Source organism: Streptomyces lucensis JCM 4490 (genome assembly GCF_014650035.1).
GTDB lineage: Bacteria > Actinomycetota > Actinomycetes > Streptomycetales > Streptomycetaceae > Streptomyces > Streptomyces lucensis.
Window position 1 is genome coordinate 115,344 of record NZ_BMUE01000004.1, and the last position, 54,433, is coordinate 169,776.

Below are 54,433 nucleotides of genomic sequence, written 5' to 3' on the forward strand. Positions count from 1 at the left end.
TCGGCTCCTCACTGGACCGGGTCACCCAACGGGCCGGCGCCCGGATCGTGATCGACCTGCGGCCGGTGGAGTTCTTCGACTGCTCGGGGCTGCGGCTGCTCCACCGGGCCCGTACCCGTGTCCTGGAGCGCGGCGGCCGGCTGCACCTGGTGTGCACCCACCCCCTGACCCTGCGCGTCTTCCGCCTGACCGGCCTGACCCGGCTGCTGCCGCCGTACCCGACACCGGACGCGGCCCTGGCCGGTGCCGGGGCCCCGTCCGGCTCGCTGTGACGCCGCCTTCCTGACGGTCCCGTGGCCCGGCCCGGGCCGGCCCCCTGCCCACCCGGGTCAACTCATCTGTCTGCCGAAGCGGTTGGCGGGAATCCGGACAGCAGGAAGGAGGACCGTCGCGATGACGACTTCCCCGAGACAGCTGCCCGGCTGGGCCAAGGCCGTGGGCGCGTTCGTGCTGGTGCTCGCCGTGCTGTTCGCCGGCATCCGGCTGGCCGTACTGCCGGGCATCAAGGACCTGTTCGGCACCGAGACGCATGACCGCTCCGGACCTGCGCTGCTGAAGTCCATCCAGGACATGAGCCGTTACGACGCCGCGTCGGGCAACTTCCAGGTCGTGGTGGACCTGGACAAGGACGCGAAGTTCCTGCCCGACGCGATCCGCGGCACCCGCACCCTGTACGTCGGCTCGGGCACCGTGGACGCGTACGTCGACCTGGGCCGGGTCGGCGAGAAGGACGTACGGGTGAACGGCGGCCGCACGTCCGCCACCATCCGGCTGCCGCACGCGCGGCTCGGCAGGCCGGCCCTCGACCCCGACCACTCCTACGCCGTGTCCAAGCAGCGCGGTCTGCTGGACCGGCTCGGCGATCTGTTCTCCGACAACCCGGGCAGTGAGCAGGCCGTGCAGAAGCTCGCCGTCCGGCACATCGGGACCGCGGCCAGGAGCAGCGGGCTGACCGCCCGGGCCGAGAGCAACACCACGAGCATGCTCCAGGGCCTGCTGCGCTCCCTCGGGTTCACGGAGGTGCACATCCGTTACGGCGCCTGATCAGCCGCCGAGCACTCCCGGCAGGGCCAGTGCCCCGAGCACCGTGACGCCCATCAGCAGCCAGGCCACGTAGTCGCCGACGTGCCCCGACTGCAGGCGCCTGAGGGGCACGGCCCAGCCTGGCGCTGCCACCCAGCGCGGGCGGGTCACGGCCAGGGCGGCCAGCGCGGCGGCCAGCGCGGTGGAGGCCAGGCCCAGCAGGATCCCGTGCGCCGTCCAGCGCACCGAGGCGTGGGCGCCGCCCGATCCCGCCTCGTTGACGGAGCGGGCGACCAGGCCGCCGAAAGCGGGGACCACGCCGACGGCGAAGGCAGCGGCGAGCAGCACGGCGGGCACCGTCCGCATGGTGTCCGGGATCCGGCGCAGCGGGCCGGAGGTCTCGGGCCGCTCACCCGTACCGCTGGTCTCCAGGTCGGACCGGGCGTCCCGCGGGCGGGGTCCCAGGCCCAGGAACACCCGGGCGGTGATCCGCAGGACGGCGCCCGCGGTGATCGCGGAGGCGGCCACGTACACCACGGTGAGGGGGCCGCCGACCGCCTCCTCGGCGACCCCCTTGCCGAGCGCGGTGCCGAACGGCGGCAGGCCGGCCAGGCCCACCGCGCCGACGGCGAACATGACCGCGACACCGGGCAGTTCGCGCGCCCTGCCGTGCAGCTCGTGCTCGTCGACGCTGCCGTACCGGTCCAGCAGGATGCCCGCGCAGGCGAACAGCGCGGCCTTCACCCCGGCGTGCCCCACCACGTACAGGGCGATCCCGTCGTCGCCCTCGGGGGTGAGGACGCCGAGCGCGACGAGGAACAGACCGGTGTGGGCGACAGTGGAGTAGGCGAGCAGCCGTTTGATGTGCCGCTGGTACCAGCACATGACGGCGCCGACGGCGGCCGTCACGGTGCCGAGCGTGACCAGCGCCCTGGTCAGGTCGGCGGCGGGGATGCCGCCGGGGCCGGCGAACACGGTGCCGTACACCCGCCAGACGCCGTAGACGCCGAGCTCCACCATCACTCCGGACAGCAGCATGCACACGGGGGTGGGCGCGACGGCGTGCGCGTCCGGGAGCCAGAAGTGGAAGGGAACGGCGGCCGCCTTCACCAGCAGTCCGGTCAGGACCAGCACGAAGGAGGCGAGCACCAGCCCGTCCGGTCCGCCGTGCCCGGCCGCGGCCGTGTCGAGACCCCGCCCGATCTTCGTCATGGCCAGCTCACCGGTACGGGCGTACAGCAGGCCGATGCCCATCAGCATGGCGTACGCGCCCAGTGAGTTGACCACGCCGAAGGTCAGGGCGCCCTGGACGGCCCTGGCCTCGTCGATGCGGTAGCCGGTCAGCGCGTAGGCCACCACGCTCATCAGCTCGAAGAACACGAACGCGTTGAACAGGTCGCCGGCGAGCGCGAACCCGCACATGGCGCCCTGGAAGACCAGCATCAGCGCGGTGAACGCGCCGGGATGACCGGGCGGGGGCTCGGCGAAGTAGCGCCAGGAGTAGGCGAGGGCCGCGACGGTCAGCAGCGACACCAGCGCGGCCATGCCGAGCGCGGGGCCGTCCCCCACCACGACGATGCCGACACTCTCGCCGTCGACGGGCAGCCAGCCGCCGACCCACTCGACCATGGGGGGCGAGGAGTTCAGCGTGAGTACGAGGGCCAGGGCTGCCGTGCCACCGGAGAAGACCAGCCCGGTGGTCTCGGCGGCGGCCCTGGGCAGATGCCGCCCGGTGACCACCAGCAGGGCGGCCCCGAGCAGCGGGAGGGCGGCGAGGAGCGGAAGCAGGTGGTGCATCAGCCCCGCAGCTCCCTGAGTTCGTCGGGGTCGACGGTGCCGTGCCGTTTGGCGACCTGCAGGACCAGGGCGAGCAGCAGCGCGGTCACGGTCGCGCCGACGACGACGTCGGTGAGGGTGAGGGCCTGCACCACCGGATCCACCACCGGCCGGGATCCCGGCTCGACGTCGGAGAAGACGGGGGCGGTCGCGCCGTCGCGGTAGCCGACGGCCAGCAGCAGCACGTAGGTGGCCGCCTGGCAGACGGACAGGCAGCCGACGGTGTGGATCAGATTGCGGCTGGTGGCGAGGCCGTAGCAGCCCACCAGGAAGACGTAGGCGGCGACCAGGTACGGAAGGATCTGCATCACGGTGTCGTCAGCTCCCCTGCTTCTCCTCGATCTCGACGGCCTGGTCGAGGAAGGTGGCGAGGAGGACCACGACCGCGCTCGCCACCTCCATGCCGATGGCCGCGTTCAGCAGCGGGACGGCGCCGCCGGAGGACAGCGTGTTGAAGGTGCCGTACGGCAGCAGCGTGTTGGCCAGGAAAGCGGTGCCGGCCAGGACTCCGGCGAGGCCCAGCACCAGGTAGGCGCAGACGGCCAGCGCGTCGGAGGTCTCGTAGACGGCCAGTGGACGGACGCGTTCGAGCGCGCCGTAGTCGGCGCCGAGGTAGAGCAGGTGCAGGGCGGTCGCGGCGACGACCCCGCCCTGGAAGCCGCCGCCCGGGCTGAGCTGGCCGTGGGCGACGACGTACAGGCCGGTGACCAGGGCGACGGGCAGCACGATCAGCGCGTAGCGGCGGACCGGCCGGGCCACGGCGGCCGGTTCGGGGCGCGCCCGGTGCTCGTCCCGGGCCTGGCGCAGCAGCACCACGCAGCCGAGGACGGCGGCGAACAGGATGCTCATCTCGCCGAGGGTGTCGTAGGCGCGCTGGTCGAAGTTGACGGAGGCGACGGTGTTGGCGGTGTGCCGGTCGAGCGAGGCGCGCACGGCCCGCTCGCCGTACGGATGCGACCGGCCGCCGAAGCGCGGCAGGCCCGGGCAGGCGGCGACCAGCAGGGCGGTCAGGCCGGCGCCGCCGACGGCCAGCAGCCACAGCCGCAGCCGGTTCACTCCGGACCCTCCTTCGTCCGGCCGCGGCGCCGGGTCCTGCGGACCGACAGCATGATCAGCAGCGGTGTCAGCGCGGACCCGACGGCGAGCTGGGACAGGCCGACGTCCGGTGCCTGCAGGACGGTGAAGAGCACGGCGAGGAAGAGCCCGAGCACGGACAGCACGAGTGCCTGGCGGGCGGGGTCGCGCTGGGCGACGGCAGCGGTGGCGCAGGCGGCCACCAGCAGCAGGGCCACGACGATCACCGCGTCGGACACGGCGCACCTCCCCGGTCAGCCACCGCGCACCCCCTGGAAGCCGCCCGACAGCGCCCGTGACGCGATGACGTTGCCGCCGATCAGCAGGGCGCCGACGACCAGCAGCTTCACCGTGGCCCGGCCGGGCGCGGTCGCGGCGCACACCGCGGCCACGACCACCGCGCCGAGGCCGGCAGCCGCCCAGGTCAGCGCCCAGGCGCTGGGCCGTTCGCGCTCCAGTTCCGCGGCGAGCAGCCGCGCGAAGACGAGGGTGCCGACCGGGCCCAGCAGGGCCAGCAGCAGGGCGAGGTCGACGTAGGAGGGGCGGCCGTAGCCCTGGGAGAGGAGCAGCAGCGCCGGGCAGAGTGCGGAGGTGGCCAGGTTCTGCGCGATCACCCGCCGCCCGGTCGGGCCGGTGGTCACGCCCCACAGGGCGGCCGCCCCTCCCCCGGCCAGCTCGACGGTCGCCGCGAGGATCCAGCCGTTCACCGCCAGGTCACCGCCCGCCGGCCGGCCCGGGCCAGCAGCGCGCCCACGGCGGCGCAGCTCGCGCCGACGATCCGCTCCAGGGTGTCGACCGTCGTGATGAGCACCAGCCACAGCATCGCCAGACCGGCCCACCAGGCCAGGAGTTCCCCGGCGGCGAGGAGGACCGTGCGCGGGGCGGTGTGCCGGGTCATGCGCCACCTCCTCGGCCCGTTCCATGACGTGTGCGGTGTTCTGTTCCGTTTCGCCGCTCGGGGCATCCAAGCACCGCCGGGCCCGTGGCAGGGCGGCGGCACGCGGGGCCGCCACCGGAGTGCCCCGGGAGCGTGAACGGAAACCGGCGGCGCTCCCCGGCGCCGTCCGGCCGGCGGCATCCGGCGGCGCATGCCGGGTAACCGCTGCACGACAGCCGGAAGTTGAGGTCTGGAGGACCGATGAGCCGTACCGCCCTGCGCCTGCCCGCCGTGTTGCGCGCCCCCAGGAAGCGGGAGCCGGCCGGGGAGGAGGGCGTGCCGGCCGGCCGGCACGCACTGCCGCTCCCCGTCCGGCTGCTCGCGATGCTGGTCGCCTTCGCCTTCATGGTGGCCTTCGCGGTGATCCTGGCACGGCTCACCCTGCAGCCGTCCCCGGCCTCGGCGTCGCTGACCCACAGCAACCTGCACCCGGGCCGCTCCCTGCGGGCCTACCTGGAGCAGGCGCCGTTCCGGGACGCCGTGAAGCAGCTCGGCGGGAACGTGCTGCTCGGCGTGCCGTTCGGGGTGCTGGTGCCGGTGCTCGCCCCGCGCGCCCGCGGACTGCTCCGGGTGCTGGCCCTGACGGCGCTGGTGATGCTGATGGTGGAGCTGGCGCAGGGCGCGCTGGTCACCGGACGGGCCTTCGACATCGACGACGTCATCCTCAACACCACCGGTGCGCTCGTCGGCTGGCTCCTCCTGGGACGCCGGCTGGGGCGCGGGGTCCACCGGCGCACCGGCGAGCCGGTGACTGAGTGAACGTCAGCAACGGATCTGTACCGGAGTATTGACGCGCCCTTACCTCACTCCTTAAATCAAGAGGCGTCTCATCCCCCCACGCCGAACGGAGAGCCATGGCCTCCCCACGCCTGCTGCGCAGATGTCTGCTCGCCGCCCTGTCCGCCGCGCTGATCGGCTCCGCGGCCGTCGGCCCGGCGCGGGCGCAGGGCGCCGCCCCGGCCGCCGCGGCCGTCACCACCTTCTCCGACACCTTCGACGGGCCCGCGGGCTCGGGCGCCGACCCCTCGAAGTGGACGCTGGAGACGGGCGACAACGTCAACAACCACGAGCGGCAGTACTACACCTCGGGCACGAGGAACGCGGCACTGGACGGCCAGGGGCACCTGGTGATCACGGCCCGCAAGGAGAACCCGGCCGGCTACCAGTGCTGGTACGGCAGCTGCCAGTACACCTCGGCCCGGCTGAACACGGCCGGGAAGTTCCACGCGCAGTACGGCCATGTCGAGGCCCGGATGAAGATCCCGCGCGGGCAGGGCATGTGGCCGGCGTTCTGGATGCTCGGCACCCCGGTCAACTGGCCGGACTCCGGCGAGATCGACGTGATGGAGAACGTCGGCTTCGAGCCCTCGGCCGTGCACGGCACCATCCACGGCCCCGGCTACTCCGGCTCGGGCGGCATCGGCGCGGGTTACTCGCTGCCGAACGGGCAGGCGTTCGCCGACGCCTTCCACACCTTCGCCGTCGACTGGGCGCCCGACTCGATCACCTGGTCGGTGGACGGGAACGTCTACCAGCGGCGCACGCCCGCCGACCTGGGCGGCCGGACCTGGGTGTTCAACAAGCCGTTCTTCCTCATCCTGAACCTGGCCGTCGGCGGCTACTGGCCCGGCGACCCGGACGGCTCCACGCGGTTCCCGCAGCAGCTGGTGGTCGACTCGGTGTCGGTGACCACGGGCACCGGAGCGGCCGGGGCCCCGATCCGGGGCCTCGCGGGCAAGTGCGTGGACGTGGCCGGCGCGAACCCCGCGAACGGCACCCCCGTCCAGCTCTACGACTGCAACGGCACCGGCGCGCAGGCGTGGACGGCCGGCCCGGACGGCACGCTGAGGGCGCTCGGCAAGTGCCTGGACGTGACGGGCAACGGCACGGCGGACGGTTCGGCCGTCCAGCTGTGGGACTGCACCGGGGGCCCCAACCAGAAGTGGACCGTCACCGGGGCGCACGACATCGTCAACCCGCAGGCGGACAAGTGTCTCGACGTGACGGGGAACAGCTCGGCCAACGGGACGCGGCTGCAGATCTGGACCTGCACGGGCGGCGCCAACCAGAAGTGGACCGTCGGCTGAGAAGTCGGCTCAGCGCACCCTCCAGGTGTACTTGTCGCCGCCCACGAAGCGGACGACGTCCGGGTCGTCCAGGTCGTGGATGGTGATGCCGTGGGAGGCCGCGGCCTCCAGCACGTCGGTGACGCTCCTGGCCTCGCCGACCACCTGACCGTCGATCTCCATGATCCTGAAGGGCGGCTCGCCGGTCCTGCCCGGGCACACGCCGAGCACCAGCACACGCGGATGGGAGATGTGGGGAGCTGCTTGTTCGGTCATGCAACTCAGCGTAGAACGCCACGCGAGCCGACGGCTCATCCACGGGAGCCGTCCAGGAGATCGAGGACGGCCGCCTCGACGGCCCCCTGGGTGGCGGGCCGCCCGAAGTCCCCGTGCTCGCCCAGCCGCGTGAGCACGGGGGCGATGGTCACGTCCCGTTCGAACAGCTCGAAGACCGTGGGATCGATGTAGGAGGCCCGGCACACCGCCGGGGTGTTGCCGAGGTAGTGGCTCACCTCGCGGACGGCGCGGGTGATCTGCCGGCGCCGGGACGTCTCGGTCGAGCGGGCGGCGTCGGCGGCCACGGCGACCGCCACCGCGGCGAGCACGGTGGCGTGCCAGGTGCGGAAGTCCTTGGCCGTGACGTCGGTGCCGGACAGCCGGCGCAGCGCCTCGTTGAGGTCGTCGCCGTGCAGATCGTGCCAGTCGCCGCCCTCGTGGAAGGCGAGGAAGCGGTCGCCGCCGCGGGCGCGGCGCAGCAGGGCGCGGGTGACGGCCTGCGCCTCGTCGTCGACGAGGGCGCGCACCATGTCGACACCGCCCTTGGCCGGGAAGCTGAAGGTGATCGCGTCCCGGCCGCAGGTGACGTGCTCGCGGAGCATGGTCGTCAGGCCGTAGGTCTCGCTGTTGCGGGTGTGCCGGTCGCTGCCGATGCGGAAGAAGCCGAGGTCGAGCAGGCGGACCGCGCAGGCGGTGACCCGGGCCCGGCTCAGCCCGCGTCCGGCCAGGTCGGCGGCCACCTTGGCACGCAGTTCCGGCAGGGCGCGCGCGACCTGCCGCACGTGCTCGTGCTTGGCCTTCTCCTGCTCGGCCCGGAACTGCTCGTGGTACAGGTACTGACGGCGTCCGGCGTCGTCCGTGCCGACGGCCTGGAGGTGGCCGTTGGGCCAGGGGCAGATCCACACGTCGCGCCACGCGGGCGGGATGGTCAGCGCGCGGACGCGGGCGACCTCCCCGGGGTCGGTGAGGGGTTCGCCGTCGACGTCGGTGTAGCGGAAGCCCCGGCCGCAGCGGACGCGCCGGTAGCCGGGCCCGTCGCAGGAACTCGTACGCAGCCGCACGGTCTCAGGGACGGCGCCAGTCGTGGCTGGTCAGGTGGGAGCCGGCCTGCGGGCCCATGCGGAGCATGCCGCCGTCGACGCTCCACGAGGCGCCGGTGACGTAGGAGGCGTCCGGGCCCGCCAGGAAGGCGATCACCGCGGCCACCTCCCGCGCGTCGCCGGGCCGTCCGAGCGGTACGCCGGGACGCTCCTCGGCGTGCACGTCGGTGTCCTCCTGGCCGGTCATCGGGGTGGCGATCTCGCCGGGCGCGACCGCGTTCACGGTGATGCCGTACTCGGCAAGCTCCAGGGCCATCACCTGGGTGAGCAGGCCGAGCCCGCCCTTGGCCGCGCAGTACGGGGCCGCGCCGACCCGGGGCTGGTGCTCGTGCACGGAGGTGACGTTGACGATCCTGCCGCCGTCTCCCTGCCGGATCATGTGCCGGGCCGCCCGCTGCCCGCACAGGAACGGGCCGACGAGGTCGACGTCGAGGACCCGGCGCACGTCCTCCAGGGTCAGGTCCAGGTAGGGGGTCATGGTGCCCGTACCGGCGTTGTTGACCAGGACGTCGACGCGGCCGAGCTCGCCGCACAGCTCGTCGACGGTGTCGGCGGCCTCCGGCAGCCGGGTGAGGTCGAGCCGCGCGACGGCGGCCCGGCGCCCCTTCTCCCGGATCTCCCGCGCGGTCTCCTCGGCACCCTTCTCGTCGGAGTGCCAGGTGATCCCCACGTCCAGGCCCGCCTCGGCCAGCCGCACGGCGGTGGCCCGGCCGATCCCGGAATCGGCACCGGTGACGATGGCCGCACGGCGGCGGCCGCCATCGGACACGGACACGAAACCCCTCCTCAGAAACACCCGCCGGAACGACTCCCCGCAGTACCCCGGCCACCCCCCGACAAACCACCCCCTCCAGAAACGCGGCGAACCACACGACCGACCACCACCTCCAGAGCCACACCGAACCGCGCGACCAGCCCCCTCCAGGGGCGCGGGAATCTGCGCGACCAACCACTCCCTCCAGGGGCGCGGGGAACTGCGCGACCAGCCACCCACCCGCACCGGACCACCACCCCAACCACCCCCCTCAGGGGCGCGGGGAACTGCGCGACCAGCCACCCCCCACCCGTACCGGACCACCACCCCAGCCCGCCCCCACAGACGCCCGCACCACCCGCCACCATGCAGGCAGCACCCCGCTGGGAAACCCTGTACCCATGGACCCCGTAGCCGCCCTGAACCGCATCGCCTTCCTGCTGGAGCGCGCCCTGGCGCCCACCTACCGGGTCCGGGCCTTCCGTACCGCCGCCCGCACACTCGCCGCGCTGCCCGAGGGCGAGACCGCCGAGCGGGCGGCAGCCGGCACGCTGGAGTCGCTGAAGGGGGTCGGCCCCAAGACCGCCCAGGTGGTGCACGAGGCCCTGGCCGGCGAGACGCCCGGATACCTGCGCAAGCTGGAGGAGGAGGCGGAGAAGACCCGCACCGCCCCCGGCCCGGGAACCGGATCCGAGCTGCGCGCGCTGATCCGCGGGGACTGCCACACCCACTCGGACTGGTCCGACGGAGGCAGCCCGATCGAGGAGATGGGACGGGCCGCGGCCGGCCTCGGCCACGAGTGGGCCGTCCTCACCGACCACTCCCCCCGGCTGACGGTCGCCCGCGGCCTGTCCCCGCAGCGGCTGCGCGAACAGCTGGCGGTGGTGGCGGAGCTGAACGAGCGGTGGGCGCCGTTCCGGCTGCTCACCGGCATCGAGTGCGACATCCTCGACGACGGCTCGCTGGACCAGGAGCCGGAACTGCTGGAGCGGCTGGACGTGGTCGTGGTGTCGGTGCACTCCAAGCTGCGGATGGACGCCCGGTCCATGACCCGCCGGATGGTGGCCGCCGTCCGCGACCCGCACGCCGACGTCCTCGGGCACTGCACCGGCCGCCTGGTCACGGGCCGGGGGCGGCCGGAGTCGCAGTTCGACGCGGACGAGGTGTTCGCCGCGTGCGCCGAGTCCGGTACGGCCGTGGAGATCAACAGCCGCCCGGAGCGGCTCGACCCGCCCCGGCGCCTGCTCCGCAAGGCGGTGGCGGCGGGTGTGCTGTTCTCGGTCGACACCGACGCGCACGCGCCCGGCCAGCTGGACTGGCAGCTCCTCGGCTGCGCGCGCGCCGAGGAGTGCGGGGTGCCGGCCGAGCGGGTGGTGACCACGTGGTCCGCGGACGAGCTGCTGGGCTGGACGCGTGAGGGCCGCACACCGGAACGCGTGGCGGGCGCCGGGCGTGGTACCCGGTCGGCGGAGTGAGAGAGAAGGGATCCCGGATGGACCGTGCCGCCGTCTTCGATGTCGACGGAACCCTCGTCGACACCAATCACCTGCATGTCGTCACCTGGTGGGAGGCGTTCCGGCAGGCCGGCCACGACGTGCCCATGCACGCCGTGCACCGGGCCGTCGGCCTCAGTTCCGGCGACCTGGTCGCGCACCTGCTCGGGGACGACCGGGACGAGGAGCGGGACGCGGAGCTGAGCGCGGCGCACAAGGCGCTCTACGGCCAGTACTTCGACCGGCTCCCCGCTCTGCCGCAGGCCGGGGAGCTGCTGCGGCGGCTGCACCGGAACGGCTGGACGGTCGTCCTCGCGACCTCGGCGAGCGGCGCCGAGCTGGGCGCGCTGCGCCGGGCGATCGACGCGGACGACGCCATCGCGGCGACCGCGAGCGCGGAGGACGTCGAGCGGGGCAAACCCGCGCCGGAGCCCGTGGAGCACGCTCTGGAGCTGGCCGGGGTGCCGGCGTCGCGGGCGGTGTTCGTCGGGGACACGGTGTGGGACATGCGGGCCGGCGGCAAGGCCGGGGTCCGCTGTGCGGGCGTGCTCTGCGGCGGGATCCCCCGTGCCGACCTCGAGGAGGCGGGGGCGGAGGCGGTGTACGCCGACCCCGCCGACCTGCTGGCCCGGCTGGACGGCAGCCCGCTGGGCTGAGTGGCCCCGGAAGTGGCACCCTGGGTGATACAGGTCACGCGACGGCGTGGAACACCACAAGGTGGTTGCCCGTTAAACCAACCGTGGGTGCGGACGGGACAGTGTCCCCGGGCCTCACCATTCGCCCACAGGGACGATCGTCCGGCTGAAGCCCTGTGGAGCCCCTCGCCGAGAGGCGACCGCCGTCCGCGCCCACCCACTGGCCGCCCCGGCCGTGATTCCCCCGTCACGGCCGGGGCTTTCCACATGCCCGCCCCTCCTCACCGGCCCGCCACGGCGGCCTGGCGGGCGGCGGTGTCCGACGCCCGTCCGGACTCGAGGAACTCCCGCAGATCGGCCGTGAGCAGGCCGGCGTGCGTGGCGAACAGGCCGTGCCCGCCGTTCTCGTACACCTTGAGGACCGCGTCGGGCACGAGCAGTGCCGCACGCTCGCCGGTCAGGGCGAGGGGCGCGAAGACGTCGTGGCTGCCGTGCACGACGAGCACCGGGACGTCCAGCGCAGGCAGCTCCTCGGTGAGGTCCAGGGCCGCGACGACGGCCCGGATGCCGTCCGAGGCGCGGGGGGTGGCGACCAGGCAGCGGTCGATCAGGTGGTGGACGTAGGCCGGGGAGACGTCGTTGCCGGGGCGCTGGACGGCGAAGAAGTCGTCCGCGGTCGCGTTGAACCAGGCGGGCCGGTCACGCCGGAACAGCTCGTCGTCGGCGCGCACGGCCGCCGGGTCGATGCCCTCGGGGAGGTTCGGCGATCGGACGACACCGGGGCTGACCCCGGCGACGAGGGCGACGCGGTCCACGCGGGCGCTGCCGTGGCGGGTGAGGGAGCGCACCACCTCGGCGGTGCCGACGGAGTGCCCGATGAGGGTGGCCCCGCGCAGGTCGAGGTGGTCGAGCAGGCCGTTGAGGTCGTCGGCGAGGGTGTCGAGGTCGTAGCCGGACCAGACGTCGTCGGAGCGTCCGTGGCCCCGCCGGTCCACGGCGACGCAGCGGTACCCGGCCTCCGCGAGCGGCAGCGTCTGGTACTCCCACATCTCGTGGCCCAGGTAGGAGCTGGCGACGAAGACCGCGACGGGCCCGTCGGCGGGGCCGTGGTCGGCGTAGTACAGGCGGGTTCCGTCTACGGGGCTCTCGAAGTACGGCATGGGGAAGGCCTCCTCGGTCGGGTTCGGCCGGACGGTCGTCCGTCGTTCTCGGCACCCCCGATGTTTCCCCGCCGCGCCCGGCCGGTCGATTACCGCTGACGTCATGCCGCGTGTGCCCGTGGTGGCGCCCGGGTACCCGGCCGGTCGTCGCAGCCTCCCGCGAGGACGGAAGGAGCCGAAGTGAGCAGCTCAGCTGGCAGCAGGGTGGTGGTGACAGGCGCCACCGGCAATGTCGGAACGAGCGTGGTGCGCCTGCTCTCGGAGGATCCCGGGATCAAGTCCGTGCGCGGTCTGGCCCGGCGTACGCCCGAGTGGGCGCCGCCGAGGACCGAGTGGTCCGCGGTCGACCTGGGCTCGGACCGGGCGAACCTCGCCGAGCGGTTCGAGGGCGCCGACGCGGTGATCCACCTGGCGTGGGCGTTCCAGCCGACCCACGACCCGGCGACCACCTGGCGCACCAACGTGCTCGGCGGCATCCGGGTGTTCGAGGCGGTCGCCGCGGCCCGGGTGCCGGTGCTGGTGCACGCCTCCTCCGTGGGCGCTTACTCACCGGGTCCCAAGAACCGCGAGGTGGACGAGTCCTGGCCGACGCACGGCTGGCCGGACGCCGCGTACTGCCGGGAGAAGGCCTATCTGGAGCGCACGCTGGACGTGTTCGAACGCGACCACCCCGAGGTGCGGGTGGTGCGCATGCGCCCGGGCTTCCTGTTCAAGCGGGAGTCGGCCAGCGAGCAGCGGCGGATCTTCGGCGGGCGCTTCCTGCCCGGGCCGCTGGCCCGGCCGGAGCTGCTGCCGTTCCTGCCGGACGTCCCCGGCCTGCGCGTGCAGGCCCTGCACACGGACGACGCCGCCGAGGCCTACCGGCTGGCGGTGCGGACGGACACCGCCCGCGGCGCCTTCAACCTGGCCGCCGACCCGCCGCTCGACGCCGGTGTGCTCGCCGGACTGCTCGGGGTGCGCCCGGTGCGGCTGCCGCGCGTGGCGGCCCGGTCGGCGATCGCCGCCGCCTGGGGGCTGCACCTGCTCCCGGCCTCGCCGCACCTGTTCGACGCGGTGCTGCGCCTGCCCCTGATGGACTGCACCAGGGCGCGCACGGAGCTGGGGTGGCGGCCGACGCGGTCGGCGACCGAGGTGCTGCAGGAGTTCCTGGACGGCCTGCAGCAGGGCGCCGGGGCGGAGACCGAGCCGATGCGGGGACGGAAGGTCGGCTGAGCGGCGAGCCGCGGGCCGGGAAGCGAGGGAGGACACCATGGCCGTACGACGGCAGGGAGAACCGGGGCACGGGTCCGGCGCGCACGGGCGGCCGGTGCCCAGGGACATGCCCGATCAGCAGGCGCAGTCCGGCACGGACCCGTGGGACGTCGCCACGGGCCGGCCGCCCGTCGGGAGCGAGGGCGGGGACGAGGACGTGCCCGACACCGACGAGGCCGGCACCGGCCCCTCCGGCGCGCCGCGTTCCGGCACGGTGCACCCGGAGCATCCGGCGCCGGACGAGCCGCCGGAGTGAGCCTCAGCGCGGGGCCCGCTCCCGCAGGGCCGTCCGCCAGGCCGGGAGCCGGTCCTCGCCGGACGGTTCCGGGCGGCGGCCGCCGCCCGCGAAGAAGTCGGCCAGCGGCAGGATCGCGGCGCCGACGGTGACGGCGTCGGGGCCCAGCCGGCCGAGGTCGATGGCCACCTTGTCGGCCGGATGGCGCAGGGCGTACGTGGTGGCGTGCCGGCGTACGGCGGGCAGGAAGCGGGCGCCGAGCTGGAGTCCGGCCCAGCCGCCGATGAGGATGCGCTCGGGCTGGAAGAGGTTGATCAGGTCGGACAGTCCGGCGCCGAGGTACTCTGCGGTCTCCTCCAGGACCGCCAGCGCGACCGGGTCCGGCGCGGTGCCCTCGGGCGGGTAGGCCGCGGCCAGCATCGCGGTGAGCGCGGTCTCCTCGTCCGCGCCCTCGGGCGGACGTCCGCCCTCCTCGCGCCAGCGGGCGAGGAGCGACTCGGCGCCCGCGTAGGCCTCCAGGCAGCCGGGCGCGCCGCAGCGGCAGCGGCGGCCGCGCACCCGGACCGTCAGATGGCCCCATTCGACGGCCCGTCCGTGCTCCACCTCGGGGGTGACGAGGCAGGCGCCGACGCCCGAGCCGAAGAGCACGACGACGGCGTTGCGGGCGCCGCGGCCGGCGCCGAACCACATCTCCGCCTGCCCGAGCGTCTTGGCGCCGTTGTCGATGAAGTACGGCACCGTGTCGGGCAGCGGGGAGGTCGCGCGCAGCAGCCGCTCCAGCGGGACCGCGCTCCAGCCGATGGTCTGCCCGTGCACGACGGCGCCCCGGTCCGGGGTGTGCTCGACGATGCCGGGCACACCGACGCCGACGCCCAGCAGCCGGCCGGGCACGGCCTGCTCGGCGCCGAGGACCTCGGCGATGCCGTCGCGGATGTGGCCGACGATGACGTCGACGTCGTAGCCCTGGGGAGTCAAGGGACGTTCGGTGCGGGCGAGTTCCGTGAGCGCGAGGTCGAACAGCTCCACCCGGACCCGGGTCTCGCCCACGTCGACACCGATCATCTGGCCGCTGTGCGGGGCGACGCGCAGCAGGGTGCGGGGCCGGCCGCCGTCGGAGTCGACGCTGCCGGCCTCCTCGACCAGTCCGTCGCCGACCAGGTCCGCGACCACGTTGCTCACCGAGCCGGAACTCAGTCCGGTGGCCGGTCCCAGTTCGAAGCGGCTGAGCGGGCCGTCGAAGTAGAGCCGCTGCAGCACCGCGGTGCGGTTGCCCCGCCTCAGGTCGCGTACCGTGCGTCCGTTGCGCCCCGCCATGCGGCTCCCTTCACGAACCGTGCCCGACCTGCAACATACCCCTTCAAGCAGGCGGTAAGCGAGATTCCACCACCCCTTAGTTCATGCTATGAGCTAAGCAGGGACCCCGCGTGCCCCCGGAAATGCGCTGGCCCCTCCCCCGCTTGGCTACCTACGCTAGCCAGGAACCTAGGGCCTTTAGGTTCACGGCACCGCTCCGGGAAGGACCCCACCCATGAGACCGCTCACCGAGCACGACATCCGCGACTCCTTCGTCAACTGCTCCAAGGGGGAGGCCAAGCGGCTGGCGGTGCCCCGCGACCTCGCCGAACGCCCGTGGGACGATCTGGACTTCCTCGGCTGGCGCGATCCGGGGGCGCCCGACCGCAGCTATCTGGTCGTCGAACGCGGCGACGGGCTCGCCGGTGTCGCCCTGCGCTTCCCGTCCTCGCAGCGGGGCTTCCTGCACCGCAGCATGTGCTCGGTGTGCCTGACCACCCATCCGGGCGGCGGGGTGTCGCTGATGACCGCGCGCAAGGCGGGGGCGGCGGGCCGCGAGGGCAACTCGGTCGGCGTGTACATGTGCACGGACCTGGCGTGTTCGCTGTACGTGCGCGGCAAGAAGCTGCCGGACTCCGGCGCCCGGTTCGAGGAGAGCCTGACCCTGGAGGAGCAGATCGCCCGCACGACGGGGAATCTCACCGCGTTCATCGACAAGCTCTACGCCTAGACCGTTTCCGGACGAGGAGAACAGCACCTCACCCTCCTCCCGCGATCCCTTGCGGTCGGAAACCGTCCTCGATCGGCCACGTTCGTCCCGGCCGAGGAACGGGAACAGGCCAAGGGATGCACGACGTACAGAAGCATGTTTCGGGACTGCGGCGCCTGGTGAAGCGAGGCCGGGAGCCGGTGGTCGTCCAGACGCTGCGGTCGGCCACGGCGGCGACGATCGCCTATGTCATCGCACTGCGCCTGAGTCCAGAACCGGCCCCGCTGACCGCGCCCCTGACCGCCCTGCTGGTCGTCCAGGTCACCTTCTACGCCACGCTCACCAACGGCATCCGCCGGGTGAACTCGGTGGTGGCCGGGGTGCTGGTCGCGATCGCCTTCAGCGTGCTCGTCGGACTGACCTGGTGGAGCCTCGCGCTGCTGATCGTGGCCGCGCTGGGCGTGGGACACCTGGTGCGGGTCGACGAGTACGTGGCCGAGGTGGCGATCAGCGCCATGCTGGTGCTCGGCGTGACCACCGTCGGGTTCACCGCGTGGGCCCGGATCGTGGAGACGCTGATCGGCGCGGTCGTCGGGACGGCCTGCAACCTGCTGCTCCCACCGCCGGTGTGGGTGGACAAGGCGGGCGAGTCGATCGAGGACCTGGCCCGCCGGGTACGGCAGCTGATGCTGCGCATGGGAGAGGAGGCCGCCGGCCGCATCCCCTGGGAGCTGGCGGCCGAGCGCCTGCACGAGGCGCGCCGGCTGGACCAGCACATCGCCCAGGTGGACGCGTCGCTGCGGCAGGCCGAGGACAGTCTGCGGCTCAACCCGCGGGTCAGGGAGGGCCTGCTGCACCGGGTGGTGCTGCGCACCGGACTGGACACGCTGGAGATCTGCACGGTGGTGCTGCGGGTGCTGGCCCGTTCCTTCACGGACCTGGCCAAGGCCCGTGCGTCGCGGGAGTTGTTCCCGCCGAGGGTCGGGGCCGTCGTGGAGGAGCTGCTCTCCGAGATCGCGGACGCGATCGTCAGCTTCGCGGTGCTGGTCACCACCCATCTGAGCGAGAACGCCGAGTCGGCGGAGGCGCGGCTCACCGCCGAGCTGCACACCGCGGCCGCCACCCGCGACCGGCTCGCCGAACTGCTCCGGGAGGAGGTCGGCGAGGACTGGGAGAACTGGCAGCTGCTGGGCGCCGTGCTGACCGAGGTGAACCGGATGATCGCCGAGCTCGACACCGAGCACCGCACCAGCCGCCTGCTGGAGGAACTGGACCGGGTGTCCCGCGAGCAGCGGGAGAAGCTACCGCGGATGACCCGGCTCCGCGACCGCCTCGGCGTCCAGGAGGAGCTGTGGAACCGCGCCGGGTTCGGTGAGCGTTCTCGGTGAGGGAGGTGCCGGGACGGTCCGGCACGGAAAGCGAGGGGGTGGTCGGATGACCGGCAGCGCCGTACGGATCGACGGGAACACGCTGCGGCTGCCGGGCGGGGTGGCGGTGCGGTTCGTGCGCACGCTGCGGCTGCCCGAGACGGGCACGCATCCGCTGCCGCCGGGGCTGGGCGAGTTCCCGGTCCGCCGGGTCGCCGACTACGCCGGCACGGTGCCCGCGGAGTGGCTGGCCCGGGGTGGCGTGATGCTGCCGGTGTATCTCCGCGAGGCGATGTGGCTGAGTTTCACCGGCACGACGGAGCCGGCCGCGCTCCAGGTCGGGGTGGGCAAGGTGTGCGCGGTGTCCGGCAAGCCGTGGAGCGGCCGGCTCGCCCGGCGCCCGCAGAACTACGTGGTGCTGCCCCGGCAGCCCTGGCTGGACGGCATCAACTCGGGGAAGGGGACGGTCCGTCAGTTCGTCGCCGTGCCCCTCGGGCTGGGCGCGACCGTGGAGGGCCAGGTCACCGGCGAGGAGGTGTGGGGCGGCGTCCAGCTCCAGTCGTTCCCCCTGCGCGAGGACCTGCTCGCCGAGTGGCGGCGCCAGGAGCGGGAGCGCCTGGAGCGGGAGCGCCTGGCACGGCAACGGCAGGCCCAGAGCTGGGCCGCCGGGTCCGCCGGCGGCTACGGTGCGGCCCCGCCGATGATGGCCGCGCCCGGCGCGGCGATGCCGATGGCGGCCGCCCCCGGCTCGCCCCCGCCGGCGCCCGGCGCGGCGCCCCGGCGGCGCGCCGCTGCCATGGGCCTGGGCGTCGGCGGCTCGATGCGGCAGGAGGTCTACCGGGACGACCGGCCGCTGAAGGACTGGTCGAAGGAGCCCGCGGGGCGGGTCTTCGTGCATCTGGTGACGCCGCCGGAGTGGCGCCGCATCACGGGCGAGGCTCCCCCGCCCTCCCCGGTGGACCGGGCGGCGTACACGCGGGCCGGACTGCCCTGGTACGACTACTACGACGCGGACGCCGAGGACCTCTCCCCCACGGACACCCTGCGAACGGTCAAGCCGGTCGGCGACTGGCTCGGGGACGACGTCGACCCGTGGCAGGCGCCGGCTCCCGGTCAGGTGGCCCCGCTCAAGGACGCGCCGGGCAAGCCGGTCGAGGACGGGGAGTGGTAGACCGCTCCCCGGTCGCGGCCCGCACGACGGGCTCCGCCCGGCTTGCCCCGGACGGTGGCCCCGGGCCAAGGTGACTGGCACGGACGGGGCGAGCGACGACCTGGGGTGCGGCATGGACACGGAGGCGCGAGGCGGCTGGACCAGGCGCCGGTTCGTGGGGGCCGCCGCCGGCGCGGCGGCCGTGGTGGCGGTGCCGTCCCCGGCGGCACCGCCGGCGGGCACGCCCCCGGTGCGGGCTCCGCGCGCCTCCCTGCCGCCCCGTGGGCCGTCCGGTCCGCGTCCGCTCTACCTCGGCACCTACACCTCCGCCGACGGTGGCGGCGCCGGCATCGGCCTGGCGGCGTACGATCCGCGGACGGGCGGGATCACCGGCTCCGGCACGCTGCTCGGGGTGCCCGACCCGTCGTACCTGGCCGTGCATCCGGACGGCCGGACGCTGTACGCGGTGGACGAACGCGAGGACGGTGGCGTGACCGCCGTACGCCTCGCCGACCGGCGGGTCCTCGGCACCCGGAGCACGGGCGGCTCGGGGCCCTGCCACCTGTCGGTGCACCCCGGCGGGCGCTGGCTGCTGAGCGCGAACTACGGGTCGGGGAGCGTCGCCGTGCACCCGATCGGCCCCACCGGCGCCCTCGGGGACCGCACGGACCTGGTCGTACACCGCTCCCCGCGCCCCGGGCCGGGCCAACAGGGGCCGCACGCCCACCAGTTCGTCACCAGCCCCGACGGCGGTCACGTCCTCGCCGTCGACCTGGGCACCGACACCGTGTACACCTACCGCCTCGATCCGGGCCGGGGCACGTTCACCGAGGTGGCGCGGGCGCACACCCGGCCCGGCGCGGGACCGCGGCACCTCTCCTTCCATCCGGACGGCCGGTACGCGTACCTGGCCAACGAGGTGGACGACTCGGTCGCCGTCTGCGCCTACGACCCCGGATCCGGCCGGCTGACAGTCGGGGAGCCGCAGCCGACGGGTTCGGACGGCGGCACCAACTACCCGGCGCAGTTGCTGGTGACGGCGAACGGGGCGTACGCCTTCCTGGCCAACCGGGGCCACAACAGCCTGGCGCGGTACGCGGTCGAGGAGGGCGGCTCCCGGCTGCGGCTGCTCGGCACCGTGCCGGTGGGCGGGGACTTCCCGCGGCAGATCGCGTTCTCGCCCGACGGCGGGCTGCTGTTCGCGGCCAACCAGCGCTCGGGGACGGTCAGCGTCTTCCACGTCGATCCCGGACGTGGCGAACTGCACCCGGCCGGCGAGGCGTTCGCGTCACCGGTCGCCGTCTGCGCGCTGCCGCTGTAGGGCGCGGGGGCAGGCGGCCCCGGCCTGGGTCAGCAGGACGTGCACGCGCTCGGTCAGCTGCGCGACGTCGTCGGCGGGCGCGTGGAAGGGCAGCCGCACGTCACCGTGGGCGCGGGCGCGTTCGACACGCAGGGTCAGTCCGTGCCGGTCGACGGCGAGGGGCGCCACCCGGGTGGCGGCGTGCAGGCTCTCCGGCCGTACCAGGCGGGTCAGCCGTTCGACGGCGTCCGGGTGGGCGTCGGCGAGGTGGGTGAGCAGCCGGGGCTCGGCCTCGGCGAGCGGGTCGGGCCGGGCGGCGGTGAACTCGTCGAGGTCGACGACCACGGACCCGGAGGACTGCCGGAGCACCACCCGGGCGGGCCGCAGGAGCAGAGCGTCCCCGCACCTCAGAAGCGGGCCGGAGAGCCAGAGCCGGGCGCGGATGCGGCTGCGCACCGGGACGGGGGCCACGTCGGCGAACTCAAGCAGGGCCGGTGGCTCCTGGCGCGGGGCGCGCAGGGCCGCGGCGAACAGGGCGCTGTCCTCGGGCACCGTCAGCCGTACCTCGCCGGCGCCGGTCACGGTGTGCGCGCCGGCGTACTCCTCGCGGGCGCCGTCGGCGGTCACCGCGCACGACCACGCGGTGGCCAGTACGGACCGGGCCCGCTGCGCCGCGCCGGGTGCGGCCGTCCATTCCTGCGTGTCACCCATCCGGAGACCTCCTCTTTAGGTAAGGCTTGCCTAACCTATAGGAGTTCCGGGCGCACGCCAACCACGCCCCGGGCACGGGGTGGGGGGCTCGGTCACCCGGAGGTCAGGCGAGGACGCCCAGCAGCGCCCGGGCGCACAGGTCCCGCACCTGCTCGCGCGTCAGGTCGTCCCCGCGCAGCCACTCCAGGCAGACGGCCGTCGTGAACGCGAGCCAGCCGCGCACGGCCAGCCGCACCTGCGGGGCGCCCTGGAAGGCCGGCCCGAACTCGGGGTCCGCCGCGAGCGCGGCCAGGATCTGCTGTTCCTGGGCGGCCAGCGCCCGCTGGTAGACGCGCCGTACGGCCTGGTCGCCGGCCGCGTCCGCCCGGTGGAAGGCGCGGAAGCCGTGGGCGTGCGCCTGCACGTAGCCGAGGTAGGTGTCGAGTCCGGCGGTGAGCTGCTCGCGGACCGGCACCCCGGGCACGGCCGCCGTCATGCGCAGCATCCGCTCGCTCTCCCGCTCCACGACCGCGGCGAAGAAGTCCCGCTTGGTCGGGAAGTAGTGGTAGAGCAGCCCGCGCGAGACTCCGGCGATCTCCGCGACCCGCTCGATGCGCACCTCGTCGTAGGGGCTCTCCGAGAAGAGCTTCGCGCCGACCGACAGCAGCTGCTCACGGCGCTCCCCGGTGCTCAGTCTGCGCCGGGCGCGCTCCCCCTGGTTCGCGGGCATGCGGTCACTTTACTTGACGCCGGTTCAACAACCGGACCACACTGGAAGCCGTTATTGAACGCACGTACAACACGCGCTCGTCACAGGTTCAACGGTCCGCTGGATCAAGGGAGATCGCGTCATGGATCGCGTCATGGCGGAGGCGACGGAGACCGGACTGCCGAAGGGCTTCCGCGGCGCCGAGCAGGGCTGGCCCGAGCTGCACCGCATCCCGCACCCTCCGCGCCGGGTCCCCCTGCTCGGTGATGTGCTCGGCGCCGACCGGCACCGGCCGCTGCAGGACTCGATGCGCTTCGCGCGCGAGCTGGGCCCCGTCTTCCGGCGCCGGGCCTTCGGCAAGGAGTTCGTCTTCGTGTGGGGGGCGGGACTCGTCGCCGACCTCGCCGACGAGTCGCGGTTCGCCAAGCACGTGGGGCTGGGCGTCGCCAACCTGCGCCCCGTCGCCGGGGACGGCCTGTTCACCGCCTACAACCACGAGCCCAACTGGCAGCTGGCCCACGACGTCCTGGCGCCCGGGTTCAGCCGGGAGGCCATGGAGGGCTACCACACGATGATGCTGGCGGTCGCCGACCGGCTGACCGGCCACTGGGACCGGGAGGCCGCGGCCGGACGCACCGTGGACGTGCCCGGGGACATGACCAAACTGACCCTGGAGACCATCGCCCGCACCGGTTTCGGGCACGACTTCGGCTCCTTCGAGCGGGACCGGCCGCACCCCTTCGTCACCGCGATGGTCGGCACGCTGACCTACGCCCAGCGGCTCAACAGCGTGCCGGGGCCGCTGGCTCCGCTGCTCCTGCGGACCGCCGCCCGGCGAAACGCCGCCGACATCGCGTACCTGAACCGCACGGTCGACGACCTGGTCGCGCTCCGGCGCCGCTCCGGCGGCGGCGACGGCGACCTGCTGGACCGGATGCTGGAGACGGCCCACCCGGTGACCGGCGAGCGGCTGTCGGCGGCCAACGTCCGCAAGCAGGTGATCACCTTCCTGGTGGCGGGCCACGAGACCACCTCTGGCGCGCTCTCCTTCGCCCTGTACTACCTCGCCCGGCACCCCGAGATCGCCGCCCGGGCCCGCGCCGAGGTGGACCGCGTCTGGGGCGACACCCCGCGGCCCGGCTACGACCAGGTCGCCAAGCTGCGCTACGTCCGCCGGGTGCTGGACGAGTCGCTGCGGCTCTGGCCGACCGCACCCGCCTTCGCCCGCGAGGCCCGGCACGACACGGTGCTCGCGGGCGAACATCCGATGCGCCGGGGCGCATGGGCCCTGGTGCTGACGCCGATGCTGCACCGGGATCCGGAGGTGTGGGGCGAGGACGCCGAGCGGTTCGACCCCGGCCGGTTCGAGGCCGGGGCGGTGCGGGCGCGGCCCCCGCACATCTTCAAGCCGTTCGGGACCGGCGCGCGGGCCTGCATCGGCCGCCAGTTCGCGCTGCACGAGGCGACCCTGGTCCTCGGGCTGCTGCTGCGGCGCTACGACCTGCGGGCCGACCCCGCCTACCGGCTGACCGTCACCGAACGGCTGACGGTGATGCCGGAGGGACTGAGGCTGGGCCTGGACCGGCGCCCCGCACCGGCCACCGGAGCGGCGGGGCGGGACCTCGCGGAACCGGCGGGGTCCGGCCGGGCACCGGCCGCCGGCTCCGAGCCGGAACGCGGCGCAGGCCCGGGAGGCCGCTGCCCGGCCGGCGCCCGGACCGCGCCGGCGCCGCTCCCGGACGACGCCGCCGAACCGCCCGCCCGGTGTCCAGCGCACCGGTCGGGCGACTGACCGACGCGGCCGGGCGCCCGCGCCGCCACCCGGACCGCACCGGAGCCCGACTCAAGACCGAACGCGGCTGGGGCTCGGCTGGGCGGCTGCCCTGGTGGTGTGCGCCGTGGCCGTCGCGGACGGCGATCCCGGGGGCAGGCGCCGCCTGCCCAGTGCGCCGGGCGGACGACCGACCCCGGCGGCCGGCGCCGAATCTGCCCCTGGCCGCACCGGAGCCCGGCTCGGGACCGAAGTCCGACGCGCGGCCGGAACACGGCCCGGAGCCGTAGCCCGGCCGGCGGCAGGCACTCGGCTCGGGCTCGGGAGGAAGGCTGCCCGGCCGGTGCGCGCCGTGGTCGTCGCGGACGCCGATCTCGGGGTCAGGCGGCCCCTGTCCAGTGGGCCGGGCGGGCGACCGACCCCGGCAGCCGGGTGCCAGCGCTGCCCCTGGCCGCGTTCACCTGCGGCTGGGTGAGGAAGAAGGCGCCGGTCAGGTCGGCGCCGGTCAGGTCGGCGTCCCTCAGGTCCGCACCGATCATGTCCGCGCCGCGCAGGTCGGCCCCGGTGAGATCGGCGGCGATGAGGCAGGCGCCGCGCAGGCTCGCCCCGCGCAGGTCGGCGCCCCTGAGCCGGGCTCCCACCAGATCGGCGCCCCGGCGCTCTTTCCCCTTGCCCTTCTTCCCGACGCCGGCCCGGGCCAGCTCGCTGGTGCGCAGCAGGAGCACGTTGACCTCCTGCCGGTGCGCCGCCACGTCCAGCGCGGCCAGCTCCTCGGGGGTCTGCCGGGTGAGCCGCTCGGTCTCCTCCAGTGCCCGCCGCAGATCGGCGTGGACCGGCCGGGCGGCGGGCAGGCCCAGCGCCTCCGTCAGGTACCGCAGCAGCTCGTGCAGTTGCCGTACCACCGGGAACACGTCGAACATCCGCCGGGCCCGCTCCTCGGAACCGCCGCGCCAGTCCTGGCCGCCGAAGGTGACCTGCGAGACCTTCTGGCCGGCGCCGAAGCAGTCGTAGACCGTGCAGCCGGCGTAGCCCTTGTCGCGCAGGCGGGCGTGGATGCCGCAGCGGTGGTCGCCCTGGAGGTTCGGGCACGGCCTGCCCGCGGGCTTGTCCGCCGCGAAGTCGGCGGAGCGCGCGAAGGGCAGGGCGACACAGCACAGGCCGAAGCACTGGGCGCAGTCGCCGCGCAGGTCGGAGAGGTCGGGGGTGTGGTCCGGCATGGGGTCCAGCCTACTGACGTGCGAGACCGCCGGGTTCGCCGCTGCCCTGGGCCACGCGTTCCACCGCCTCGAGCACCCGGCCCGGGCCGTCCTCGCCGCGCATGTGCCGTGCGGCCCGCGCGGCGGCCCGGGTGTACTCCTGCCGCCTCACCACGAGGTCGAGCGCGGCGGTGAGCCGGTCGGTGGTGAGGGCGCGCAGCGGGATCGGGTCGGGAGCGGCTCCGAGCGAGGCGAGCCGGGTCGCCCAGAACGGCTGGTCGGCGGTGACGGGCACGGTGACCGCGGGCACCCCCGCACGCAGCGCGGCGGCCGTGGTGCCGGCTCCGGCATGGTGGACGACGGCGGCCACCCGGGGCAGCAGCAGGGTGTGCGGCACCTCGCCGATCGTGAGCACGTCGTCCCCGTCGGCGGCCAGCCCGGCGGCTCCCGACTGCAGGATGCCCCTCAGCCCGGCGCGCCGCAGGGCCGCCGCGGCGATCTCGCTCAGGCGCTCCCCCTGCCCGGCCGCCATGCTGCCGAAGCCGACGAGAACGGGCCGGGGACCGGCCGCGAGGAAGTCCTCGACAGCGGCGGGCAGGCGCTCGCCGTCGCCGACGTGGGGCCAGAACGTGCCGGCGACCTCCAGTCCGGGCCGCCAGTCGGCGGGCCGTGGCACGAGGGCCGTGCTGAAGCCGTGCAGCACGGGCCAGTTCTCCTTCTCCCGCCGGGTGCGCGTCGCGGCGGGGGACAGCGGGGGCAGCCCGAGGCCGCCGCGCAGTTCGGCGACGGCCCGCGCGTGGACGCGGTCGGCCATGCGCAGGGCGAAACGGCCGGCCGCCCGGTTGCCGGCGCGGCCCAGCGACCGGGCCCCCGTGACAGGCGGCGGGAAATCGCCGGTCGGCGCGGTCGGCTGGAGGTACACGCCGAGGCTCGGGATGCCGGTGGCCTCGGTGAGGTGCCAGCCGAGCGGGGCCGTCGTCGCCGACAGCAGCATCAGTTCCGTGTCGTCGGAGACCGCGCCCGCGAAACCCCGGCCGAGTTCCGTGACGAAGGCGGCGGCCGTGCGCATCAGTTCCCGCGTGCCGCCGGCTCCACCGTGGGCCCGCGGATCGGCGGGCAGCGGGCTGAAGCCCAGGCCGGCGCCGTGGGCCAGGGAGGCGAAGGCCTCGGTGGTGGCCAGCGTGACCTCGTGTCCGGCACGGGCCAGGCGGGCGCCGAGGCCGGTGTAGGGCGCGACGTCGCCGCGCGATCCGGCCGTGGCGATCAGGATTCTCATGGGTGCTCCTCGTGCTCGGTGCGGGAGCCCTCACAGCGGGAGGCGTTGGCGTGGATCGCCTTGCTCACGTAGGCGGCGAGGCCTGGACGCTGCTGTGACGGCGGGACGAGGAGGGCGAAGGCCCGTGGGTCCGCGGCGAGGTCGTCCGCGATGCGCCGGTGCGTGTGCGGCGGGCAGGGGGTGAACCAGCGGGCGACGTGCCGGCGGTGTTCCTCGGCCAGGTCCATGCCGCGCTCGTCGTCGGCGGGCTCTTCCGCGTCGAAGGCGGCGAGCAGCCCGGTCCGCCAGGCGGCGGCCTCGTTCATCAGCCGCCGCCAGTCCTCCTTGGTGTGCGCCCCGGCCCGGGCCATCGCCTCGCGGTACGCGGCCGAGTCCCGCCACTTCAGCTGTGCCTCGGTGGCGTAACTGAGGTCGAAGGCGATCTCGCCGAAGACCTCGAAGCGCTCCTGGGGGTCGAGCGCCACGCCGGTGCGCTGCACCTCGATGGCCTGCTCGGCCACCTCCGCGAGACGCTCCAGCCGTTCGATCTCCTCCCGCAACCGCCGCTGCCGGGCCCGCAGGTGCTGCAGGGCTCCTGCCTGCGGGTCCCGGAGGATGACGGCGATCTCCTCGAGCGGGAAGCCGAGTTCCCGGTAGAAGAGGATCTGCTGCAGCCGGGCCAGGTCCGCGTCGCTGTAGAAGCGGTAGCCGGCCGGGCTGCGCTCGCCGGGCGAGAGCAGCCCGGCCTTGTCGTAGTGGTGCAGCGTCCGCACGGTCACCCCCGCGAACGCCGCGACCTGTCCCACCGAGTAACCCATGCGCCTGCCCTTTCGTCCGGTCACAGCGTCGAGCCTGACGTAGGGGGAGGGTCAACCGGCGGGCCGGGGCGCGCGGGCGGGTGCCTCAGACCTCGTCGCGGGTCAGCGCGAGCAGCCGGTCCAGGACGCGTGGCGCGCCCGTGCGCAGGCCGTCGTGCTCGAACTCGTCGGTGACCCAGGTGCGCAGGCCGCGGATCGCGCGGGCGGTCTCCAGGGAGTGGGCGGTGTCGACGTACATGTCGTCGTGGTAGACGGCGGCGGCGACCGGCACCTCGTTGGCGGCGAGGCGCGCGGGGTCGTACAGCGGCCGCCAGTCGGTGCGGGCGGCGAGCAGGTCGGCCGTCTCGCGCAGCGGGCGCAGCGCCGGGTCGGTGTCGAACATCCAGGGATGGACCGTCTCACCCGTGAACAGCACGGGGCTGTCGCCGGCGAGTGCCTTCGCCGCGTCGAACTGCGGGAACTCGGCGCGGACGCGCTCGGCCGCCCAGGCGGTGGGGCGGGCGTCCTGGCCGTAGATCGCCTCGTGGACGAGCGCGTAGAGGGGGTGCCCGGCGTACGACAGCAGGGCCTGGACCTGCTCCTGGAAGGCGTCGGAGAGGGCCGGGCCGCCGGGGGCGCGCACGAAGGCGTCCTGGAGGAGGAGGTGCAGGCGGTGGCTGCCGTCGCCGGCGCCGAGCATCAGGCCGAGGGACTGGAAGGCCTCCACCGTGAGGCGGTAGCCGTTCGGCAGGGCCACGTCGTGGGTGAGGAGGTGGTCGGCGATGCGGCGGGCCCGCTCGACGTCCTGCGGGTAACGGGCGTAGTGCGCGGTGACCTTGCGTTCGACGCGCGGGTAGGCGGCGCGGTAGACGTCGTCGGCGTGGGCGTGCAGGGAGGGCAGGCCGCCGGTGACGACGGCGGTGTCCAGGCCCTCGGGGGCGAGGGACAGGTACGACACCGTGCAGAAGCCTCCGAAGCTCTGTCCGAGCACGGTCCAGGGGGCGCCCCCGGTGACCTGCGGGCGGATGGCCTCGCAGTCGCGGACGATGGAGTCGGCGCGGAAGTGGGTGAGGTAGCGGGCCTGCTCGCCGGGGCCTCCGCGCAGCGGGAGCGTCTGCCGGTTGGCGGGCGTGGAGCTGCCGGTGCCGCGCTGGTCGAGCAGCAGGACGCGGTAGTCCTCCAGGGCCCGGTCGAGCCAGGCCTGGCGTCCGACGAAACGGTTCGCCCCGAATCCGGGTCCGCCCTGGAGGTACAGCAGCCAGGGCAGGTCCCGCCCCGCCTTGTCGCTCGCGACCGTCTCCCGCGCGTACAGCTCGATGGTCTCGCCGTCCGGGTCGGCGTGGTCGAGGGGCACGGTGAAGCGGCGGTCGGTGAGGACGACGCCGGGCTGGCGGTAGCTGAGGCTCAACGGGTCTCCCGGGACGGAGGGGACGGACGCGTTCCAGTTCAGCACACGGCCCCGCGCGGCCCCGCCCCGGGACCGCCGGTGAGCTGACCGGCCGTTCAGCGGGCGGCCGGGGCGCGGCTCGCCGTCCGGTGGTCCGCCCCCGGCGCGCCGACTAACCTGCACTCGTCCGATGGCCGACCCTGGGAGCCGCGATGCGTGTCGCCCTGTTCCTGACCTGTGTCAACGACACGCTCTACCCGGACACCGGCCGTGCCGTGGTCGCGCTGCTGAGCAGACTGGGGGTCGACGTCGACTTCCCGATGGGCCAGACCTGCTGCGGGCAGGCCCACTACAACACCGGCTACCGCCACGAGGCCGAGCCGCTCGCCCGGCACTTCGCCGACGTCTTCCGCGGGTACGACGCGATCGTGACACCGTCCGGATCCTGCGGGGCGATGGTGCGGGAGCTGTATCCGCGGATGGGCGAGCGGGCGCGCGCCGAGGGACGCGGGGACTCCCTCGCCGCCGCCTTGGCGCCGGTGGTCCACAGGACCTACGAACTCACCGAGTTCCTGGTGGACGTGCTGGGCGTGACGGACGTCGGCGCCTGCTATCCGCACCGGGTCACCTACCACCCCACCTGCCACGGCCTGCGCGGCCTGGGACTCGGCGACCGGCCCCGGCGGCTGCTGGAGGCCGTCAGGGGGCTGGAGCTGGTCGAGCTGCCGGGCGCCGACGAGTGCTGCGGGTTCGGCGGCACGTTCGCGCTGAAGAACGCCGAGGTGTCGGCGGCGATGGGCGCGGACAAGGTGCGCAACGCCGAGTCGACGGGCGCGGAGGTGCTGTGCGCGGCCGACAACTCCTGTCTCATGCACATCGGCGGCACGATGAGCCGGCTGCGGACGGGCATGCGGCCGGTGCACATCGCGGAGATCCTGGCGAGCACTCAGGAGGAAGCGGCGGCATGAGCGGAACGTTCGTCGGCATGCCGGCCTTCCCCGTGGCCGCGCGGGAAGCCGTCCACGACGCCACCCTGCGCGGCAACCTGCGGCACGCCACCCACACGATCCGCGCCAAACGGGCCCGGGCGGTGGGCGAGTTGTCCGACTGGGCGCGGCTGCGGGAGGCGGGACGCCGGATCAAGGACCACACCCTGCGCCATCTCGACCGGTATCTCGTCCAGCTGGAGGAGTCGGTCACCGCGGCCGGCGGTACGGTCCACTGGGCCGCCGACGCGGCCGAGGCGAACCGGATCGTGACCGCACTGGTCAAGGCGACCGGCGAGTCGGAGGTCGTCAAGGTCAAGTCGATGGCCACGCAGGAGATCGGCCTCAACGAGGCCCTGGAGGCGGAGGGCGTCCGCGCCTACGAGACCGATCTCGCCGAACTGATCGTGCAGTTGGGCAAGGACCGCCCCTCGCACATCCTGGTGCCGGCCATCCACCGCAACCGCGGCGAGATCCGGGACGTCTTCGTGCGCGAGATGGGCGCGTGGGGCCGCCCGGCCCCCGAGGGGCTGACGGACGCGCCCGCCGAACTCGCCGAGGCCGCCCGGCTGCACCTGCGGGAGAAGTTCCTGCGCGCCAAGGTCGGCGTCTGTGGCGCGAACTTCATGGTCGCCGAGACCGGAACGCTCGTCGTCGTGGAGTCGGAGGGCAACGGCCGGATGTGCCTGACCCTGCCGGAGACGCTGATCGCGGTCGCCGGCATCGAGAAGGTGGTGCCGTCCTGGCGGGACCTGGAGGTCTTCCTGCAGACGCTCCCCCGCTCCTCCACCGCCGAGCGCATGAACCCGTACACGAGCACGTGGACCGGTACCGCCGACGAGGACGGGCCGCGCGCCTTCCACCTGGTCCTGCTCGACAACGGCCGTACCGACGCCCTCGCCGACCGGGTCGGCCGCCAGGCCCTGCGGTGCATCCGCTGCTCGGCCTGCCTGAACGTCTGCCCCGTCTACGAGCGCGCGGGCGGGCACGCCTACGGTTCCGTGTACCCCGGTCCGATCGGCGCCGTCCTCAGCCCCCAGCTCCGGGGCACCGCGAGCGAGATCGACGCCTCGCTGCCCTACGCCTCCTCCCTGTGCGGGGCGTGCTACGAGGTGTGCCCCGTCGCCATCGACATCCCCGAGGTGCTGGTGCACCTGCGGGAGCGGGTGGCGCAGGGCGGCCCGGCGGTACGGGAGGGCAACCGGGTCGTCCTGCGGCCCGCCAGGGGGCACGCCGCCGAGCGGGCGGCCATGCGGGCCGCGGGCTGGGTCTTCGCCCGCCCGCGCGCCCTGCGCGCCGGCCAGCGGCTCGCCTCCCGCACCCGCCGGCTGCACCCCCGTACCCTGCCGGGCCCGGGCAGGGCGTGGAGCGGCGCCCGGGACCTGCCGGCCGTGCCGGTGGAGCCGTTCCGGGACTGGTGGCAGCGCACGCGCGGCGGAAAGGACGGCGGAAGGTGAGCGACAGGGAACGGGTCCTGGGCCGGGTGCGGCGCGCGCTCGCCGACGTGACGCCGGACGATCGGCCGTACGAGGCGGCCGTGGAACGGGACTACCTGCGCGAGCACGGGGAGCGTACGGCTGAGCGTACGGTGGAGCTGCTGGCGGAGAACCTGGCGGACTACCGGGCGATCGTGCACCGCTGCGGACGGGCCGAACTCCCCTCCCTCATCGGCCGGTTGCTGGCCGGGCGCGAGGCGGGATCGGTGCTGGTGCCGCCGGGGCTGGAGCCGGGCTGGCTGGCCGGGACGGACGCCGTCCGGGTGCCCGACCGGGCCGGGAGCACACCGCACGAGCTGGACCGGGTGGACAGCGTGGTGACGGGCTGCGCGGTCGCGATCGCCGAGACCGGCACGATCGTGCTCGACGGCGGCCCCGGCCAGGGGCGCCGCCGGATCAGTCTCGTCCCCGACCACCACATCTGTGTCGTCCGGGTCCCCGGACAGGTGGTCTCCTCGGTGCCGCGGGCCCTCGAACGACTCGACCCCGCCCGTCCGTCGACCTGGATCTCCGGCCCGTCGGCCACCAGCGACATCGAGCTGGACCGGGTGGAGGGCGTGCACGGCCCGCGGACGCTGGAGGTGATCCTGCTCGGCTGAGGCGGACGTGCCGTGGCCGGGCCGGGGCCCCACCCTGCGGAACACGTGACAGCGAGGGTGAACAAGCGCTTAGATAGTGGCGGTCGATACGGCCCCGCTCCCCCGACCCCATCGGAGGCCCCGTTGTTCACGTCCGTCGACGACGTCTCCGCCCGCCTCGCCGAGACCGGCTACCTCGCCTCGCCCGCCGTCGCCACCACCGTCTTCCTCGCGGACCGCCTGGGCAAGCCGCTGCTGGTGGAGGGTCCCGCCGGAGTCGGCAAGACCGAGCTGGCCAAGGCCGTCGCCCAGGTAGCCGGGGCCCGGCTGGTCCGGCTGCAGTGCTACGAGGGCGTGGACGAGTCCCGCGCGCTGTACGAGTGGAACCACGCCAAGCAGCTGCTGCGCATCAGCGCGGGGCGCGACGAGAGCTGGGACGCGACGCGCACCGACATCTTCAGCGAGGAGTTCCTGCTCCCCCGCCCGCTGCTGACCGCCATCCGCGGCGACGAGCCGACCGTCCTGCTGATCGACGAGACCGACAAGGCCGACGTCGAGATGGAGGGGCTGCTGCTGGAGGTGCTCAGCGACTTCCAGATCACGGTGCCGGAGCTGGGCACGGTCACCGCGACGCGCCGCCCGTTCGTCGTCCTCACCTCCAACGCCGGCCGTGAGCTGTCCGAGGCCCTGCGCCGGCGCTGCCTGTTCCTGCACATCGGCTTCCCCGAGGAGGAGCTGGAGCGGCGGATCGTCCGGCTGAAGGTGCCGGGGCTCGGCGAGGCGCTCACCGAGTCGGTGGTGCGGGTGGTCGGGGCGCTGCGCGCCATGGACCTGCGCAAGGCGCCGTCCGTCGCCGAGACCGTCGACTGGGCGCGCACCCTGCTGGCCCTGGGCGCCGGCACGCTGGACGAGGCGGTCGTGCGGGAGAGCCTCGGGGTGATCCTCAAGCATCAGGACGACATCCAGAAGGCCGCGGCGAAGCTGGACCTGGACGCGCTGTGACCGGTGTCGCCGAGCGGATCACCGGCCTGGTCGGGGCGCTGCGCGCGCACGGGGTGCGGATCGGCACCGGGGAGAGCGTGGACGCGGCCCGCGCGGTGGAGGCGCTCGGCTTCGCGGACCGGGAACTGCTGCGTGAGGGCCTGGCCGCGACCTTGCTGCACGGCGCCGCCCAGCGGGCGGTGTTCGACCCGGTCTTCGACCTGTACTTCCCGCGCGGCGTCGGCGGCCCGGCGGAGGGCACCGCGGACCGTGAAGCGCTGCGTGACCGGCTCGCACGGGCGCTGGCTGCCGACGACCGTGCCCTGATGGCCCGGCTGGCGGCGGAGGCGGTCGACGGCCTGGGCGGCTACGGGAGTTCACCGGGCTCGGACGGCTGGTCGGCGTACCAGACCCTCGAACGGCTGCGCCCGCAGACGCTTCTCGCCCGGGTGCGGGCGGACGTGCGGGGCCGGGGTGGCGGCGGTGCGGCGTTCGCGGACCGGCTGCTGGACGACGAGATCCGGCGCCGGATCGAGGAGTTCCGGCGCCTGGTCGGGGCGGAGGCGCGGCGCCGGGTCGCCGAGCGGCGCGGACGCGACGAGATCGCACGGCGCGGTGTCCGGCCGACCGCCGACCGGGTCGACTTCCTGTCCGCCGACCGTGACCAGCTGGCCGAGCTGCGCAGGACCGTGTGGCCGCTGGCGCGCAAACTGGCCACCCGTCTCGCCGCGCGCCGCCGGCGGGCCGCGCGCGGCACGATCGACCTGCGCCGCACCCTGCGCTCCTCGCTGTCCACGGGCGGGGTGCCGATGCGGCCGGTGCTGCGCCGGCGCCGCCCGGTCCGCCCCGAACTGGTGCTGCTGTGCGACGTGTCCGGCTCGGTGTCCGGCTTCTCGGACTTCACGATGCTGCTGGTGCAGGCCCTGCACGACCAGTTCGGCAAGGTCCGCGTGTTCGCCTTCGTCAACCGGCTCGACGAGGTCACCGGCCTGATCGACCACGGCCGCGCCGACCCCGACGGGCTCGGCGCCCGCATCCGTGCCGAGGCCACGCTCACCGGGTGGCACGGCAGCAGCGACTACGGCATGGCGCTGGGCGAGTTCGCCGAGCGGTACGGCGACGCGGTGGGCCCGCGCACGACGGTGTTCGTCCTCGGCGACGCCCGTACGAACATGAACGACCCCAACCTGCCGGCCGTCCGCGACATCGCCCGGCGCGCCCGCCGCCTGTACTGGCTGAACCCCGAGCCGCGCGCCCGGTGGGGCACCGGCGACTCGGCGGCGCCCGCCTACGCCGAGCTGGCCGAGATGCACGAGTGCCGCACCGCCCGGCAGCTCGGCGCGCTGGTCTCCCGGCTGCTCCCGGTGTGACCCGGGGCGGCCGGCCGTGCCCGGCCGGCCGCCCGCGGCAGGGACCGTCCGACGGGCACTACTCCTTGGCGTACTCGTTCGCCATGGTCCCGGCGAAGTCGTAGACCACGACCTGCTCGTCACCCACCACCCAGGCGTCGTGGCCGGGCGGGCACACGAAGACGTCGCCGGGGCCGAGCTCGCTCTCGCCCCCGTCGTCCATCCGGATGCGCATCCGTCCCTGCGCCACGAATCCGTTGTGGTGGACCATGCAGCTGGCGGTGCCCGCGATCGGGGCCACGGACTGGGACCAGCGCCAGCCCGGTTCGAAGGTGCCCACGGCGAAGTCGAGTCCGGTCAGGTGGAGGGCTTCGAGGTGGCCGCGGGGGAAGTCGCGCCGTTCGTCCGGCTTCTCGACCGTCTTCACTTCCAGCATGACGGTGTCCTCCGCCCCGGCCGCTGACCGCGGCCGGGGCCGGCCCGCGCCCCCCGGCGGCCTCCGACGGCACCGGCGCTGCGGCGGCGGCCGTACCCCACGCATCCATCGTGGGTCCGGCCACCGGCGGCCGCCATCCGGCCCGGCGCCGGGTCACCAGGTGCGTGCCGCCCGCAGCAGCAGCGCGCGGACCCGGGCCACGTCGGGGTTGTCGCAGACGCCGGGGCGCTGGACGAGGAAGCCGGTGTTGATCGGGGGGTCCTCCGGTTCCAGCAGGGCCACCAGCGCGCCGGTCTCCAGCAGGTGCCGGCACAGATAGCGGGGCAGCACGCCGAAGCCGGCGCCCGCGGCCACCGCCGCGAGTACTCCGCGCAGGTCGGGCACGGTCACGGCGGCGGTGCGGGACAGGCGACGGCCGAAGACGTGGCGCCAGTAGCGGCGGGCGATCGGCAGGTCCTCCGCGTAGGTGATCAGCGGGACATCGTGCAGGGCGGCCGGCCACTCGGCGGCCGGCCGATCCGTCAGCCGTTCGGCCCAGGCCGGGGCGGCGACCAGGACGAACTCCTCGTCGGTGAGCGCGACGGCGCGCAGGGCGCGGCCCCGGGGACGGGTGGTGGCGATCACGAGGTCGTACCGCCCGGCTCGCAGCTCAGCCAGGAGCGGGTCGGTCAGCCCGGTCGACACGCGTAGCCGTACGCCCTCGGCGACCAGCGGGGCGAGCGCCGGCAGGACGGTGGTGCACAGCAGTTCGGCGGGGCCGGCCAGATGGACGGGCTCGGCCCGGGCGCCCGCCGGCGGGGTGGGCCCGGCGACGGCGGCCAGCTCGTCCAGGGGCGCGGCGATCCGGGCGGCGAGTTCGTCGGCCACCGGGGTCGGGGCGACCCCGCGCGGGAGCCGTTCGAACAGCTCCCGGCCGGTCTGCCGTTCCAGCGCGCGCATCTGCGTCGTCACCGTCGGCTGCGACAGGCCCAGCAGCCGGGCGGCGCCGGTGAAGGAGCCGGAGCGGTACACCGCGAGGAAGGTGCGCAGCAGGTTGAGGTCGAGGGATGCGGTCTCCACGGGTCCGAGTATCACCGGCCGTATTCCCGCAGAGCCATAGGGGATCCAATGCCAGGCATCGGGTACTTCATTGGATGCCTATGGGTCGGTTCGCCTACGTTCTGTTCCGCGAGACGCAAGCTTCCTGGATGGAGAGACCATGTCGAAGATCCTGTTCGTGATGACCGGCGCCGACCGGTGGACGCTCGCCGACGGCACCCCGCACCCCACCGGCTTCTGGGCCGAGGAGGCCGTGGTGCCCTACCGCGCCCTCAGGGCCGCCGGTCACGAGGTCGTCGTCGCCACGCCGGGCGGTGTCGTGCCGCCGGTCGACCGGGCGAGCCTGGCGGCCGAGGTCAACGGCGGTCAGGAGAGGGCCGACGAGATCGCGCGCGCGGTGGAGGAGATGTCCGAGCTGCGCACGCCGGTGAAGCTCTCCGAGGTGGACCTCGACGACTTCGCCGCCGTGTTCTATCCCGGCGGGCACGGCCCCATGGAGGACCTGGCCGTGAGCGCCGAGTCGGGCCGGCTGCTGGTGGCGGCGCTCGACGCGGGCAAGCCGCTGGCCGTGGTCTGCCACGGACCGGCCGCGCTGCTGGCCGCGGTCCGGGCCGACGGCTCCAACGCGTTCGCCGGGTACCGGGTCGCGGCCTTCACCAACGAGGAGGAGATCCAGGGCGGCCTCGCCGGACGGGCCGAGTGGCTGCTGCAGGACCGGCTGGCCCAGGCGGGCGTCGACGTGGTCGCGGCCGAGCCGTGGGGGCCGCACGTGGTGGTCGACCGCACCCTGATCACCGGCCAGAACCCGGCCTCCTCCGCCCCGGTCGCCGAGGAACTGCTGCGGCGGCTGGGCTGAGCGGCCGGGGCGCCCCGCGCCGCGTGGTGGCGAGGTGATACCCCTGCCGGCCGGCCCGGTCGCCGCCCGGCAGGGGCGGGGCGGGAGACCCGGGACCGGGCCGGCCGGTGAGGAGGCCGCCGAGGGCAGGGCCCGCGGAACCGGTCCGGCCGACGGAAACAGTAGCCATGTACATAGTAGCCATGTACTGTATTCGCCATGAGCAAGGGTTCCGAAGGAGCCACGCCCGGATTCCTGGTGTGGCGGCTGTCGATGAAGTGGCGGGTCGCAGTGGACCGGGCGGTGGCGCCGCTCGGGCTGACACACGCCCAGTACGTGGTCGTGGCGTCCCTGCACGGCCTGCACCGCACCGGACTGCACCCCAGTCAGCGCCGGCTGGCCGACCACACCGGGCTGGAGGCCCTGTACGTCTCGAAGCTCGCCCGCGGCCTGGAGTCGGCCGGGCTGCTCGAACGCACCAGGGACCCCGGTGACCCGCGCGCCGTGCAGCTCGCCCTCACCGAGGAGGGCCGCGAGGTCACCCGGAAGGCGATCGACGTCGTCCAGGGGCTGCTGCGGCAGCTGCTGGCGCCGCTCGGCGGTCCCGGCAGCCCGCGCGCCCAGGAGTTCGCCCGCGACCTGACCGCCCTGCTCGACGCACCGCTTGACCCGTTCGGCACCACCGATCACGAGACGGAGCAGTCATGACCACCACCGCCCCGCGCGCCGACAGCCGCACGATCGCCCTGGCCCACTACGCCGCGCGCGCCGTCCTGGAACACGTCCTCGCCCCGTACGGCGTCTCCTTCCTGCAGTCGGTAACCCTCCGGCTCGCGGTCGTCGCGGACGGCCCCGTCGAGCGGGCCGCCGTGATCGACGGTGTGACCGGCTCGGTCAAGGTGCCCGAAGGCGACGCGCGGCGCACGCTCGGGGAACTGACGACCGCCGGCCTGCTGGCCGCCGAGGGGCCGTCCCGGGTGCGCGTCACGGACGCCGGACGGGAGCTGTACGACACCTACTCGGCCGAGAGCGCCGCCGTCTCGGCGAGGATCTACGCCGGCATCACGGAGGAGGAACGCGCCGTGGCGGGCCGCGTGCTCACCCTGGTCACCGAGCGCGCCGACGCCGAGCTGGCCGCCCTGCGGCGGTAGCGGCGGCCGGGCGACGGAGCCCAGCAGTAGTGGAATATTGAACCAACGCGTTCCGTTGTGGCCCGCGAAGGAGGTCACCTGTGGAGACGCGAACGGAGACCACGTACTACGGCCACGGAACCCCGGCCGAACGGTGGGAGCGCGCACGGCTGTTCTTCGACGCGAAGGACTACGCGGCCGCGGCGCGGGTGCTGGCCGGGCTGGTCGAGGAGGTGCCGGAGCAGACGGGCCCCCGGCTGCTGCTGGCCCGCGCCTACTACCACTCGGCCCAACTGCGCCGCGCCGAGGCCGAGTTGCGGATCATCGTCGAGCGCGACCCGGTGGAGCACTACGCGCGGCTGATGCTCGGCCGGACGCTCCAGCGGCAGGCCCGGCACGAGGAGGCGGAGCGGCATCTGCGGGTCGCCTCGGCGCTCGCGGGCGAGTTCCCGGGACAGTGAGTTCCGTGGGCCCCCGGGCCCGGCCCCCGTCGCCTGGGGGGCCGGGCCCGGGGCATGTCCGGGCGCGCCCGTGCGTGCGCCCGCGCTGCGGCGCTACCGCACGCCGCTGACGCTCCCGTACGTGCGGCGACCGCGCCGGTGGGCGATCTCGCCCAGCGCGACGTCGACGGCGAGAAAGCCGGCCAGCGGGATGCCGAGCAGGGGCACGAACCAGCCGAGCACGGCGACGGCCGCCAGACCCGGCACGAGGATGTACGGCGGCACCTGCGCCCAGGCGCCCCGCGGCACGGGCCGGCCGAAGGCGGAGCCCCGGCCTCGCTGCCACCACATGCGGTAGCCCCACCCGATCAGCAGGATCAGGGCGAGCGCGAGCAGGGCCAGGGCGATCTGGTTGACGAGCCCGAACAGGACGCCGGTGTGCAGGTCGATGCCCCAGCGGGTGAGCTTGGCCAGGACCGGGTGGTCGGCGAACCGCAGCTCGTCGGTGACCCGGCCGGTGGCGGGGTCGACGGCGACGGCGTCCTGCTTCTCGGGCCAGCTGCGCTGGATCTGCTTGACGACGTACGCGCCCGTCGCGTCGGCGGGCGGGACGATCTCCACGGGATCGCTCAGGCCCTTCGCCCGGGCCGCCGCGAGCACCTTGTCGACGCCCACGCCGCGCTCGCCGCCGCCCGCGGGGCCCGCCCCGGCGCCGTGGCCCAAGTGCTCGCCCCCGGGCACGGACGCCGAGACGGACGGCGTGGCCTGGTGCAGCGAGGCGCGCAGGTCCGCGATGCCCGCGCCGGCGTACGTCGACCAGGTCAGACCGGTCGCGGACAGGAAGAGGAAGCCGGCGGCGGTCCAGACGCCGACGGTGCCGTGCAGGCCGAGGGTGCGGCGCCGCCCCGCGGTCCCGCGGACCTTGCGCAGGGCGCGCCGCCGGGAGAACCACAGCACCAGCCCGCCGGCCGTGATCACCCACAGCCAGCTGGCGGCCAGCTCGCTGTAGAGCCGGCCGGTCTCGCCCAGGTGCAGATCGCGGTGGAGTTCGCCGATCCAGGTGCGCAGGGGCAGCGCACCGGTCGAGCCGTACTGTTCGAGCGCGCCGCGGACCGCACCGGTGTACGGGTCGACGAACACGGCGAGGGTGTGCCCGGGGCCGACGCCCTCGACGCCGGAGAGCAGCACCCGGGTGGTGGCGCCGGCCTCGGGGGACGGGCGTACGGCCGCGACGGCGCCCCCGGGATGGGCCTTGCGGGCGGCGGCCACCTGGGCGGAGACGGGCAGTTCCCGCTCCCCCGCCGGAACGGTCAGCTCATGGCCGTACACGAGCTTCTCGGCCTGGAAGGAGCCCGCGTACAGCAGGCCGGTGACGGCGGTGAGCAGCAGGAAGGGGGCGACGAGGAGGCCGGCGTAGAAGTGCAGGCGCAGGACGAGGGGGCGCAGGGGCGCCCATCGGCCGCGGGCGGCGGGGCGGTCCGCCTCGGGCCTGGCGGCCGGGGGAGCGGTGGCCATCGGGCGGTTCTCCGGGGACTCGGTGCTGAAGGACTGGCGGTCCAGTAGTCGGAGGTCCAAGGGACTGAGTTCCCCGGGGTGTTGGTGACCTGTGCCACACGAAGCGGTGGGCGGGCATGGCATGCTGACGCGATGGCACCTCCCCGTGATCACGCACCGCTCGCCGAGCGGGTCGAGGAACTCCTCGCCGCCGGCGGTCCCCTGCCCCTCGTCGCGGCCGGACAGCCCGTGCTGCGGCGCGGCACCGAGCCCTACGAGGGTCAGCTCGGCCCCGCGCTGCTGGCCCGCTTCGTCGAGGCCCTGCGGGTCACCATGCACGCCGCTCCGGGAGTGGGCCTGGCCGCGCCGCAGGTCGGCGTGGAGCTGCGGATCGCCGTCGTCGAGGACCCGGCGCCGGTGACCGAGGAGATCGCCGTGGCCCGGGGCCGCGTCCCGCAGCCGTTCCGCGTGCTGGTCAACCCCGTGTACGAGCCGGTGGGCGCCGCGCGGGCCGCGTTCTTCGAGGGCTGCCTGAGCGTGCCGGGCTGGCAGGCGGTGGTGGCCCGGCACGCCGAGGTGCGGCTGCGCGGCGAGGACGAGCGGGGCCGCGCGCTGGACGAGGTGGTCACCGGCTGGCCGGCCCGCATCGTCCAGCACGAGACGGACCACCTCGACGGCACGCTGTATCTGGACCGGGCCGAGCTGCGCTCCCTGTCGACCAACGAGGCGGTGGCGGCGCTGTGGGCCCAGCCGGAGCCGCGGGCGGCGGCTGAGGCCCTGGGCTTTGAACTGCCCTGAAGCCGCGCTCAGTTGTCCCGGTAGGCCTCCAGTAGCCGCAGCCACACCTCGCTCAGGGTCGGGTACGAGGGAACCGCGTGCCACAGCCGGCCGACCGGGACGCGGCCCGCGACGGCGACGGTGGCCGAATGGATGAGTTCCCCGACGCCGGGGCCGACGAAGGTGACGCCGCGCAGGATCTCCTCCTCCAGATCGACGACCATGCGGGCGCGGCCCCTGTACCCCTCGCCGTACAGGCCCGCCCCGGCGACCGAGGAGAACTCCACGTCGACGGCGCGGACCCGGTGCCCGGCCTGTTCCGCCTCGGCGAGGGAGAGGCCGACCGCGGCGGCCTCCGGGTCGGTGAAGACGACCTGGGGTACGGCGTCGTGGTCGGCGGTGGCCGCGTGCGCGCCCCACGGCTCGTCCAGGAGCGGGCCGCCGGACGCGCGGGCGGCGATGGCGGCGCCGGCGATGCGGGCCTGGTACTTGCCCTGGTGGGTGAGGAGCGCGCGGTGGTTGACGTCGCCGACCGCGTACAGCCAGTCGGTGCCGGTGACGCGTAGGCTGTCGTCCACGTCCAGCCAGGAGCCGGGTTCCAGACCGACGGTCTCCAGGCCGAGGTCGTCGGTGTGCGGGACCCGGCCCGTGGCGAAGAGGATCTCGTCGGCCTCCACGCGGTCGCCGGAGCCGGTGACCACCACGACGGTGCCGTTCTCGCGGGCCACGGACTCCACGGAGGTGCCGGTGCGGATGTCCGCGCCCGCCTCGGTGAGGGCCTCGGCGACCAGTTCCCCGGCGAACGGCTCCATGCGGCTCAGCAGGCCCTTGCCGCGGACCAGCAGGGTGACCCGGGAGCCGAGGGCCTGCCAGGCCGTGGCCATCTCCGTGGCGACGACACCACCGCCCACGACGATCAGCCGGCCGGGGGCCGTCTTGGCGCTGGTCGCCTCGCGGCTGGTCCAGGGCTCGACCGCGGCCAGTCCGGGCAGGCCGGGCAGCTGGGCGCGGGTGCCGGTGCAGACGGCGACGGCGTGCCGTGCGGTGAGGGTGGTGAGCGTGCCGTCGGGGCCGGTCACGGTGACCGTACGGGGTCCGGCGAGGCGTCCGTGGCCCCGGTGGAGATCGGCGCCGGTGCCGTCCAGCCAGGCGACCTGGCCGTCGTCCTCCCAGTGCGAGGTGTACTCGTCCCGGCGGGCCAGGACCGCGGGTGCGTCGAGGGGGCCGTCGACCGCCCGGGCGAGGCCGGGCAGACGGCGGGCGTCGGCCTGCGCGATGACCGGCCTGAGCAGGGCCTTGCTGGGCATGCACGCCCAGTAGGAGCACTCGCCGCCGAGCAGTTCGCTCTCCACGACCGCGGTGGTCAGTCCGGCCGCACGGGCGCGGTCGGCGACGTTCTCCCCCACCGGGCCGCCCCCGATCACCACGACGTCGTACGCGATGGATTCCGTTTCCGTCATGGGCTCAGTCTGGTGGGTGGTGTGCGCCGTGGCCACACGGGTAGGTGCGCGGAACACGGGCCCGCGCGCGTGGAATAGGCGGCCCGGCGGTCGTGTTTGTGCCGTCGGCACACCCCACACCAGGAAGAGGGAATCACGCCATGAGCAGCACCGTGGAGCTGACCAAGGAGAACTTCGACCAGACGGTCACCGGGAACGACTTCGTTCTCATCGACTTCTGGGCGTCCTGGTGCGGGCCGTGCCGCCAGTTCGCGCCGGTGTACGAGAAGGCCGCCGAGGACAACCCGGACCTGGTCTTCGGCAAGGTGGACACCGAGGCCCAGCCTGAGCTCGCGGCGGCCTTCGGCATCCAGTCCATCCCCACGCTGATGATCGTCCGGGACCGGGTCGCCGTGTTCGCCCAGCCGGGCGCCCTGCCCGAGGCCGCCCTCGCGGACGTCATCGGCCAGGCCCGGAAGCTGGACATGGACGAGGTCCGCAAGAGCATCGCCGAGCAGGAGGGCGACGGCGCCCGGTAGGCGCGTCGGCGGGCGCGTCCGGTGCGCCGGCGCTCCGGACGGGCCCCGGGTCAGCTGGACTCGCGCGGGACCACCGAGGCGCCGAGCACCTTGCGCACCTCCGGCTCGCCGCCGGGGTCGCGCACCGCGCGGTCGACCAGTTCGGCGAGGTCGCGGCCGGAGGGCAGCTCGATGTGGACGGTGCTGAGCCGGGGTCTCAGCAGCCGGCCGAGCATCAGGTCGTCGGCGCCGACCAGGGCCACGTCCCGCGGGACGCGCGCCCCCTCGTCCTGCAGCGCGCGCATCAGGAGCATCGCGTACTCGTCGTTGTAGGCGAAGACCGCGTCGAGCCCGGACTCCCGCCAGCGGGCGGCGAGTCGGGCGGCGGCCTCCTCCGTGTACGCCAGCGGCAGCTCCGTCACGGTCGCGTCCGTGCCCCGCAGCGCCTGGCGTACGCCCGCGAGCCGGGGCCGCGAGTACGCCTCCAGGGCCGTCTCCTCGGGGAGGACCACACCGATCCGGCGCCGGCCCCGTTCGTACAGGTGGGCGCCCGCGCAGTGGCCCACGGCGGCGTGGTCCATCAGCAGGGCGTGCGCTCCCTCGACGCGTCCGGGGCCGAGGGTGACCACGGCCCGGGCCCCGGACCGCTTGAGGACCTGCACGCCCCCGGGCCCCATTTCCGCCCCCGGCACGAGGACGGCGACCGGCCGCAACTCGGCCCAGGCGCGGGCCGCTTCGTCCCCCCGCAGGCCCACGCTGCCGTACTGCACGACGGTGTAGTCGAGGCGGCCGAGCGCCCACTGGAGTTCGTTGATGAACCTGTTGTACAGCGGGCCCATCGGGATGGCCGGAGCGGGCATGAGGACCAGCCGGCTGTGCCCGGCCCGCAGGCTGCGGGCGCCGGCGTGGGGCACGTACCCCAGTTCCCGCGCGGCCTCGTGGACCCGGCGGCGGGTCGGCTCGCTGATCCGCACGGCGCTGGTGTTGTTGAGGACGTAGGACACGGTCGCGCGCGAGACCCCGGCCAGGCGGGCCACGTCGGCACTGGTGGGCGTGTTCGGTATCTGCACCATGACAGACCGCATCCTGGCAGAAGGGCGGAGGGCGGGAGCAGGCGGGGGAACGTGGTTCATCATTGGACGAAAGACCGCTTTTCCCGCCCCTTTCCCGCCCGCAGGCGCGCCTCCCGGCCCTTTCCCGCCCGCGAGCGCGTGTACCGGGCCTTCACGCCCGCGTGCGTGTCACCCTCGCCTCACGCCTGCGTGCGCGTCACCCGGGCGACCAGGTCGAGCCAGCCCGCCTCCAGCCGCTCCATGGGCATACCCCGCTGCCGGGTCAGGTGGTGGATCAGGGCCGGGTCGAGCGAGGCCAGCAGCGTCTGGGCCAGCAGTTCGCAGTCGCCGTCCGGCACGATCTGCCGCAGCAGCATCGTGACGTGCGTGCGCAGCGCCCCGTGGGCGGGGTGGGAGAACCGGCGGTTCGGCTCCGGCTGGGCGGCCAGCTGGAGGTCCAGCTGCTCCGCCGAGCGGTACAGCACGGCCACGCCGAACGCGCGCAGCCGCATGAGGGGCGGCGCCCCGGGCCCCAGGGGCGGGGGCCCGCTCATGAAGTCGGCCTGCAGCCGCCTGCCCGAGTGGTCGAGCAGGGCCGTCAGCAGTCCGGTGCGGTCGCCGAAGCGGCGGAAGACCGTGCCCTTGCCCACCTGGGCCGCCGCGGCCACCGCCTCCATCGTGACCCCGGCCACCCCGTGCTCCGCGATGAGCCGGGCGGCGGCCTCCAGCAGCCGGGCCCGGTTGCGGGCGGCGTCGGCGCGCAGGCACGGCTCGGTCTCGCCGCCGGCCGTTCCGACCTCGAGCAGCTGGGGCGCGTCGAGTGGCTCCGGGGGCTCCGGGAAGGGCGGCAGGACGCTGGACATGAAGACAGCGTAAAGCATGGGGAACAAAACTGGACCGCGGTCCGCTTAGGGTGATAGAAACCTAAACGGACCTCGGTCCGGATCGTTCACAGCGGTGTTTCAGCCAGCCCCCTTGGAGTTCCCCATGTCTGTCCGCATCCTCGCCCTCGTCGGCAGCCTTCGCGCCGGATCGCACAACCGCCAGCTCGCCGAGGCTGCCGTGAAGCTCGCGCCCGAGGGGGCCGAGGTCGTGCTGTACGAGGGCCTGGCCGACGTCCCCTTCTACAACGAGGACATCGACGTCGAGGGCGGCGTCCCGGCCGCCGCCGCCGCGCTGCGCGAGGCCGCCCGCGGCGCCGACGCCTTCCTCTTCTTCTCCCCGGAGTACAACGGCACCATCCCGGCCGTGCTGAAGAACGCCATCGACTGGCTGTCGCGCCCGTACGGCGCCGGCGCCTTCGGCGGCAAGCCCGTCGCCGTGGTCGGCACCGCCTTCGGCCAGTACGGCGGCGTGTGGGCGCAGGACGACACCCGCAAGGCCGTGGGCATCGCCGGCGGCAAGGTGATCGAGGACATCAAGCTGTCCATTCCCGGCTCCGTGACCCGTTTCGCCGAGACCCACCCGGTCGACGACGCGGAGGTCGCCGCCCAGCTGACCGAGGTCGTGGCGCGCCTGCACGGCAACGTGGGCGAGGCCGCTGCCGCCTGAGCCGTACGGTCTCCCGACGGGACCCGGAGCCGGGAACGGCTCCGGGTCCAGTCCGCGTCCGCCCCTGGGCGGGGCCGTTCCGGGCGCCGGCGCGGCACAACCGCCCGCCACGGGGTATGCGACTGGTGGCCGCACCCCGCGGCCCGGTGACGCGCGACGGACCGCGGGCCACCGGACGCGTCGCACGAGGAGAAGCCCATGCCCCCGGTCCCGCCGCCGTTCGACCCCGAACTGGCCGCAGCGCTGAAGCTGTTCGACGACGGCGCACCCGGATTCACGCTGGACGACCTCGACGCCGCCCGGCGGGCCACCGGCGACGGGCTGGACGAACTGCTGGACCTCACCCTGGACGGCGCCTTCGAGGTCGAGGACCGCACGGCGCCCGGCCCCGAGGGCGCCCCCGACCTCTCCCTGCTCGTGTGCCGCCCCGTGTCCGGTACGTCCGCCGCTCGGCAGCCCGTGATCTACCACGTGCACGGCGGCGGCATGATGGCCGGCTGCAACCGGGCCGGTGTGATCGAACCCCTGACCTGGGCACGGGAGCTGGGCGCGGTCGTGGTGTCGGTGGAGTACCGGCTGGCCCCCGAACACCCCCACCCGGCGCCGATCGAGGACGTGTACGCCGGTTTCGTGTGGACCGCCGGGCACGCGCGGGAGATCGGCGGGGACCCCGGCCGGATCGTCGTCGCGGGCGCCAGCTCGGGCGGGGGCCTCACCGCCGCGCTCGCCCTGCTCACCCGGGACCGGCGTGGCCCGCGCCCGCTCGGCCAGCTGCTGATGTACCCGATGCTGGACGACCGCAACGACACCGTCTCCGGCCGTCAGATGGCCGGTCGCGGCGCCTGGGACCGCAGCGCCAACGAGACCGGCTGGACCGCGCTGCTGGGCGGACGCCGCGGCGGCCCGGACGTGTCGCCGTACGCCGCGCCCGCCCGCGCCACGGACCTGTCCGGCCTCCCGCCCGCCTTCCTCGACGTGGGCTCCGCGGAGACCTTCCGGGACGAGGTGGTCGCCTACGCCTCCCGGATCTGGCAGGCGGGCGGCGCGGCCGAGCTGCACGTCTGGCCGGGCGGCTTCCACGGCTTCGACGCCCTCGTACCCGACGCGGCCCTGTCCCGGTCGGCCCGGGCGGCCCGGCTGGTGTGGCTGCGGCGGCTGCTGACGGGGTGACACGCGGCCGAAGACACCCGCGCGCAAACCGTAGGCCGGCCGGCGACATGACGTTACCGTTCAGTAGACAGCGTGCCCGGAGCCTTTCGGAGGTGCTCGCCCATGACGCCCGACCGTGCCGCAGGCCTCGCGGAGACCCGGCGTGCCCTCGCCGCGGGGGAGGTGACCTCCCGCGCGCTGGTGGAGCGGGCCCTCGCGCGCATCGAGGCCACGCAGCCGACGCTGAACGCGTTCCGGGTCGTGCGCGCCGGGGCCGCGCTCGCCGAGGCGGACGCCGCCGACCGCGAGCTGGCCGCCGGTGTGCGGCGGCCCTTGCTGGGGGTACCGGTGGCGGTCAAGGACGACATGGACGTGGCGGGCGAGCCGACCGCGTTCGGCTGCCCGGGCGACTTCCCGCGGGCGGCCGCCGACGGGGAGGCGGTACGGCGGCTGCGGGCGGCCGGCGCGGTGATCGTCGGCAAGACGAACACCTGCGAGCTGGGCCAGTGGCCGTTCACCGAGGGCCCGGCGTTCGGCGACACCCGCAACCCGTGGCACACCGGGCACACGCCCGGCGGTTCCTCGGGCGGTTCGGCCGCCGCGGTGGCCGCGGGGCTGGTCCCGGCCGCGCTCGGCTCCGACGGCGCCGGCTCGGTGCGCATCCCGGCCGCCTGGACCCACCTCGTCGGCGTCAAACCGCAGCGCGGCCGCATCTCGACCTGGCCCTGGGGCGAGTCCTTCCACGGCATCACGGTCAACGGCACCCTCGCCCGTACGGTCGCCGACGCCGCCCTGCTGCTGGACGCGGCGAGCGGCAACCACGCCCGGGACCCGCACCGGCCGCCCGCCCTGACGGTGGCGGACGCGGTGGGCCGCGACCCGGGCCGGCTGCGCGTCGCGCTGTCCCTCAAGCCCCCGTTCACCGCCGTACCCGCCCGTCTGGACCCGGCGATCCGGGCACGGGTCGTGGAACTGGCGGACCGGCTCGCCGCGTTGGGGCACGAGGTCGAGGAGGCCGACCCGCCGTACGGGCGGATCGGGCTCACCTTCGTACCCCGCGCCACCGCCGGGATCGCCGAGCGGGCCCGCGAGGCACCCGACCCCGCGCTGCTCGACCCGCGCACCCGGGCCGCGTCCCGGCTGGGCCGGATGCTCGGCGGTGCGCCGCTGCGGGCGGCCCGGCGCGCCGAGGCGGTGCTGCACCGGCGGATCGGCGAGTTCTTCCGCTCGTACGACGTGGTCCTCGCCCCCACCACGGCCGCTCCCCCGCCCCGCATCGGCGACCTGTACCGGCTGAAGGGGTTCGCCACCGACCGCGCGATCATCGCAGCCTGCCCCTACGCCTGGCCCTGGAACGTGCTGGGCTGGCCGGGCGTCAACGTGCCCGCCGGATTCGTCGAAGGCGGCCTGCCGGTCGGCGCCCAGCTGCTCGGGCCGGCCAACAGCGAGCCGCTGCTCGTGTCCGTCGCCGCGCAGCTGGAGGCGGAGCTGCGCTGGCACGAGGTGTGGCCGCCGCAGCAGAGGGAAGCCGAAACTCCGGCCGTGTGAGCGCGCCGCACCCGTACGCTGTGGGCATGGGCGACGCGGCGATGGTCGGGCTGATGGGGCGGGTGACGGGAACGGTCGGCCCCGGGCTGGTCGGCGAGGTGATCGTGCGGGTGCGCGGTGGCGCCGAGCACTTCCTCGCGCACCCGGCCGACGGCACGTCCCGGATCGCACCGGGCACGGTGGTGATGGTGGTGGAGCACCTGCCGCCGAGGACGGTCTACGTCACGGCCGCGTACGACCACTGAGAGGGCGCCGGACGCCCGCTCGCACGGTCTCGGGTGAGCGCGCTCCGCCCCAGGTGGGGGTGGTGTGCGTCAAGATTGCAACAAGGATTCGCCGGTGTCTTCTCGGCGCGTCCCGGCAGGCGCACACTCCCTACGTTCGGTGCCGAACGGGCACCAGGCAGAGGGGGCGTATGCCGATGGTTGTCGGCGTCGTTGCGGGGGCGGTCGTCGTTGCCGTCCTCGTGTTGATCGGCCTGTTCAAGCTGATGTGGCGGGTCGCCGAGCCGAACGAGGCTCTCATCATCTCGGGGTCCAAGCACCGCACCGAGGGCCTCGAGGAGGGCATGGGGTTCCGGATCGTCACCGGGCGCGGCACGCTGGTGCTGCCCGGTGTGCAGGCGGTGCGCAAGCTGTCGCTCGACCTGAACGAGACCGAGCTGCAGGTGGACTGCGTGACCCACCAGGGCATTCCGCTCAAGGTGCGGGGCGTGGTCATCTTCAAGGTGGGCGACGACTTCGTGTCGATCGCGAACGCGGCCCGCCGTTTCCTGGACCAGCAGAGGCTGATGTCGGAGCGGGTGCACAACGTCTTCGCCGGTCATCTGCGGTCGATCGTGGGCGGGTTGACGGTCGAGGACATGATCCGCGACCGGGAGAAGCTCACCGGGCAGACCCGGGCGGCCTGCGGCACGGAGATGGAGAAGCTCGGCCTGATCGTCGACTCGCTGCAGATCCATGAGATCGAGGACCCGACCGGGTACATCCAGAACCTGGCCATGCCGCACGCGGCGGCCGTGCAGCGGGACGCGCGCATCGCGCAGGCCGAGGCGAACCGGCTCGCCACCGAGGCCGAGCAGCAGTCCTACGCCCGGATGGCGGAGGCCACCCGGGACAGCGAGATCCTGCAGGCCGGCTACCAGGCCGAGCGCGACAAGGCGGCTGCCGCGTCCCAGCAGGCCGGACCGCTCGCCGCGGCCGCGGCCCGGCAGGAGGTCGTCGTCCAGGAGACGCGGGTGGCCGAGCTGGAGGCGCACCGGCGCGAGCAGCAGCTGCAGGCGGACGTCCGCAAGCCGGCGGACGCGAAGGCGTACGAGAAGCGGACCCTGGCCGAGGCCGAGCGCGACGCGCGCATCTCGGCGGCCCAGGCCAAGGCGAAGGAGACGGAGCTGGCGGCCGCCGCCGAGGCGACCCGGGTCAAGGCCGCGGCGACCGCCGAGGCGGAGGCGACCAGGACCCGGGGCGCGGCGTCCGCCGACGCCACCCGGGCCACCGGTCAGGCCGAGGCGGCGGCCGCGCAGGCGAAGGGCCTGGCGGAGGCCGAGGCGACCAAGGCACAGGGTCTGGCGGAGGCGGAGGCCATCAAGGCCCGTGCCGCCGCCCTCGCCGAGAACCAGGAGGCGGTCGTCGCCCAGCAACTCGCCGAGAAGTGGCCGGAGATCGTCCAGGCGGGCGCGTCCGCCTTCGGCAACGTGGACAACATGGTGCTGCTCAACGGCGCCGACGGCATGGGCGAGCTGTTCGCCAAGGCGCTCACCATGGGCGGCACGGGTCTGGGTCTCGCCCGCCGGCTGCTGTCCTCGATGGACGGCAAGGAGGCGGCGGCTGAAGGGAGTTCACCCTCGCTCAACGGAGCGGTGACACCTCCGTCGCAGCGGGTTCCGGTGGAACGGGAGAACTGAGCGGGGACGTACCCGCACGCCCGGGGCTTCCGGCCGTGCGGGTACGCCGCCGCTGCCGGCCGCCGGCCCCGTCAGACCGTGAGCAGGGCGACGCCCAGGCCGACCAGGACGACGGCCTTGAGGAACTCCAGTGCCACGTACCACAGATGACCGCGGGAGCGGGGCAGGTCCTCGCCCGCCAGGACCCGGTCGGAGCGGCGGCCCAGGCGGGGGCGGACGACGGCCAGCTGGACGAGGAGCACCACCGCCACGGCCGCGGTGAGCACGGTGACGCCCGGCGTGCCGCCGCCCAGGGCGACGGCGGCGATCACGACGACCGCCAGGGCCGACTCGACGGCGTTCAGCGCGCGGAACACGATGCGGCCGATGCCCAGGCCGATGGGGACCGTCACGCCCGGGGCACGGAACTTCAGCGGAGCCTCCAGGAAGGAGATGGCCAGCACCATCCCGAGCCAGACGAAGGTGACCGCGCTCGCGGTGGCGGCGGACGTGGCGTTCATCGCGGATGGTCCTCTTTCTCTCGGTGCGCGGCCGTCCCGGCGAGGTGGGCCACACAGGAATCCGGTTCGGCGAACGGCTCCAGGCCCGTGGCCGTCAGCGGCGCGTCCAGCCGCTCCAGGGCGCCCCGCATCAGGCCGAGGTGGAGTGGGCACACCAGCCGGCCGTGTTCCTCGGCGAGTTCCAGGAACGGGCAGTGCCGCAGCCGGATCCGCTCCGGTGCCCGGCCCGCGCCGTCCCCGCCCTCGGCCCGGGGGGCGAAGCCCAGGCCGTCCAGCAGGGCGACGAGTGCGGCCACCGAACGCCCGGCCGACGGCTGTCCCGACGGGGCCGGCGGAGCGGCGAGGAGGCGGCCCCACTCGCGGCCGGTCTCCATCGCCTCCTCCCGCGCCCGGGCCGGGTCGGCGGACGCCCACCGGCCGAGCAGGACGCGAGCGAGGGACAGGTAGTCGCGTACGCCGCCGCGGTCCATGGCGCGGCGCGGCGTGTAGACGGCACGGGGCCGGCCGGGCCCCGGGGACGCCTCGGCCCGCCGCTCGGCCAGCCCCTCGGACACCAGGGCGTCCAGGTGGAGGCGGGCGGTGTTGGGATGCAGGCGCATCCGTTCGGCCGCCTCCGCGACGCCGAGCGGCACGCGCGCGGAGCGCAGTACGTCCAGCAGTTCCCGGCGGCGTGGGCTCTCCTGCGTCGGCACCTTCCTCACACCCCTTCCCACCTGCGGTTATTTTTCACGGATCCTACATGTGTAAATTATGGCCGGGCAGGGGCGCCTGCCCCGTGGGAAGCACCGGATCCGAGGGGAACGACCAGATGACATCGCCGCCGCCGGACGACAGCGGACCCGCCGGTGACCCCGGGGCGGCCCCCCGCGTGCTGTGCGACACCCGGGCCCTTGCGGCGGCGCCGCCCGTGGCGGCCGGGGTGCTGTGGAAGCTGACCGAGAGCGGACGCCAGCTGGACGCGAACGTGGTCCGGCTCGCCGCGGGCGGGCGCGTGGAGACCCACACCGAACCGAGTCTGGACGTCCTGGTGCTGGTCGTCTCCGGGGACGGTGCCGTCGGCAGCCCCGGGGGCGAGCCGCAGCCCGTCACCGAGGGCACCCTGCTCTGGCTGCCGCACGGCTCCACGCGCAGCATCACCGCCGGCGACACCGGCCTCGCCTACCTGACGGTCCACCGCCGCAGGCCCGGGATGCGGATCGGCCCGCCCCCCGGCGGCCCCCGCGCGTGACGTCCCGCAACCGGGCGCCCGTCGCGCCCGGGACGCGGGCTAGGGTGTGCCCCCGTGAGCACGCTGACAGACGAGAACGTCCCCGGCCGCAACGGCCCCCACGCCACCGCCGAGGCCGACCCGCGCGAGGTCGGGCGGGTGCGCACCGAGTACTCCCCGGCCCATGACGGCGACCCGGATCCCGGGGAGATCGTGTGGACCTGGGTGCCCTTCGAGGAGAACGACGGCCGGGGCAAGGACCGTCCGGTCCTGGTCGTGGCCCGGGAGGCGGCGGGCACGTTCCTCGCCGTGCAGCTCTCCAGCAAGCGGCACGACGGGGACCGCGAGTGGGTGGCGATCGGCAGCGGGCCGTGGGACCGCTCCGGGCGCGACTCGTGGGTGGACGTGGACCGGGTGCTGCGGCTGCACGAGGACGGCATGCGCCGCGAGGCGTGCGCGCTGGACCGGATGCGTTTCGACCTGGTCCGCCGGCGCCTCCACGAGCGCTACGGCTGGACCTGAGGCACGGTCCCGTCCGCCCGGCGACCGGACACACCCTGGTCGAAGGCCCGTTCGAACGCAGCCCGGACCACGGTTCCCGCCGTCCGGTCCAGCACCCCGAACACCACGTGCTCGAAGGAGTGCGCGAACCGGCCCCCCGGGCCCAGCGGTCCCCGGAAGGCGTTCGCGACCTGCGCCGGGTCGTTCTGGAAGACCCCGCAGCCCCAGGCGCCGAGCACCAGATTCCGGTAGCCCTGCGCCGCGGCCGTCTCCAGGACCCGCTCGGCGCGCCGGGCCAGCACGCCCGGCAGTTCCGCGGCACGCTGCGGGACCGTACGCCGTACGACGCCCGCGTTGGGCGCGGCGGACGTCAGGAAGCCCGCGAGGTACGGCCGCGCGAGCAGGTCGCCCCGGTCGTCGCGGAAGACGGGCACGGCCGGTGAGTGGATCACCCGGTCCGTGTAGAACGGGTCGCGCTCGGCGCGGTGGTGGTCGTAGAAGGCACGGGCCGTCAGCAGGCAGGTGTGCAGGGCGGAGGCGCGGCACAGGGCCTCCTCCTGGGCCTGCGCGCCGTTGAGGTAGCCGCCGCCCGGATTGCGGGCCGAGGCGAAGTTCAGCACGGCGACCTCGGCCGGCCCGGCCAGTCTGCGGGCCGCTTCCAGGCTGCTTTCGCCGGTGACCTCGACGACCGGGGCGAGGACCGTGCCGCGCCCGGCAGCCGGCGGCCCGACCGGCACCGGCGCCGGCCCGAACATCCGCGTGCCGGCCCGCGCCGCCTCGACGGCGGCGGCCACGGACACCTCCCGGCCGTCCGGCGCGCGGTACCGGCCCGCCGCCACGATGCTCTCCGTCTCCGCGGCCGCCGCGCGCAGGCGCGCGCTCACGGCGCCACCCCCGTGGACGCCGTCGTCGCGGCCTGCGCGGTCTCCCCCGTCGTGCTCACACAGGCATCCTGGGTGATCCTGGTATGCGGTGCAACGGAGTTTTCCCGTCCGGACAACGGCCGGGGAACCCCACGGAAACGGAGATGACCGATCCGGAACGTCCGACGGCGCACTCTTGTGCGAACCGGCGCGAGGGTCTTGGGTGGGACGGGTGTCCGTCCGGCCCTGGACGAACCGGGCCGGTGGCATGGTGGAATCTCAGGAGGATCCCGACATGTCCGAATCGAAGAGCGACGGTGGTGACTGTACCGAGCACCACGTCGCCGTCACCGAACCCGAGGTGGAGGCCCTGGTCAGGGGCATCTGCTTCAAGACCGGGCCGCCCCGCGCCGTCGGCGTGGAGCTGGAGTGGCTGGTCCACGAGCCGCGGCGGCCGCGGCTCCCCGTGACACCCGAACGGCTGGAATCGGTCTACGCCGCGTTGCGGGCCGTTTCCCTCGGGTCGGCGCTCACCGTCGAACCCGGCGGTCAGCTGGAGCTGAGTTCGCCGCCCGCCGCCTCCCTGATGGAGTGCGTCGGCACCGTCTCCGCCGACCTGGCGACCGTCCGTGCCGTCCTCGCCGAGGACGGGCTCGGCCTCCTCGGCATCGGTCACGACCCCTGGCGCGCGCCGCGCAGGTTCCTGCGCCAACCGCGTTACGACGCCATGGAGACCTGCCTGGACCGCACCGGCCCGGCCGGCCGCCACATGATGTGCACCTCGGCCTCGGTCCAGGTCTGCGTGGACGCCGGCCACGAGGAGCCGGGCCCGCTCGGACACCAGCGGCGCTGGTGGCTGGTCCACCATCTGGGCGCCGTCCTGACGGCCGCGTTCGCCAACTCCCCGCTGATCGGCGGCCGGCCCACGGGCTGGATGTCCACCCGGCAGCTGCTGTGGATGGAGATCGGCTCCGGCCGGGCGGGCGCTCCCCCGCTGGACGGCGACCCACGGGCCGCCTGGGCCCGGCACGTACTGGACTCACCGGTGATGTGCGTCCGCCGGGACAGCGGACCGTGGGAGGTGCCCGACGGGCTCACCTTCCGGGAGTGGACCCGCTCCCGGTCGCCCAGGCCGCCGACCCGGGCGGACCTCGACTACCACCTGACCACCCTGTTCCCGCCGATCCGGCCGCGCGGCCACCTGGAGCTGCGGATGATCGACGCGCAGCCCGGCGACGACGGCTGGATCGTGCCGCTCGCGGTGACGGCGGCCCTGTTCGACGACCCGGTGGCCGCCGAGGCCGCGCACCGGATCGTGCGGCCGCTGGCCGAGCGGGCACGGAACCTGCCCGCGCCGCACAACCCGCTGTGGACCGACGCGGCCCGTCGCGGGCTCGCCGACCCGGAGCTGCGCGAAGCGGCCGCCGCCTGTTTCGCGGCGGCGCTGGAGGCCCTGCCCCGGCTCGGCGCCACCACCGAGGTCACGGACGCCGTGGCGGAGTACCGGCGGCGCTATGTCGACCGGGGCCGCTGTCCGGCCGACGACCTGCTGGACCGGCTGCACGACACCGAGCCGCCACGGCTGCGGCCCGGCCCCACCGGGGGCACCCCCACCGCCCGCGGGAGGAAGGACGTCCGCACATGACCGCCCCCGAGACCGGCACGAGGACCGGCCGGACCGGCACCACCGCCGGCGAGACCCGCACGGCCGGCGAGACCGGCGCCGCGAGCGGCGGGCCGGACAGCGCGGCCCTGCGCGAGCGCGCGCTGGCCTCGCTCACCACCGCCCGCGACCGGACCACGCTGCTGACCACCTGCATCGACGAACCGGACCTCACCGCCCAGCACTCCCCGCTGATGTCCCCGCTGGTCTGGGACCTCGCGCACATCGGCAACCAGGAAGAGCTGTGGCTGCTGCGCGCGGTCGGCGGCCGGGAGGCGATGCGGCCCGAGATCGACACCCTCTACGACGCCTTCGAGCACTCTCGTGCCGAGCGGCCCTCACTGCCGTTGCTGCCGCCCGCCGAGGCACGGCGGTACGCGGCCGAGGTGCGGGGCCGGGCGCTGGACCTGCTGGAGGCCGCGGACTTCGAGGGCACCCGGCTGACCGAGGCCGGGTTCGCCTTCGGGATGGTCGCCCAGCACGAACAGCAGCACGACGAGACGATGCTGATCACCCACCAGCTGCGCAAGGGCCCCCGGGTCCTGACCGCCCCGGACCCGGAACCGGCCCCCCTGTTCACCGGACCGGCCGAAGTCCTCGTTCCCGGGGGCCCGTTCACGATGGGCACCTCAACCGAGCCATGGGCCCTGGACAACGAGCGCCCGGCACACGTGCGCGAGGTGGAGCCGTTCTGGATCGACACCACCCCGGTGACGAACGCGGCGTACCAGGCGTTCATCGAGGACGGCGGCTACGACACCGAACGCTGGTGGGCGCCGGCGGGCTGGGCGCACGTCAGGCAGCACTCCCTGACCGCGCCGCTGTTCTGGCGCCGTGACGGCGACCAGTGGCTCAGGCGCCGGTTCGGCGTCACGGAGGCCGTCCCGCCCGACGAGCCGGTGCTGCACGTGTGCTGGTACGAGGCGGACGCGTACGCCCGCTGGGCCGGGCGCCGGCTGCCCACCGAGGCCGAGTGGGAGAAGGCCGCCCGCTTCGACCCGGTCACCGGCCGCTCCACCCGCTATCCGTGGGGCGACGCCGACCCGGAGCCCGAGCACGCCAACCTGGGGCAACGGCATCTGCGGCCCGCGCCCGCCGGGAGCTACCCCGGGGGTCAGTCCCCGCTGGGCGTGCGGCAGCTGATCGGTGACGTCTGGGAGTGGACGGCGAGCGACTTCCTGCCGTACCCGGGGTTCCGGGTGTTCCCGTACAAGGAGTACTCGGAGGTGTTCTTCGGCCCCGAGTACAAGGTCCTGCGCGGCGGCTCGTTCGCCGTCGACCCGGTGGCCTGCCGGGGCACGTTCCGCAACTGGGACTACCCGATCCGGCGGCAGATCTTCTCCGGGTTCCGTACCGCCCGTTCGGAGGCCGTCTGATGTGCCGCCACCTGGCCTACCTGGGGCCCGAGGTGCCGCTCGGGCGGCTGCTCGTGGAGCCCCCGCACAGTCTCCTGCGCCAGTCGTGGGCGCCCCGGCGGCAGCGCTACGGCACGGTCAACGCCGACGGTTTCGGCGTGGGCTGGTACGCCTCCCCGG

The 54,433-nt window shown here is 74.6% G+C and carries 60 protein-coding genes (2 of these 60 only partly in view); 34 read left to right on the plus strand and 26 right to left on the minus strand.

The genetic code is table 11. The annotated features are described in order from the left end of the window. Together IE177_RS11705 and IE177_RS11710 are read left to right on the plus strand one after the other, a co-directional pair. A protein-coding gene (locus IE177_RS11705) for an anti-sigma factor antagonist (RefSeq protein WP_190015198.1) crosses the window boundary here: on the plus strand, positions 1-272 show its 3' portion. It extends 109 nt beyond the left edge of the window; only the last 272 of its 381 coding nucleotides appear in the window; the start codon falls outside the window, past its left edge; its stop codon occupies positions 270-272. Between the two features lie 121 nt (positions 273-393). Then, the gene (locus tag IE177_RS11710; protein WP_190015199.1) at positions 394-1,044 is read left to right on the plus strand and encodes a DUF4230 domain-containing protein; all 651 of its coding nucleotides are present in this window, start codon (positions 394-396) and stop codon (positions 1,042-1,044) included. Here IE177_RS11710 and IE177_RS11715 read toward each other — a convergent pair whose 3' ends face one another. The 6 genes from IE177_RS11715 to IE177_RS11740 are packed head-to-tail and all read right to left on the minus strand — an operon-like array spanning position 1,045 to position 4,831. Next, complete coding sequence (locus IE177_RS11715) at positions 1,045-2,820, minus strand: complex I subunit 5 family protein (protein ID WP_190015200.1); 1,776 nt, start codon at positions 2,818-2,820, stop codon at positions 1,045-1,047. It abuts the gene before it with no gap. Then, entirely contained in the window at positions 2,820-3,167 is a 348-nt protein-coding gene (locus IE177_RS11720) for a sodium:proton antiporter (protein ID WP_190015201.1), read from the minus strand. The genes IE177_RS11715 and IE177_RS11720 overlap by 1 nt, the downstream gene beginning before the upstream one ends. A gap of 10 nt (positions 3,168-3,177) precedes the next feature. After that, positions 3,178-3,915, minus strand: a complete 738-nt coding sequence (locus IE177_RS11725; protein ID WP_190015202.1) for an MnhB domain-containing protein — start codon at positions 3,913-3,915, stop codon at positions 3,178-3,180. Then, positions 3,912-4,172 (minus strand): Na(+)/H(+) antiporter subunit B, encoded by a 261-nt coding sequence (locus IE177_RS11730; protein ID WP_190015203.1) that lies wholly within the window; start codon positions 4,170-4,172, stop codon positions 3,912-3,914. Before IE177_RS11730 ends, IE177_RS11725 begins: the two co-directional genes overlap by 4 nt. A 15-nt stretch (positions 4,173-4,187) precedes the next feature. Next, positions 4,188-4,640: an MrpF/PhaF family protein gene (locus tag IE177_RS11735; RefSeq protein WP_190015204.1), complete on the minus strand. Its 453-nt coding sequence runs from the start codon at positions 4,638-4,640 to the stop codon at positions 4,188-4,190. Beyond that, the gene (locus IE177_RS11740) at positions 4,637-4,831 is read right to left on the minus strand and encodes a hypothetical protein (protein WP_190015205.1); all 195 of its coding nucleotides are present in this window, start codon (positions 4,829-4,831) and stop codon (positions 4,637-4,639) included. Before IE177_RS11740 ends, IE177_RS11735 begins: the two co-directional genes overlap by 4 nt. Positions 4,832-5,071: 240 nt before the next feature. Between IE177_RS11740 and IE177_RS11745 the strand changes: the two genes are divergently transcribed. Both IE177_RS11745 and IE177_RS11750 read left to right on the plus strand, forming a co-directional pair. Then, positions 5,072-5,629 carry a VanZ family protein gene (locus IE177_RS11745; RefSeq protein ID WP_190015206.1) on the plus strand — a complete coding sequence of 186 codons (558 nt, stop codon included), beginning with the start codon at positions 5,072-5,074 and terminating at the stop codon, positions 5,627-5,629. 95 nt (positions 5,630-5,724) lie between these two features. Further along, positions 5,725-6,957 carry an RICIN domain-containing protein gene (locus tag IE177_RS11750; RefSeq protein WP_190015207.1) on the plus strand — a complete coding sequence of 411 codons (1,233 nt, stop codon included), beginning with the start codon at positions 5,725-5,727 and terminating at the stop codon, positions 6,955-6,957. 9 nt (positions 6,958-6,966) lie between these two features. Here IE177_RS11750 and IE177_RS11755 read toward each other — a convergent pair whose 3' ends face one another. From IE177_RS11755 to IE177_RS11765, 3 genes are read right to left on the minus strand one after another with little or no spacing between them, the layout of a single operon-like run. Continuing rightward, positions 6,967-7,212, minus strand: coding sequence for a hypothetical protein (locus IE177_RS11755; RefSeq protein WP_190015208.1), 246 nt, complete (start codon positions 7,210-7,212; stop codon positions 6,967-6,969). Between the two features lie 35 nt (positions 7,213-7,247). Then, positions 7,248-8,273 carry a DNA topoisomerase IB gene (locus IE177_RS11760; protein WP_190015209.1) on the minus strand — a complete coding sequence of 342 codons (1,026 nt, stop codon included), beginning with the start codon at positions 8,271-8,273 and terminating at the stop codon, positions 7,248-7,250. A 4-nt stretch (positions 8,274-8,277) separates the two neighbouring features. Beyond that, the gene (locus IE177_RS11765; protein ID WP_190015210.1) at positions 8,278-9,087 is read right to left on the minus strand and encodes an SDR family oxidoreductase; all 810 of its coding nucleotides are present in this window, start codon (positions 9,085-9,087) and stop codon (positions 8,278-8,280) included. A 380-nt stretch (positions 9,088-9,467) separates the two neighbouring features. On the opposite strand from IE177_RS11765, the gene IE177_RS11770 reads away from it, so the two are divergent. Together IE177_RS11770 and IE177_RS11775 are read left to right on the plus strand one after the other, a co-directional pair. Then, entirely contained in the window at positions 9,468-10,541 is a 1,074-nt protein-coding gene (locus IE177_RS11770; RefSeq protein WP_190015211.1) for a PHP domain-containing protein, read from the plus strand. 17 nt (positions 10,542-10,558) lie between these two features. Continuing rightward, positions 10,559-11,215 (plus strand): HAD family hydrolase, encoded by a 657-nt coding sequence (locus IE177_RS11775; RefSeq protein ID WP_190015212.1) that lies wholly within the window; start codon positions 10,559-10,561, stop codon positions 11,213-11,215. A 260-nt stretch (positions 11,216-11,475) separates the two neighbouring features. On the opposite strand, the gene IE177_RS11780 is transcribed toward IE177_RS11775, so the two are convergent. Next, positions 11,476-12,354, minus strand: coding sequence for an alpha/beta fold hydrolase (locus IE177_RS11780; protein ID WP_190015213.1), 879 nt, complete (start codon positions 12,352-12,354; stop codon positions 11,476-11,478). 180 nt (positions 12,355-12,534) lie between these two features. Between IE177_RS11780 and IE177_RS11785 the strand changes: the two genes are divergently transcribed. Both IE177_RS11785 and IE177_RS11790 read left to right on the plus strand, forming a co-directional pair. After that, positions 12,535-13,566, plus strand: coding sequence for an SDR family oxidoreductase (locus tag IE177_RS11785; RefSeq protein ID WP_190015214.1), 1,032 nt, complete (start codon positions 12,535-12,537; stop codon positions 13,564-13,566). A gap of 37 nt (positions 13,567-13,603) precedes the next feature. After that, the gene (locus IE177_RS11790; protein ID WP_190015215.1) at positions 13,604-13,861 is read left to right on the plus strand and encodes a hypothetical protein; all 258 of its coding nucleotides are present in this window, start codon (positions 13,604-13,606) and stop codon (positions 13,859-13,861) included. A 3-nt stretch (positions 13,862-13,864) separates the two neighbouring features. On the opposite strand, the gene IE177_RS11795 is transcribed toward IE177_RS11790, so the two are convergent. Continuing rightward, a complete protein-coding gene (locus tag IE177_RS11795) occupies positions 13,865-15,154 on the minus strand; it encodes an ROK family transcriptional regulator (RefSeq protein ID WP_190015216.1) in 1,290 nt (429 codons plus the stop codon). Positions 15,155-15,368: 214 nt separating this feature from the next. Here IE177_RS11795 and IE177_RS11800 point away from each other — a divergent pair, with 214 nt between their 5' ends. The 4 genes from IE177_RS11800 (at position 15,369) to IE177_RS11815 (ending at position 19,680) form a co-directional block, all read left to right on the plus strand. Next, entirely contained in the window at positions 15,369-15,863 is a 495-nt protein-coding gene (locus tag IE177_RS11800; protein WP_190015217.1) for an FBP domain-containing protein, read from the plus strand. A 116-nt stretch (positions 15,864-15,979) separates the two neighbouring features. Continuing rightward, the gene (locus tag IE177_RS11805; RefSeq protein WP_190015218.1) at positions 15,980-17,230 is read left to right on the plus strand and encodes an FUSC family protein; all 1,251 of its coding nucleotides are present in this window, start codon (positions 15,980-15,982) and stop codon (positions 17,228-17,230) included. 46 nt (positions 17,231-17,276) lie between these two features. Continuing rightward, a complete protein-coding gene (locus IE177_RS11810; protein WP_190015219.1) occupies positions 17,277-18,380 on the plus strand; it encodes a hypothetical protein in 1,104 nt (367 codons plus the stop codon). A gap of 112 nt (positions 18,381-18,492) precedes the next feature. Further along, entirely contained in the window at positions 18,493-19,680 is a 1,188-nt protein-coding gene (locus IE177_RS11815; protein WP_190015462.1) for a lactonase family protein, read from the plus strand. Here IE177_RS11815 and IE177_RS11820 read toward each other — a convergent pair. Both IE177_RS11820 and IE177_RS11825 read right to left on the minus strand, forming a co-directional pair. After that, the gene (locus IE177_RS11820; protein ID WP_190015220.1) at positions 19,648-20,370 is read right to left on the minus strand and encodes a DUF2470 domain-containing protein; all 723 of its coding nucleotides are present in this window, start codon (positions 20,368-20,370) and stop codon (positions 19,648-19,650) included. The two genes, IE177_RS11815 and IE177_RS11820, sit on opposite strands and share 33 nt — an antisense overlap. Positions 20,371-20,473: 103 nt before the next feature. Continuing rightward, a complete protein-coding gene (locus IE177_RS11825; RefSeq protein ID WP_190015221.1) occupies positions 20,474-21,079 on the minus strand; it encodes a TetR/AcrR family transcriptional regulator in 606 nt (201 codons plus the stop codon). A 121-nt stretch (positions 21,080-21,200) separates the two neighbouring features. On the opposite strand from IE177_RS11825, the gene IE177_RS11830 reads away from it, so the two are divergent. Beyond that, a complete protein-coding gene (locus tag IE177_RS11830; protein WP_373305071.1) occupies positions 21,201-22,850 on the plus strand; it encodes a cytochrome P450 in 1,650 nt (549 codons plus the stop codon). Positions 22,851-23,209: 359 nt separating this feature from the next. Here the strand turns inward: IE177_RS11830 and IE177_RS11835 are convergent, their stop codons facing one another. The 4 genes from IE177_RS11835 to IE177_RS11850 form a co-directional block, all read right to left on the minus strand. After that, on the minus strand, positions 23,210-24,046 hold the full coding sequence (locus tag IE177_RS11835) for a pentapeptide repeat-containing protein (protein ID WP_190015222.1): 837 nt from the start codon (positions 24,044-24,046) through the stop codon (positions 23,210-23,212). 10 nt (positions 24,047-24,056) lie between these two features. Continuing rightward, positions 24,057-25,301 carry a glycosyltransferase gene (locus tag IE177_RS11840; protein WP_190015223.1) on the minus strand — a complete coding sequence of 415 codons (1,245 nt, stop codon included), beginning with the start codon at positions 25,299-25,301 and terminating at the stop codon, positions 24,057-24,059. Further along, a complete protein-coding gene (locus IE177_RS11845; RefSeq protein ID WP_190015464.1) occupies positions 25,298-26,098 on the minus strand; it encodes a MerR family transcriptional regulator in 801 nt (266 codons plus the stop codon). The genes IE177_RS11840 and IE177_RS11845 overlap by 4 nt, the downstream gene beginning before the upstream one ends. A gap of 85 nt (positions 26,099-26,183) precedes the next feature. Beyond that, positions 26,184-27,485 (minus strand): alpha/beta fold hydrolase, encoded by a 1,302-nt coding sequence (locus tag IE177_RS11850; RefSeq protein WP_190015224.1) that lies wholly within the window; start codon positions 27,483-27,485, stop codon positions 26,184-26,186. Positions 27,486-27,676: 191 nt separating this feature from the next. Between IE177_RS11850 and IE177_RS11855 the strand changes: the two genes are divergently transcribed. The 5 genes from IE177_RS11855 to IE177_RS11875 all read left to right on the plus strand — a co-directional run bounded on the left by IE177_RS11855 (position 27,677) and on the right by IE177_RS11875 (position 32,875). Then, a complete protein-coding gene (locus tag IE177_RS11855; RefSeq protein ID WP_190015225.1) occupies positions 27,677-28,432 on the plus strand; it encodes a (Fe-S)-binding protein in 756 nt (251 codons plus the stop codon). Further along, positions 28,429-29,907, plus strand: a complete 1,479-nt coding sequence (locus IE177_RS11860) for a lactate utilization protein B (RefSeq protein ID WP_190015226.1) — start codon at positions 28,429-28,431, stop codon at positions 29,905-29,907. The genes IE177_RS11855 and IE177_RS11860 overlap by 4 nt, the downstream gene beginning before the upstream one ends. Further along, positions 29,904-30,545, plus strand: coding sequence for a LutC/YkgG family protein (locus tag IE177_RS11865; protein WP_190015227.1), 642 nt, complete (start codon positions 29,904-29,906; stop codon positions 30,543-30,545). The genes IE177_RS11860 and IE177_RS11865 overlap by 4 nt, the downstream gene beginning before the upstream one ends. A gap of 123 nt (positions 30,546-30,668) precedes the next feature. Continuing rightward, a complete protein-coding gene (locus tag IE177_RS11870; protein WP_190015228.1) occupies positions 30,669-31,526 on the plus strand; it encodes an AAA family ATPase in 858 nt (285 codons plus the stop codon). After that, positions 31,523-32,875, plus strand: coding sequence for a VWA domain-containing protein (locus IE177_RS11875; RefSeq protein WP_190015229.1), 1,353 nt, complete (start codon positions 31,523-31,525; stop codon positions 32,873-32,875). Before IE177_RS11870 ends, IE177_RS11875 begins: the two co-directional genes overlap by 4 nt. Positions 32,876-32,933: 58 nt before the next feature. On the opposite strand, the gene IE177_RS11880 is transcribed toward IE177_RS11875, so the two are convergent. Then, positions 32,934-33,290: a cupin domain-containing protein gene (locus IE177_RS11880; protein ID WP_190015230.1), complete on the minus strand. Its 357-nt coding sequence runs from the start codon at positions 33,288-33,290 to the stop codon at positions 32,934-32,936. Between the two features lie 153 nt (positions 33,291-33,443). Continuing rightward, positions 33,444-34,349 (minus strand): LysR family transcriptional regulator, encoded by a 906-nt coding sequence (locus IE177_RS11885; protein ID WP_229816014.1) that lies wholly within the window; start codon positions 34,347-34,349, stop codon positions 33,444-33,446. A 139-nt stretch (positions 34,350-34,488) separates the two neighbouring features. Between IE177_RS11885 and IE177_RS11890 the strand changes: the two genes are divergently transcribed. The 4 genes from IE177_RS11890 (at position 34,489) to IE177_RS11905 (ending at position 36,754) form a co-directional block, all read left to right on the plus strand. Then, complete coding sequence (locus IE177_RS11890; RefSeq protein WP_190015232.1) at positions 34,489-35,184, plus strand: type 1 glutamine amidotransferase domain-containing protein; 696 nt, start codon at positions 34,489-34,491, stop codon at positions 35,182-35,184. Between the two features lie 198 nt (positions 35,185-35,382). After that, a complete protein-coding gene (locus IE177_RS11895; RefSeq protein ID WP_190015233.1) occupies positions 35,383-35,871 on the plus strand; it encodes a MarR family winged helix-turn-helix transcriptional regulator in 489 nt (162 codons plus the stop codon). Next, positions 35,868-36,314, plus strand: coding sequence for a winged helix DNA-binding protein (locus IE177_RS11900; protein ID WP_190015234.1), 447 nt, complete (start codon positions 35,868-35,870; stop codon positions 36,312-36,314). Before IE177_RS11895 ends, IE177_RS11900 begins: the two co-directional genes overlap by 4 nt. A gap of 80 nt (positions 36,315-36,394) precedes the next feature. Beyond that, positions 36,395-36,754 carry a tetratricopeptide repeat protein gene (locus tag IE177_RS11905; RefSeq protein ID WP_190015235.1) on the plus strand — a complete coding sequence of 120 codons (360 nt, stop codon included), beginning with the start codon at positions 36,395-36,397 and terminating at the stop codon, positions 36,752-36,754. Between the two features lie 93 nt (positions 36,755-36,847). Here the strand turns inward: IE177_RS11905 and IE177_RS11910 are convergent, their stop codons facing one another. Then, positions 36,848-38,248, minus strand: coding sequence for a PepSY-associated TM helix domain-containing protein (locus IE177_RS11910; protein ID WP_190015465.1), 1,401 nt, complete (start codon positions 38,246-38,248; stop codon positions 36,848-36,850). A gap of 132 nt (positions 38,249-38,380) precedes the next feature. Here IE177_RS11910 and IE177_RS11915 point away from each other — a divergent pair, with 132 nt between their 5' ends. Beyond that, positions 38,381-39,025, plus strand: coding sequence for a peptide deformylase (locus tag IE177_RS11915; RefSeq protein WP_190015236.1), 645 nt, complete (start codon positions 38,381-38,383; stop codon positions 39,023-39,025). A gap of 8 nt (positions 39,026-39,033) precedes the next feature. On the opposite strand, the gene IE177_RS11920 is transcribed toward IE177_RS11915, so the two are convergent. After that, positions 39,034-40,464 (minus strand): dihydrolipoyl dehydrogenase family protein, encoded by a 1,431-nt coding sequence (locus IE177_RS11920; RefSeq protein ID WP_190015237.1) that lies wholly within the window; start codon positions 40,462-40,464, stop codon positions 39,034-39,036. 140 nt (positions 40,465-40,604) lie between these two features. Between IE177_RS11920 and trxA the strand changes: the two genes are divergently transcribed. Then, the gene (gene trxA / locus IE177_RS11925; protein ID WP_190015238.1) at positions 40,605-40,982 is read left to right on the plus strand and encodes a thioredoxin; all 378 of its coding nucleotides are present in this window, start codon (positions 40,605-40,607) and stop codon (positions 40,980-40,982) included. Between the two features lie 50 nt (positions 40,983-41,032). Here the strand turns inward: trxA and IE177_RS11930 are convergent, their stop codons facing one another. Together IE177_RS11930 and IE177_RS11935 are read right to left on the minus strand one after the other, a co-directional pair. After that, positions 41,033-42,046: a LacI family DNA-binding transcriptional regulator gene (locus IE177_RS11930; protein ID WP_190015239.1), complete on the minus strand. Its 1,014-nt coding sequence runs from the start codon at positions 42,044-42,046 to the stop codon at positions 41,033-41,035. Between the two features lie 167 nt (positions 42,047-42,213). Continuing rightward, positions 42,214-42,894, minus strand: coding sequence for a TetR/AcrR family transcriptional regulator (locus IE177_RS11935; RefSeq protein WP_190015240.1), 681 nt, complete (start codon positions 42,892-42,894; stop codon positions 42,214-42,216). A 106-nt stretch (positions 42,895-43,000) separates the two neighbouring features. Between IE177_RS11935 and IE177_RS11940 the strand changes: the two genes are divergently transcribed. From IE177_RS11940 to IE177_RS11960, 5 genes are all read left to right on the plus strand, one after another. Next, a complete protein-coding gene (locus IE177_RS11940) occupies positions 43,001-43,564 on the plus strand; it encodes an NAD(P)H-dependent oxidoreductase (protein WP_190015241.1) in 564 nt (187 codons plus the stop codon). 198 nt (positions 43,565-43,762) lie between these two features. Beyond that, the gene (locus IE177_RS11945) at positions 43,763-44,734 is read left to right on the plus strand and encodes an alpha/beta hydrolase (RefSeq protein WP_190015242.1); all 972 of its coding nucleotides are present in this window, start codon (positions 43,763-43,765) and stop codon (positions 44,732-44,734) included. A gap of 102 nt (positions 44,735-44,836) precedes the next feature. Further along, a complete protein-coding gene (locus IE177_RS11950; protein ID WP_190015243.1) occupies positions 44,837-46,261 on the plus strand; it encodes an amidase in 1,425 nt (474 codons plus the stop codon). Positions 46,262-46,287: 26 nt separating this feature from the next. After that, positions 46,288-46,506 (plus strand): NfeD C-terminal domain-containing protein, encoded by a 219-nt coding sequence (locus IE177_RS11955; protein WP_190015244.1) that lies wholly within the window; start codon positions 46,288-46,290, stop codon positions 46,504-46,506. A gap of 170 nt (positions 46,507-46,676) precedes the next feature. After that, positions 46,677-48,164 (plus strand): SPFH domain-containing protein, encoded by a 1,488-nt coding sequence (locus tag IE177_RS11960; protein ID WP_190015245.1) that lies wholly within the window; start codon positions 46,677-46,679, stop codon positions 48,162-48,164. Positions 48,165-48,235: 71 nt separating this feature from the next. On the opposite strand, the gene IE177_RS11965 is transcribed toward IE177_RS11960, so the two are convergent. Then, positions 48,236-48,664: a hypothetical protein gene (locus tag IE177_RS11965; protein WP_190015246.1), complete on the minus strand. Its 429-nt coding sequence runs from the start codon at positions 48,662-48,664 to the stop codon at positions 48,236-48,238. Beyond that, the gene (locus IE177_RS11970; protein WP_190015247.1) at positions 48,661-49,356 is read right to left on the minus strand and encodes a helix-turn-helix transcriptional regulator; all 696 of its coding nucleotides are present in this window, start codon (positions 49,354-49,356) and stop codon (positions 48,661-48,663) included. The genes IE177_RS11965 and IE177_RS11970 overlap by 4 nt, the downstream gene beginning before the upstream one ends. 116 nt (positions 49,357-49,472) lie before the next feature. On the opposite strand from IE177_RS11970, the gene IE177_RS11975 reads away from it, so the two are divergent. Together IE177_RS11975 and IE177_RS11980 are read left to right on the plus strand one after the other, a co-directional pair. After that, positions 49,473-49,892: a cupin domain-containing protein gene (locus IE177_RS11975; protein ID WP_190015248.1), complete on the plus strand. Its 420-nt coding sequence runs from the start codon at positions 49,473-49,475 to the stop codon at positions 49,890-49,892. A gap of 54 nt (positions 49,893-49,946) precedes the next feature. Continuing rightward, a complete protein-coding gene (locus IE177_RS11980; protein ID WP_190015249.1) occupies positions 49,947-50,393 on the plus strand; it encodes a type II toxin-antitoxin system PemK/MazF family toxin in 447 nt (148 codons plus the stop codon). Here the strand turns inward: IE177_RS11980 and IE177_RS11985 are convergent. Further along, on the minus strand, positions 50,378-51,256 hold the full coding sequence (locus IE177_RS11985; RefSeq protein ID WP_190015250.1) for a TIGR02452 family protein: 879 nt from the start codon (positions 51,254-51,256) through the stop codon (positions 50,378-50,380). The genes IE177_RS11980 and IE177_RS11985 overlap by 16 nt on opposite strands. A gap of 274 nt (positions 51,257-51,530) precedes the next feature. Here IE177_RS11985 and egtA point away from each other — a divergent pair, with 274 nt between their 5' ends. The 3 genes in view from egtA to egtC are tightly spaced (each overlapping or abutting the next) and all read left to right on the plus strand, a layout consistent with a single transcriptional unit that may run on beyond the window. Beyond that, positions 51,531-52,880, plus strand: a complete 1,350-nt coding sequence (gene egtA / locus IE177_RS11990; protein ID WP_190015251.1) for an ergothioneine biosynthesis glutamate--cysteine ligase EgtA — start codon at positions 51,531-51,533, stop codon at positions 52,878-52,880. Continuing rightward, a complete protein-coding gene (gene egtB, locus IE177_RS11995; protein ID WP_229816015.1) occupies positions 52,877-54,274 on the plus strand; it encodes an ergothioneine biosynthesis protein EgtB in 1,398 nt (465 codons plus the stop codon). Before egtA ends, egtB begins: the two co-directional genes overlap by 4 nt. Then, positions 54,274-54,433: the start of an ergothioneine biosynthesis protein EgtC gene (gene egtC / locus IE177_RS12000; RefSeq protein ID WP_190015252.1), read on the plus strand. 620 nt of this gene lie beyond the right edge of the window; only the first 160 of its 780 coding nucleotides appear in the window; its start codon is at positions 54,274-54,276; the stop codon falls past the right edge of the window. The genes egtB and egtC overlap by 1 nt, the downstream gene beginning before the upstream one ends.

Coding starts and splice junctions, on each gene's coding strand:
- IE177_RS11805 (WP_190015218.1), top strand. CDS start 15,980: ATGCACGACGTACAGAAGCATGTTTCGGGACTGCGGCGCCTGGTGAAG.
- IE177_RS11895 (WP_190015233.1), top strand. CDS start 35,383: ATGAGCAAGGGTTCCGAAGGAGCCACGCCCGGATTCCTGGTGTGGCGG.
- IE177_RS11740 (WP_190015205.1), bottom strand. CDS start 4,831: ATGACCCGGCACACCGCCCCGCGCACGGTCCTCCTCGCCGCCGGGGAA.
- IE177_RS11920 (WP_190015237.1), bottom strand. CDS start 40,464: ATGACGGAAACGGAATCCATCGCGTACGACGTCGTGGTGATCGGGGGC.
- IE177_RS11965 (WP_190015246.1), bottom strand. CDS start 48,664: ATGAACGCCACGTCCGCCGCCACCGCGAGCGCGGTCACCTTCGTCTGG.
- trxA (WP_190015238.1), top strand. CDS start 40,605: ATGAGCAGCACCGTGGAGCTGACCAAGGAGAACTTCGACCAGACGGTC.
- IE177_RS11960 (WP_190015245.1), top strand. CDS start 46,677: ATGCCGATGGTTGTCGGCGTCGTTGCGGGGGCGGTCGTCGTTGCCGTC.
- IE177_RS11890 (WP_190015232.1), top strand. CDS start 34,489: ATGTCGAAGATCCTGTTCGTGATGACCGGCGCCGACCGGTGGACGCTC.
- IE177_RS11825 (WP_190015221.1), bottom strand. CDS start 21,079: ATGCCCGCGAACCAGGGGGAGCGCGCCCGGCGCAGACTGAGCACCGGG.
- IE177_RS11720 (WP_190015201.1), bottom strand. CDS start 3,167: ATGCAGATCCTTCCGTACCTGGTCGCCGCCTACGTCTTCCTGGTGGGC.
- IE177_RS11845 (WP_190015464.1), bottom strand. CDS start 26,098: ATGGGTTACTCGGTGGGACAGGTCGCGGCGTTCGCGGGGGTGACCGTG.
- IE177_RS11915 (WP_190015236.1), top strand. CDS start 38,381: ATGGCACCTCCCCGTGATCACGCACCGCTCGCCGAGCGGGTCGAGGAA.
- IE177_RS11955 (WP_190015244.1), top strand. CDS start 46,288: ATGGGCGACGCGGCGATGGTCGGGCTGATGGGGCGGGTGACGGGAACG.
- IE177_RS11800 (WP_190015217.1), top strand. CDS start 15,369: ATGAGACCGCTCACCGAGCACGACATCCGCGACTCCTTCGTCAACTGC.
- IE177_RS11830 (WP_373305071.1), top strand. CDS start 21,201: ATGGATCGCGTCATGGCGGAGGCGACGGAGACCGGACTGCCGAAGGGC.
- IE177_RS11900 (WP_190015234.1), top strand. CDS start 35,868: ATGACCACCACCGCCCCGCGCGCCGACAGCCGCACGATCGCCCTGGCC.
- egtA (WP_190015251.1), top strand. CDS start 51,531: ATGTCCGAATCGAAGAGCGACGGTGGTGACTGTACCGAGCACCACGTC.
- IE177_RS11855 (WP_190015225.1), top strand. CDS start 27,677: ATGCGTGTCGCCCTGTTCCTGACCTGTGTCAACGACACGCTCTACCCG.
- IE177_RS11840 (WP_190015223.1), bottom strand. CDS start 25,301: ATGAGAATCCTGATCGCCACGGCCGGATCGCGCGGCGACGTCGCGCCC.
- IE177_RS11780 (WP_190015213.1), bottom strand. CDS start 12,354: ATGCCGTACTTCGAGAGCCCCGTAGACGGAACCCGCCTGTACTACGCC.
- IE177_RS11810 (WP_190015219.1), top strand. CDS start 17,277: ATGACCGGCAGCGCCGTACGGATCGACGGGAACACGCTGCGGCTGCCG.
- IE177_RS11775 (WP_190015212.1), top strand. CDS start 10,559: ATGGACCGTGCCGCCGTCTTCGATGTCGACGGAACCCTCGTCGACACC.
- IE177_RS11755 (WP_190015208.1), bottom strand. CDS start 7,212: ATGACCGAACAAGCAGCTCCCCACATCTCCCATCCGCGTGTGCTGGTG.
- IE177_RS11930 (WP_190015239.1), bottom strand. CDS start 42,046: ATGCGGTCTGTCATGGTGCAGATACCGAACACGCCCACCAGTGCCGAC.
- IE177_RS11795 (WP_190015216.1), bottom strand. CDS start 15,154: ATGGCGGGGCGCAACGGACGCACGGTACGCGACCTGAGGCGGGGCAAC.
- IE177_RS11950 (WP_190015243.1), top strand. CDS start 44,837: ATGACGCCCGACCGTGCCGCAGGCCTCGCGGAGACCCGGCGTGCCCTC.
- IE177_RS11975 (WP_190015248.1), top strand. CDS start 49,473: ATGACATCGCCGCCGCCGGACGACAGCGGACCCGCCGGTGACCCCGGG.
- IE177_RS11710 (WP_190015199.1), top strand. CDS start 394: ATGACGACTTCCCCGAGACAGCTGCCCGGCTGGGCCAAGGCCGTGGGC.
- IE177_RS11790 (WP_190015215.1), top strand. CDS start 13,604: ATGGCCGTACGACGGCAGGGAGAACCGGGGCACGGGTCCGGCGCGCAC.
- IE177_RS11945 (WP_190015242.1), top strand. CDS start 43,763: ATGCCCCCGGTCCCGCCGCCGTTCGACCCCGAACTGGCCGCAGCGCTG.
- IE177_RS11820 (WP_190015220.1), bottom strand. CDS start 20,370: ATGGGTGACACGCAGGAATGGACGGCCGCACCCGGCGCGGCGCAGCGG.
- IE177_RS11880 (WP_190015230.1), bottom strand. CDS start 33,290: ATGCTGGAAGTGAAGACGGTCGAGAAGCCGGACGAACGGCGCGACTTC.
- IE177_RS11815 (WP_190015462.1), top strand. CDS start 18,493: ATGGACACGGAGGCGCGAGGCGGCTGGACCAGGCGCCGGTTCGTGGGG.
- IE177_RS11910 (WP_190015465.1), bottom strand. CDS start 38,248: ATGGCCACCGCTCCCCCGGCCGCCAGGCCCGAGGCGGACCGCCCCGCC.
- IE177_RS11750 (WP_190015207.1), top strand. CDS start 5,725: ATGGCCTCCCCACGCCTGCTGCGCAGATGTCTGCTCGCCGCCCTGTCC.
- IE177_RS11940 (WP_190015241.1), top strand. CDS start 43,001: ATGTCTGTCCGCATCCTCGCCCTCGTCGGCAGCCTTCGCGCCGGATCG.
- IE177_RS11860 (WP_190015226.1), top strand. CDS start 28,429: ATGAGCGGAACGTTCGTCGGCATGCCGGCCTTCCCCGTGGCCGCGCGG.
- IE177_RS11715 (WP_190015200.1), bottom strand. CDS start 2,820: ATGCACCACCTGCTTCCGCTCCTCGCCGCCCTCCCGCTGCTCGGGGCC.
- IE177_RS11935 (WP_190015240.1), bottom strand. CDS start 42,894: ATGCTTTACGCTGTCTTCATGTCCAGCGTCCTGCCGCCCTTCCCGGAG.
- IE177_RS11835 (WP_190015222.1), bottom strand. CDS start 24,046: ATGCCGGACCACACCCCCGACCTCTCCGACCTGCGCGGCGACTGCGCC.
- IE177_RS11770 (WP_190015211.1), top strand. CDS start 9,468: ATGGACCCCGTAGCCGCCCTGAACCGCATCGCCTTCCTGCTGGAGCGC.
- IE177_RS11745 (WP_190015206.1), top strand. CDS start 5,072: ATGAGCCGTACCGCCCTGCGCCTGCCCGCCGTGTTGCGCGCCCCCAGG.
- egtB (WP_229816015.1), top strand. CDS start 52,877: ATGACCGCCCCCGAGACCGGCACGAGGACCGGCCGGACCGGCACCACC.